Source organism: Sporosarcina sp. P18a (assembly GCF_002743135.1).
Lineage (GTDB): Bacteria > Bacillota > Bacilli > Bacillales_A > Planococcaceae > Sporosarcina.
Genome location: NZ_PDYQ01000001.1, coordinates 1,210,371 through 1,268,041 on the forward strand (window position 1 = coordinate 1,210,371; position 57,671 = coordinate 1,268,041).

General features: G+C 40.5%; 60 protein-coding genes (2 of these 60 cut by a window edge). All 60 read right to left on the reverse strand.

Going from position 1 to position 57,671, the window contains the following annotated elements; translation table 11 throughout:
* Positions 1-1,466, reverse strand: the 5' portion of a protein-coding gene (infB, locus tag CSV75_RS06160) for a translation initiation factor IF-2 (protein ID WP_099675117.1). The gene continues 820 nt to the left of window position 1, outside the view; the window shows 1,466 of its 2,286 coding nt (coding positions 1-1,466); it begins with the start codon at positions 1,464-1,466; the stop codon falls past the left edge of the window.
* On the reverse strand, positions 1,444-1,794 hold the full coding sequence (locus CSV75_RS06165; protein WP_099675118.1) for a YlxQ family RNA-binding protein: 351 nt from the start codon (positions 1,792-1,794) through the stop codon (positions 1,444-1,446). The genes infB and CSV75_RS06165 overlap by 23 nt, the downstream gene beginning before the upstream one ends.
* Positions 1,791-2,069: an RNase P modulator RnpM gene (gene rnpM / locus CSV75_RS06170; protein WP_099631034.1), complete on the reverse strand. Its 279-nt coding sequence runs from the start codon at positions 2,067-2,069 to the stop codon at positions 1,791-1,793. Before rnpM ends, CSV75_RS06165 begins: the two co-directional genes overlap by 4 nt.
* Before the next feature lie 21 nt (positions 2,070-2,090).
* Positions 2,091-3,284 (reverse strand): transcription termination factor NusA, encoded by a 1,194-nt coding sequence (nusA, locus tag CSV75_RS06175; protein ID WP_099630949.1) that lies wholly within the window; start codon positions 3,282-3,284, stop codon positions 2,091-2,093.
* A gap of 83 nt (positions 3,285-3,367) precedes the next feature.
* Positions 3,368-3,838 (reverse strand): ribosome maturation factor RimP, encoded by a 471-nt coding sequence (rimP, locus tag CSV75_RS06180; RefSeq protein WP_099675119.1) that lies wholly within the window; start codon positions 3,836-3,838, stop codon positions 3,368-3,370.
* 141 nt (positions 3,839-3,979) lie between these two features.
* A complete protein-coding gene (locus tag CSV75_RS06185) occupies positions 3,980-8,287 on the reverse strand; it encodes a PolC-type DNA polymerase III (RefSeq protein ID WP_099675120.1) in 4,308 nt (1,435 codons plus the stop codon).
* A gap of 64 nt (positions 8,288-8,351) precedes the next feature.
* A complete protein-coding gene (locus tag CSV75_RS06190) occupies positions 8,352-10,046 on the reverse strand; it encodes a proline--tRNA ligase (RefSeq protein ID WP_099675343.1) in 1,695 nt (564 codons plus the stop codon).
* An 18-nt stretch (positions 10,047-10,064) separates the two neighbouring features.
* Positions 10,065-11,324 carry an RIP metalloprotease RseP gene (gene rseP / locus CSV75_RS06195; protein ID WP_099630946.1) on the reverse strand — a complete coding sequence of 420 codons (1,260 nt, stop codon included), beginning with the start codon at positions 11,322-11,324 and terminating at the stop codon, positions 10,065-10,067.
* Positions 11,325-11,360: 36 nt separating this feature from the next.
* Entirely contained in the window at positions 11,361-12,515 is a 1,155-nt protein-coding gene (gene dxr / locus CSV75_RS06200; RefSeq protein ID WP_099675121.1) for a 1-deoxy-D-xylulose-5-phosphate reductoisomerase, read from the reverse strand.
* A gap of 19 nt (positions 12,516-12,534) precedes the next feature.
* Entirely contained in the window at positions 12,535-13,329 is a 795-nt protein-coding gene (locus tag CSV75_RS06205) for a phosphatidate cytidylyltransferase (protein WP_099675122.1), read from the reverse strand.
* A complete protein-coding gene (locus tag CSV75_RS06210) occupies positions 13,326-14,117 on the reverse strand; it encodes an undecaprenyl pyrophosphate synthase (RefSeq protein ID WP_099675123.1) in 792 nt (263 codons plus the stop codon). Before CSV75_RS06210 ends, CSV75_RS06205 begins: the two co-directional genes overlap by 4 nt.
* A 132-nt stretch (positions 14,118-14,249) precedes the next feature.
* Positions 14,250-14,807 (reverse strand): ribosome recycling factor, encoded by a 558-nt coding sequence (gene frr, locus CSV75_RS06215; protein WP_099628101.1) that lies wholly within the window; start codon positions 14,805-14,807, stop codon positions 14,250-14,252.
* Entirely contained in the window at positions 14,804-15,532 is a 729-nt protein-coding gene (pyrH, locus tag CSV75_RS06220; protein ID WP_099630942.1) for a UMP kinase, read from the reverse strand. Before pyrH ends, frr begins: the two co-directional genes overlap by 4 nt.
* Before the next feature lie 79 nt (positions 15,533-15,611).
* Positions 15,612-16,499: a translation elongation factor Ts gene (gene tsf, locus CSV75_RS06225; protein WP_099630941.1), complete on the reverse strand. Its 888-nt coding sequence runs from the start codon at positions 16,497-16,499 to the stop codon at positions 15,612-15,614.
* A gap of 98 nt (positions 16,500-16,597) precedes the next feature.
* Complete coding sequence (rpsB, locus tag CSV75_RS06230; RefSeq protein WP_099630940.1) at positions 16,598-17,335, reverse strand: 30S ribosomal protein S2; 738 nt, start codon at positions 17,333-17,335, stop codon at positions 16,598-16,600.
* A 153-nt stretch (positions 17,336-17,488) separates the two neighbouring features.
* Positions 17,489-17,986 (reverse strand): hypothetical protein, encoded by a 498-nt coding sequence (locus CSV75_RS06235; RefSeq protein WP_099675124.1) that lies wholly within the window; start codon positions 17,984-17,986, stop codon positions 17,489-17,491.
* Between the two features lie 4 nt (positions 17,987-17,990).
* Entirely contained in the window at positions 17,991-18,284 is a 294-nt protein-coding gene (locus CSV75_RS06240) for an RNA polymerase subunit sigma (protein ID WP_099675125.1), read from the reverse strand.
* Positions 18,281-19,057 (reverse strand): FliA/WhiG family RNA polymerase sigma factor, encoded by a 777-nt coding sequence (locus CSV75_RS06245; protein WP_099630937.1) that lies wholly within the window; start codon positions 19,055-19,057, stop codon positions 18,281-18,283. The genes CSV75_RS06240 and CSV75_RS06245 overlap by 4 nt, the downstream gene beginning before the upstream one ends.
* A gap of 115 nt (positions 19,058-19,172) precedes the next feature.
* Positions 19,173-19,667, reverse strand: coding sequence for a chemotaxis protein CheD (locus CSV75_RS06250; RefSeq protein WP_099630936.1), 495 nt, complete (start codon positions 19,665-19,667; stop codon positions 19,173-19,175).
* Positions 19,668-20,300 carry a chemotaxis protein CheC gene (locus CSV75_RS06255; RefSeq protein WP_099630935.1) on the reverse strand — a complete coding sequence of 211 codons (633 nt, stop codon included), beginning with the start codon at positions 20,298-20,300 and terminating at the stop codon, positions 19,668-19,670. It abuts the gene before it with no gap.
* Positions 20,290-20,757: a chemotaxis protein CheW gene (locus CSV75_RS06260; RefSeq protein WP_099635957.1), complete on the reverse strand. Its 468-nt coding sequence runs from the start codon at positions 20,755-20,757 to the stop codon at positions 20,290-20,292. The genes CSV75_RS06255 and CSV75_RS06260 overlap by 11 nt, the downstream gene beginning before the upstream one ends.
* 13 nt (positions 20,758-20,770) lie before the next feature.
* Entirely contained in the window at positions 20,771-22,840 is a 2,070-nt protein-coding gene (locus CSV75_RS06265) for a chemotaxis protein CheA (RefSeq protein WP_099675126.1), read from the reverse strand.
* 15 nt (positions 22,841-22,855) lie between these two features.
* Positions 22,856-23,935 carry a protein-glutamate methylesterase/protein-glutamine glutaminase gene (locus tag CSV75_RS06270; RefSeq protein WP_233191618.1) on the reverse strand — a complete coding sequence of 360 codons (1,080 nt, stop codon included), beginning with the start codon at positions 23,933-23,935 and terminating at the stop codon, positions 22,856-22,858.
* Between the two features lie 52 nt (positions 23,936-23,987).
* Positions 23,988-24,854: a MinD/ParA family protein gene (locus CSV75_RS06275; protein ID WP_099675128.1), complete on the reverse strand. Its 867-nt coding sequence runs from the start codon at positions 24,852-24,854 to the stop codon at positions 23,988-23,990.
* Positions 24,847-25,959: a flagellar biosynthesis GTPase FlhF gene (gene flhF / locus CSV75_RS06280; RefSeq protein ID WP_099630930.1), complete on the reverse strand. Its 1,113-nt coding sequence runs from the start codon at positions 25,957-25,959 to the stop codon at positions 24,847-24,849. Before flhF ends, CSV75_RS06275 begins: the two co-directional genes overlap by 8 nt.
* Positions 25,959-27,989: a flagellar biosynthesis protein FlhA gene (flhA, locus tag CSV75_RS06285; RefSeq protein WP_099630929.1), complete on the reverse strand. Its 2,031-nt coding sequence runs from the start codon at positions 27,987-27,989 to the stop codon at positions 25,959-25,961. The genes flhF and flhA overlap by 1 nt, the downstream gene beginning before the upstream one ends.
* Before the next feature lie 24 nt (positions 27,990-28,013).
* Positions 28,014-29,105 (reverse strand): flagellar biosynthesis protein FlhB, encoded by a 1,092-nt coding sequence (gene flhB / locus CSV75_RS06290; protein WP_099672231.1) that lies wholly within the window; start codon positions 29,103-29,105, stop codon positions 28,014-28,016.
* Entirely contained in the window at positions 29,098-29,874 is a 777-nt protein-coding gene (fliR, locus tag CSV75_RS06295; protein ID WP_099675129.1) for a flagellar biosynthetic protein FliR, read from the reverse strand. Before fliR ends, flhB begins: the two co-directional genes overlap by 8 nt.
* Before the next feature lie 4 nt (positions 29,875-29,878).
* Positions 29,879-30,148 carry a flagellar biosynthesis protein FliQ gene (fliQ, locus tag CSV75_RS06300; protein WP_099630926.1) on the reverse strand — a complete coding sequence of 90 codons (270 nt, stop codon included), beginning with the start codon at positions 30,146-30,148 and terminating at the stop codon, positions 29,879-29,881.
* An 11-nt stretch (positions 30,149-30,159) separates the two neighbouring features.
* Positions 30,160-30,825 carry a flagellar type III secretion system pore protein FliP gene (gene fliP / locus CSV75_RS06305; protein WP_083035438.1) on the reverse strand — a complete coding sequence of 222 codons (666 nt, stop codon included), beginning with the start codon at positions 30,823-30,825 and terminating at the stop codon, positions 30,160-30,162.
* The gene (locus CSV75_RS06310) at positions 30,818-31,483 is read right to left on the reverse strand and encodes a flagellar biosynthetic protein FliO (protein WP_099675130.1); all 666 of its coding nucleotides are present in this window, start codon (positions 31,481-31,483) and stop codon (positions 30,818-30,820) included. The genes fliP and CSV75_RS06310 overlap by 8 nt, the downstream gene beginning before the upstream one ends.
* A 9-nt stretch (positions 31,484-31,492) precedes the next feature.
* The gene (locus CSV75_RS06315; protein ID WP_099630924.1) at positions 31,493-31,855 is read right to left on the reverse strand and encodes a response regulator; all 363 of its coding nucleotides are present in this window, start codon (positions 31,853-31,855) and stop codon (positions 31,493-31,495) included.
* Positions 31,856-31,877: 22 nt separating this feature from the next.
* On the reverse strand, positions 31,878-33,056 hold the full coding sequence (gene fliY / locus CSV75_RS06320; protein WP_099675344.1) for a flagellar motor switch phosphatase FliY: 1,179 nt from the start codon (positions 33,054-33,056) through the stop codon (positions 31,878-31,880).
* Positions 33,049-34,050 carry a flagellar motor switch protein FliM gene (gene fliM, locus CSV75_RS06325; RefSeq protein ID WP_099630923.1) on the reverse strand — a complete coding sequence of 334 codons (1,002 nt, stop codon included), beginning with the start codon at positions 34,048-34,050 and terminating at the stop codon, positions 33,049-33,051. The genes fliY and fliM overlap by 8 nt, the downstream gene beginning before the upstream one ends.
* Before the next feature lie 48 nt (positions 34,051-34,098).
* Complete coding sequence (gene fliL, locus CSV75_RS06330; protein ID WP_099630922.1) at positions 34,099-34,530, reverse strand: flagellar basal body-associated protein FliL; 432 nt, start codon at positions 34,528-34,530, stop codon at positions 34,099-34,101.
* Complete coding sequence (locus CSV75_RS06335) at positions 34,520-34,744, reverse strand: flagellar FlbD family protein (RefSeq protein WP_099675131.1); 225 nt, start codon at positions 34,742-34,744, stop codon at positions 34,520-34,522. The genes fliL and CSV75_RS06335 overlap by 11 nt, the downstream gene beginning before the upstream one ends.
* A 54-nt stretch (positions 34,745-34,798) precedes the next feature.
* Positions 34,799-35,581: a flagellar basal body rod protein FlgG gene (flgG, locus tag CSV75_RS06340; protein ID WP_099675132.1), complete on the reverse strand. Its 783-nt coding sequence runs from the start codon at positions 35,579-35,581 to the stop codon at positions 34,799-34,801.
* A gap of 84 nt (positions 35,582-35,665) precedes the next feature.
* The gene (locus CSV75_RS06345; RefSeq protein ID WP_099675133.1) at positions 35,666-36,037 is read right to left on the reverse strand and encodes a TIGR02530 family flagellar biosynthesis protein; all 372 of its coding nucleotides are present in this window, start codon (positions 36,035-36,037) and stop codon (positions 35,666-35,668) included.
* A gap of 17 nt (positions 36,038-36,054) precedes the next feature.
* Positions 36,055-36,744 (reverse strand): flagellar hook assembly protein FlgD, encoded by a 690-nt coding sequence (gene flgD, locus CSV75_RS06350; protein WP_233191594.1) that lies wholly within the window; start codon positions 36,742-36,744, stop codon positions 36,055-36,057.
* 3 nt (positions 36,745-36,747) lie between these two features.
* Positions 36,748-38,154 carry a flagellar hook-length control protein FliK gene (locus CSV75_RS06355; protein ID WP_099675134.1) on the reverse strand — a complete coding sequence of 469 codons (1,407 nt, stop codon included), beginning with the start codon at positions 38,152-38,154 and terminating at the stop codon, positions 36,748-36,750.
* A 29-nt stretch (positions 38,155-38,183) separates the two neighbouring features.
* A complete protein-coding gene (locus CSV75_RS06360; protein ID WP_099675135.1) occupies positions 38,184-38,795 on the reverse strand; it encodes a MotE family protein in 612 nt (203 codons plus the stop codon).
* 1 nt (position 38,796) lies between these two features.
* Entirely contained in the window at positions 38,797-39,249 is a 453-nt protein-coding gene (gene fliJ / locus CSV75_RS06365; RefSeq protein ID WP_099675136.1) for a flagellar export protein FliJ, read from the reverse strand.
* Positions 39,246-40,586: a flagellar protein export ATPase FliI gene (fliI, locus tag CSV75_RS06370; RefSeq protein ID WP_099675137.1), complete on the reverse strand. Its 1,341-nt coding sequence runs from the start codon at positions 40,584-40,586 to the stop codon at positions 39,246-39,248. Before fliI ends, fliJ begins: the two co-directional genes overlap by 4 nt.
* Positions 40,583-41,356 (reverse strand): flagellar assembly protein FliH, encoded by a 774-nt coding sequence (gene fliH / locus CSV75_RS06375; RefSeq protein ID WP_158231612.1) that lies wholly within the window; start codon positions 41,354-41,356, stop codon positions 40,583-40,585. Before fliH ends, fliI begins: the two co-directional genes overlap by 4 nt.
* Positions 41,349-42,362: a flagellar motor switch protein FliG gene (gene fliG, locus CSV75_RS06380; protein WP_085133234.1), complete on the reverse strand. Its 1,014-nt coding sequence runs from the start codon at positions 42,360-42,362 to the stop codon at positions 41,349-41,351. Before fliG ends, fliH begins: the two co-directional genes overlap by 8 nt.
* Positions 42,363-42,375: 13 nt before the next feature.
* Complete coding sequence (gene fliF, locus CSV75_RS06385) at positions 42,376-43,977, reverse strand: flagellar basal-body MS-ring/collar protein FliF (RefSeq protein WP_099675139.1); 1,602 nt, start codon at positions 43,975-43,977, stop codon at positions 42,376-42,378.
* Positions 43,978-44,038: 61 nt separating this feature from the next.
* The gene (gene fliE, locus CSV75_RS06390; protein WP_099630913.1) at positions 44,039-44,347 is read right to left on the reverse strand and encodes a flagellar hook-basal body complex protein FliE; all 309 of its coding nucleotides are present in this window, start codon (positions 44,345-44,347) and stop codon (positions 44,039-44,041) included.
* Positions 44,348-44,377: 30 nt separating this feature from the next.
* Positions 44,378-44,839, reverse strand: a complete 462-nt coding sequence (gene flgC / locus CSV75_RS06395; RefSeq protein ID WP_099631030.1) for a flagellar basal body rod protein FlgC — start codon at positions 44,837-44,839, stop codon at positions 44,378-44,380.
* A gap of 2 nt (positions 44,840-44,841) precedes the next feature.
* Entirely contained in the window at positions 44,842-45,231 is a 390-nt protein-coding gene (gene flgB / locus CSV75_RS06400; RefSeq protein ID WP_099675140.1) for a flagellar basal body rod protein FlgB, read from the reverse strand.
* A gap of 540 nt (positions 45,232-45,771) precedes the next feature.
* Positions 45,772-46,548, reverse strand: coding sequence for a GTP-sensing pleiotropic transcriptional regulator CodY (codY, locus tag CSV75_RS06405; RefSeq protein WP_099675141.1), 777 nt, complete (start codon positions 46,546-46,548; stop codon positions 45,772-45,774).
* An 86-nt stretch (positions 46,549-46,634) separates the two neighbouring features.
* Positions 46,635-48,023, reverse strand: a complete 1,389-nt coding sequence (gene hslU / locus CSV75_RS06410) for an ATP-dependent protease ATPase subunit HslU (protein WP_099675346.1) — start codon at positions 48,021-48,023, stop codon at positions 46,635-46,637.
* A gap of 3 nt (positions 48,024-48,026) precedes the next feature.
* Positions 48,027-48,566: an ATP-dependent protease subunit HslV gene (gene hslV, locus CSV75_RS06415; protein WP_099630910.1), complete on the reverse strand. Its 540-nt coding sequence runs from the start codon at positions 48,564-48,566 to the stop codon at positions 48,027-48,029.
* A gap of 8 nt (positions 48,567-48,574) precedes the next feature.
* Complete coding sequence (gene xerC / locus CSV75_RS06420) at positions 48,575-49,474, reverse strand: tyrosine recombinase XerC (RefSeq protein WP_099675142.1); 900 nt, start codon at positions 49,472-49,474, stop codon at positions 48,575-48,577.
* Between the two features lie 382 nt (positions 49,475-49,856).
* A complete protein-coding gene (gene trmFO, locus CSV75_RS06425) occupies positions 49,857-51,167 on the reverse strand; it encodes an FADH(2)-oxidizing methylenetetrahydrofolate--tRNA-(uracil(54)-C(5))-methyltransferase TrmFO (RefSeq protein ID WP_099675143.1) in 1,311 nt (436 codons plus the stop codon).
* A 43-nt stretch (positions 51,168-51,210) separates the two neighbouring features.
* A complete protein-coding gene (gene topA, locus CSV75_RS06430; protein ID WP_233191595.1) occupies positions 51,211-53,178 on the reverse strand; it encodes a type I DNA topoisomerase in 1,968 nt (655 codons plus the stop codon).
* 125 nt (positions 53,179-53,303) lie between these two features.
* Positions 53,304-54,182: a DNA-processing protein DprA gene (dprA, locus tag CSV75_RS06435; RefSeq protein WP_099675144.1), complete on the reverse strand. Its 879-nt coding sequence runs from the start codon at positions 54,180-54,182 to the stop codon at positions 53,304-53,306.
* 73 nt (positions 54,183-54,255) lie between these two features.
* Positions 54,256-55,158: a succinate--CoA ligase subunit alpha gene (sucD, locus tag CSV75_RS06440; RefSeq protein WP_099675145.1), complete on the reverse strand. Its 903-nt coding sequence runs from the start codon at positions 55,156-55,158 to the stop codon at positions 54,256-54,258.
* An 18-nt stretch (positions 55,159-55,176) separates the two neighbouring features.
* Positions 55,177-56,337 carry an ADP-forming succinate--CoA ligase subunit beta gene (sucC, locus tag CSV75_RS06445; protein ID WP_099630904.1) on the reverse strand — a complete coding sequence of 387 codons (1,161 nt, stop codon included), beginning with the start codon at positions 56,335-56,337 and terminating at the stop codon, positions 55,177-55,179.
* Positions 56,338-56,471: 134 nt separating this feature from the next.
* Positions 56,472-56,759 (reverse strand): EscU/YscU/HrcU family type III secretion system export apparatus switch protein, encoded by a 288-nt coding sequence (locus CSV75_RS06450; protein ID WP_099630903.1) that lies wholly within the window; start codon positions 56,757-56,759, stop codon positions 56,472-56,474.
* A protein-coding gene (locus CSV75_RS06455) for a hypothetical protein (protein WP_099675146.1) crosses the window boundary here: on the reverse strand, positions 56,756-57,671 show its end. 1,301 nt of this gene lie beyond the right edge of the window; only the last 916 of its 2,217 coding nucleotides appear in the window; the start codon falls outside the window, past its right edge — the gene reads right to left on this strand; its stop codon occupies positions 56,756-56,758. The genes CSV75_RS06450 and CSV75_RS06455 overlap by 4 nt, the downstream gene beginning before the upstream one ends.

The window sequence follows — 57,671 nt, forward strand, 5'->3', positions numbered from 1 at the left end:
CGACGACCAAGGTCACTGACCATTGCACGAACACGACCGTACGTATTTCCGACAACAATTGGATCTCCTACATGCAATGTACCATTTTGCACAAGCAAAGTAGCTACAGAACCTTTTCCTTTGTCGAGTTGCGCTTCAATTACAGTACCTCTAGCTCTAATGGAAGTATCAGCAGTAAATTCGCCTACTTCTGCAACTAATAGAACCATTTCGAGTAACTGATCAATTCCCTCACCTTTTAGTGCAGAAATTGGTACGAAAATCGTATCGCCGCCCCAGTCTTCTGCGACTAAACCGTGTTCAGTTAATTCCTGCATAACGCGGTCAGGATTTGCAGAAGGTTTATCCATTTTGTTAACTGCAACAATGATTGGAACTTCTGCTGCTTTTGCATGGTTGATCGCTTCAATTGTTTGTGGCATAACACCGTCATCAGCTGCTACAACTAAGATTGTCAAGTCCGTAACTTTCGCACCGCGCGCTCTCATCGTTGTGAAAGCTTCGTGGCCTGGTGTATCAAGGAATGTGATTTTCTTGTCGTTAGCTGTAATTTGGTATGCACCAATATGCTGAGTAATGCCACCCGCTTCACCTTGCGTTACTTTAGTGTTACGAATAGAGTCAAGCAACGTCGTTTTACCATGGTCAACGTGACCCATAATCGTGACAACTGGTGGTCTTTCTGTTAGTTCACCTTGTACTTCTTCTTCCTCTTCAGGATCTTCGAAGTAGATCTCCAAGTCTGTTACGTCAATGCGGATCTCTTCTTCTACTTCAACGTCGTATTCCGCACAAATTAACTCAATTGCATCTTTATCTAATTCTTGGTTAATGGTTGCCATTACACCAAGCATGAACAACTTTTTGATGATTTCAGAAGGTTCTTTACCTAATTTTTTAGCTAGCTCACCCACTGATAATGACTCATAAAAAGTAATTTTATCCGGTAATGGTATTTCAATCTTTTGTGCAGGTACCGCCGGACGGTATCTACGGCGACCTTGATTAATCCCGCGTGCTGGTGGTCTACCACCGCGACCCCCGCCTGGACGTCCGCCTCCGCCAGCTGGACGTGCTGAACCTGCACCCTGCTGACGTGGTGGTTGCGAGCTACCCGCTTTCGGTGCGGATGTAGATTGTCCTTGAGGACGAGTGGAAGCTGGACGGTTAGATCCGCCTTGGCTACTTGCAGGTCGGTTAGAACCTTGCGCACCAGTCGGTTTATTTGTGTTGCTTGGACGATCTGTTCTCTGGTTTGCTGGTTTGCTCGCTGGCTTAACTGTAGCAGTTTTCGCCTCTGGCTTTTTAAGATCACCAAACTTCTCATCTAATTTTGCAATAGATACTGGATCCAGTTCTTCCATATGGCTCTTTATTACAATATTACTTTTACTTAATTCAGCAGCAATATCTCGACTTGTTTTGCCTATTGATCTGGCATATTCATGTACTTTCATTTTCGTCATTAGCCCACCTCCGATTAAATTCATTGAGAAGCTCGGATAACTTTTTTGCGAATCCTTTATCTGTTAGTGCCAAAACGACTCGAGCTTCTTTTCCAATTGCATGCCCGAGTTCTTCACGGCTTCCAAATACATGCTTCTCAACGTTGTACGTATTACATTTATTCGTTAATTTTTTCATTGTGTTCTTTGATGCATCATCAGATAGGATAACCAGATGCGCTTCGCCTGCACGCACTGACTGTACGACTAAATCTTCACCCGTTACAATTTTACGTGCACGTGCCGCCATACCAAGCAATTGATAAATAGGTGTCGAATCTTTTGTCATTTAATTGCCTCTCGACGAATTGCATGCAAAAGGTCTTCGTATACTTCTTCCGGTACTTTGACATTCAATTGATGTTCAATCGAGTGTTGCTTACGTGCTTTTTCTACGGCATCCTCCGTTTTGGAAACGTATGTACCGCGGCCTGACTTCTTTCCCGTCAAATCCACGGATACTTCGCCTTCTTTCGTACGGACAATTCGAATCATTTCTTTTTTGGGTAACATGTCACCAGTCGCTGCACATTTACGCAAAGGGATTTTTCGATTGTTCGCCATCAGCATGCAATCCTTTCCAAATCAATCTTCTTTGTCTTCATCTGCGTATAAATCAAAATCTTCAGCTGATTCAGCTGGCGTTTCATCTTCATACTCATAAGCTTCTAGGAACTCATCTGCACTACCATCTACCTCTTCTACTGGCACTGCAAGAGATTCCTCACGGGGATAGATCCCTAATTCTCTGGCATCCGTTTCACTTTTGATATCAATTTTCCAACCCGTTAATTTAGCAGCCAATCTTGCATTCTGGCCTCTTTTCCCGATTGCCAAGGAGAGTTGGTAATCTGGTACAACAACAGTAGTAGAACGCTCTTCTTCATTTACTTGTACATCAATAACTTTTGAAGGGCTTAAAGCATTTGCGACGAAGATTACCGGATCTTCGGACCACTCTACGATATCTACTTTTTCACCATTCAATTCGTTCGAAATAGTTTGGACACGTGCTCCTCTTGAACCTACACAGGAACCTACTGGATCCACTTCTTCGTTTGTTGTGTAAACAGAGATTTTTGAGCGATCGCCCGCTTCACGTGCAATCGATTTGATTTCTACTGTACCATCATATATTTCAGGCACTTCTAGTTCAAATAAACGCCGTAATAGACCTGGATGTGTTCTGGAAACAAAGACTTGAGGTCCACGTGCTGTTCTTTCCACTTTTGTAATGTATACTTTGATGCGATCGTGGGGTGCATATGATTCTGTTTGAATTTGTTCGCTTGACGGTAACACCGCTTCCACTTTCCCTAATCCAACGAATAGGTTTTTTGGATCCATGCGCTCTACAATTCCGTTGACGATATCTTCTTCACGATCGATATACTCTTCATAGATCAAACCGCGTTCAGCTTCACGAACACGCTGGGTTACAACTTGCTTAGCAGTCTGGGCAGCAATTCGTCCAAAATCACGCGGAGTGACTTCTTCCTCAACGACATCATGTAGTTCATATACCGGATTGATGAGTTGTGCATCTTCCAATGAAATTTGCAATCGCTCGTCTTCTACTTCTTCTACTACATCTTTACGTGAATAGACAGCCATTGTGCCTTTGTTTAAATTCAAGTCCACACGCACGTTTTGTGCTTGGTTAAAATTTCGTTTGTACGCTGTCACAAGCGCTGCTTCAATTGCATCGACTATTACGTCTCTTGAAATACCTTTTTGCTGTTCAAGAGCTGTCAGTGCGTCGAGTAGCTCACTACTCATGTTCATCACTCCTACATTCCAATTGTTGTTGCTCTTGGTTCCTCGGTCACTAGCACAAGACTAGACAGAGGTTGTTTTTCGCTTTAAAAATCAATTGCCAGTCGTGCGAATGCAATTTTCGTTTTGTCAATTTCCACTAGTACTTTTCTCGTCTTGATCCGTATTTCCACTTTTGCATGTTCCGGTCCGTACCCGAGTAAATACCCCTCGAATTCTTTCATTCCATCAATCGGTTCATACGTTTTGATGAACACGTATTGGCCCACGGCTTTTTCAAAATCTTCATCTTTTTTCAAAGGTCTTTCCGCCCCGGGAGAAGACACTTCAAGGAAGTAATTTTGCGAAATCGGATCCACAACGTCTAGTTCCTCGCTAAGTTTATTACTAACTGCCGCACATTGATCTATGTCAATATTACCTTCAGGTGTATCGATGTAGACGCGTAAAAACCAATCGCGACCTTCTTTCAAGAACTCAACATCAACCAGTTCAAGACCCAATTCTTCAACGATCGGCCTTGCTAACTGTTCGACTTCCTCTATAATTTTACTCATATGGTATCCCTCCCGAAATTCAAAATAACAACAGAAAAGAGCGGGAAGCCCCACTCTTTTCCGCAAGACGTATAGCAAAAGTTGTTTTAATCGTATCACAAGGCCTTTTACAATGCAACTGAAGCAACCGCTGCAAGCCCATTAGAATAGGGATAGTTGGTTCGCTTCAGGCATCCCTTCCAAGCAACCGAGGTTATCCAAATACTCCACAACCGTTTTAGAAACTCGACCTCTCTTCTGGAAGTCTTCTTTCGATAAAAATTCACCGTCTTTTCTCGCCTCAACAATCGTCTTTGCAACGTTAGTTCCTAGTGAAGGAATCGAGTTAAATGGCGGAATCAGTTTATTGTCTTCAATAAGAAACTGTGTCGCATCCGATTTATAGAGATCAGGTTTCGCAAATGTAAATCCTCGCTCAACCATTTCCAACGCTATTTCCAAAACAACTACTAAGCTCTTCTCTTTCGGAAGTGCGTCCAATCCTTTGGCGTTGATCTCTTTAACTTTCGCTCGAATACTTGCAGAACCTTTACACATCGTCACCAAATCGAAGTCGGTCGCTCGAACGGTGAAATACGTCGCATAATACATAATTGGATGATGCACTTTGAAGTATGCGATTCGTAGTGCCATTAATACATATGCTGCGGCGTGAGCTTTCGGGAACATGTACTTGATTTTTTTACACGATCCGATATACCAACCTGGAACTTTATTCTCTTTCATTGCTTCTTCAAATTCGGGAGTCAATCCTTTTCCTTTACGTACAGATTCCATAATCTTAAATGCAAGTGAAGGTTCAAGTCCCTGATAGATCAAATAAACCATAATATCGTCACGACAGCCAATCACTTCTGATAGCTGACAAGTTTTATTCTGGATTAATTCCTGTGCATTACCAAGCCAAACATCCGTACCGTGTGACAGACCGGATATCTGTATTAATTCAGAGAAAGTAGACGGCTTCGTTTCTTCTAACATTTGTCGCACAAATCGTGTTCCAAATTCCGGCACGCCAAGAGTTCCTGTTTTGCAATCAATTTGTTCTTCTGTTACGCCAAGAGAAGACGTACCACTAAACAGTTCCATAACGCCTTTATCATCGGGCGGAATGGACATCGCATCGATGCCTGATAAATCTTCCAACATTTTAATCATCGTCGGATCATCATGCCCTAGAATATCTAATTTCAATAAATTATTATCGATGGAGTGGAAATCAAAGTGTGTTGTCTTCCAGCTTGATTCTAGATCATTCGCTGGGAATTGAATCGGTGTAAAATCAAAGATGTCCATTGTATCAGGCACTACAATAATCCCACCAGGGTGTTGTCCTGTATTTCGTTTCACGCCTGAGCATCCTTGTACAAGCCGGTCAATTTCCGCACCACGCATTTGGATATCGTTATCATTCATATACCCTCGAACATATCCATATGCAGTTTTTTCAGCTACTGTACCTATTGTTCCTGCACGAAACACATAATCTTCTCCGAACAGCTCTTTTGTATAGTTATGCGCATGCGCCTGATACTCACCACTGAAGTTCAAATCGATATCTGGAACCTTATCACCCGCGAACCCAAGGAAGGTTTCGAACGGGATATCCTGACCATCTTTTTTGAACATCGTCTGGCAATTTGGGCATGCTTTATCTGGCAAATCATATCCTGAACCAACTGAACCATCATCAAAAAATTCATATGTTTTACATGACGGACAAACATAATGTGGCGCCAACGGATTCACTTCAGTGATTTCCATCATGGTTGCAACAAATGAGGAGCCGACAGATCCCCGCGAACCAACTAAATAGCCATCGTCTAATGACTTTTTCACCAGCTTATGCGAAATTAGATAAATAACCGAGAAACCATTATCAATAATAGACGTTAATTCCTTTATGATTCGCGCTTCAACGATCTCTGGCAATGTTTCACCGTATATTTGATGCGCCATAGAATACGTCAGATCACGTACTTCGTCTTCCGCCCCTTCAATTGTAGGTGTATACAGATCATCTTTGATTGGTTTCACATCACCAATACGTTCTACAATTTTCAATGGATTGTCTACTACAATTTCTTTCGCTACGTCTTCACCTAAAAACTCAAATTCTTTCAACATTTCATCTGTCGTACGGAAGTGAACTTCAGGTAGCGAGTGTCGATTTAACGGATTTGCTCCACCTTGTGAACGAACAAGAACTTTCCGGTAGGTCGCATCCGTCTCATTTAAGTAATGCACATTCCCTGTTGCACAAACTGGCAATCCCGTTTTTTTACCAAGCTTGATCATCTTACGCATAATATCCTCGAGGTTCCACTCATCTCGTATTAAATCGAGTTCGAGTAAATGCGAGTAGACGGGCTTTGGATGAAGTTCCAAGTAGTCATAAAAGCTTGCGATTTCTTCTACTTCTTCCATCGGCTTTTGCATTAACCCTTCAAATACTTCACCTTTATCACAGCCTGAACCCACGATTATTCCCTTTCTATATTTCACAAGTAACGAACGCGGTATACGGGGCACGCGATAGAAAAAGTCCATATGCGAAATAGATACGAGCTTAAATAAGTTTTTCAGCCCTTCATCATCTGTTGCAAGTAAAGTACAATGTGAAGGTCGTGAGCGTTTATAAGCATCCCCTTCACCAATATTCTTATTTAGATCATCCAGCCACTTGATCCCTTTTTCTTGTGTCTCCGATAGCAGGCGTAAAAACAGATACGCAGTAGCTTCTGTATCGTAAATGGCGCGGTGATGTTGTGTTAATTCAATATCGAATTTTTTAGCCAATGTGTTCAAACGGTGATTTCGCAGTTCGGGATAAAGGAAACGAGATAGCTCCAATGTATCAATGACCGGATAAGCGATTGTTTCTATTTTTGCGCGCTTACATGAAGCATAAAAGAAGCCCATATCAAACGAAGCATTATGTGCAATCAACACTGCATCCCCAATAAACTCTATAAACTCTGCCATTACGTCTTCAACTTCTGGTGCATTTTCTACCATGTCATCTGTAATACCCGTCAGATTCGTCGTCACGGACGACAACGGATGATGCGGATTGGCAAAGCGTTCAAACCGATCAATGATTTCTCCATCTTTCACTCGTACAGCTGCAAGCTCGATAATCGTGTCGTACACAGCTGACAAGCCTGTAGTCTCGACGTCAAATACAACGTACGTATCTGTTTCAAGCAGACGGTGTTGCTCTTCATAGACAATTGGAACACCGTCATCCACCAGATTGATTTCCAAGCCAAACAACACTTTAATACCATGTTTTTTACCAGCGTTATAAGCATCAGGGAAAGACTGAACGTTCGCATGATCTGTTATCGCAATCGCTGGATGTCCCCATTTAGCTGCTTGTGCCACTAATGCTGGCGCTGAAACGACTGCATCCATTTGACTCATGGATGTGTGCGCATGTAATTCCACACGTTTCTGTCCATCAGGCGCTTTGTCTATTCGTTCAATAGTGGGAATAACGGCAATATCTTGCGCCATCATGATTAAGTCACGTACGAATGTATCGTTCTGTATACCACCGCGAGCTCTTACCCACATACCCTTTTTAAAGGAATTCATAATTTCTGCATCTTCATTATCACGCGAAAACATTTTGACTAAGATTGAATCGGTGTAGTCTGTTACTTTCAGTGTCAATAATGAACGGCCACTTCGTAACTCTCGTACTTCCGCATCAAATACAAAACCTTCAATAATCAAACGTCTTTCTTCATCTTGTATTTCATGGATCGGAATAACTGGCTCGCCTGCTTTGATCGGTGTACCAAGAGATAATACTCTGTCAGAATCACCTTGCTCGCTTTTCATCGTTTCACGTTGTTGCAACTGATGATACGCTTGCTTGGATAACAGGTCTTCTTCCTGCTGCTTTTGCGAAAGAAATTGCTGACGTTCTTCTTCTGCGTTATGGCATTCAACAATCGATACATCGAACATATACTTTGGAAAACCGAATTGCTGATAGAGTGACGATAATATATCCACATATTTATTTTTTAATGTTTGACACTCCAAATCGTTTGAGCAAGTAAGCAATAATTTCTCGCCGTGTATCTTAGGCTTTTGTTCCACTAAACATTGACGTATAGGAGGAGATATATCCGCTAGCTCATCTACGATTAGTGGCCAATAATCTATGATTAATTGTTCATTCACTTCATTTTTTCTAACTTCCATTTCAATATGGACATTCGCAATAGCTGCGAACGATTCATGAACACGTTGTTGCATAATTTGGAATACTTCGATAGGTAACACTTCATCGAGTGTTATATTGAATTTCCACACTCTTGTTTTCTTCTGTATAGTTACACGATTTAACTCACCGTTTTGAAAATAGGTCATGAACTGATCATCTGTCAGTCCTGTCTGTTGCAGCAAAGTTAAAAACTTTTGAGCGGCATCCATCTAAATTCCCTCCATTCTATCGCGAAAAGAAGGGAAGTTCCGTTAACGGACTCCCCTTCTTGGATTAATCTGCACTAAAGAAGGATTGTAGCTTTTCCAACACTTCTTCTTTTTGCCAATCTATTGACTCGCCACTATGGCGGTACATAACCTCCACAATGCCTTCATTTGCTCTTTTACCAATTATAATGCGTACTGGTAAACCAATCAAGTCAGCATCAGCGAATTTCACACCCGCACGTTCAGCACGATCATCATATAACACATCGTATCGATACGATTCTAGAACAGCATATAACTCATCCGCCAGCTGCGTTTGTACTTCATCCTTAACATTCGTTGTAATCAAATGAATATCAAATGGTGCTAAATGCTTCGGCCACTTCAATCCTTTTTCATCATTGAACTGCTCGGCAATTGTAGCCAGTAACCGAGAGATTCCGAGACTATAACTTCCCATAATGAAAGGCTTTTTTCTGCCATGTTCATTGAGGAATGTTCCTTTCATCTGTTCACTGAAGACGGTACCTAATTTTCGTAAATGTCCCACGCCTATTCCTTCGGTGAATTTAATCGTACCTATTCCATCAGGAGAACTGTCCCCTTCTTGAACGAAACGAATATCTACATAATCATCAATAGCAAAATCACGTTCAGGATTGACATTCAATAAGTGATAGTCGTCCATATTCGCTCCGGCTACTACGTTCACCATTGCTTTGACTGCATGATCGGCATATACCCTTACACCAATCGGTAGTTTCACAGGCCCAATCGAACCGGCATGACAGCCCAATAATTCTTCAATCTGTTGTTCTGTTGCCAGCTCCATATGTTTCACATGTAGAAACCGCTTCAATTTATATTCATTGACGCTATGATCGCCTCGACAAATGACCATAACAAAATCATTGTCCACTTTATACACCAATGATTTGATTATACGCTCCGGACTAACTGATAAAAATGAAGCGAGATCTTCAATCGTTCGTTGATTCGGAGTCGAGATTTTTAGCATCTCTAACTGCTTTTCATCGGACGGCTCGTAATCTACGTGGACTTCGGCAAACTCCATATTCGCAGCGTAGGAAGAACTGTCGCTATATGCTATTTGATCTTCTCCGTTTTCGGTTAACGCTATGAACTCATGGGAACCTGTTCCACCATCCGATATTACCATGCGGAAATGCATACCAAGACGGGTTAGCATATTGGTGTATGCCTGCATGACTTCTAAATACTTTTCATCCAAACTCTCTTGCGTTGAATGGAATGAATAGGCATCTTTTCTAATGAATTCTCTGCTATGAAGTAAACCCGCACGTGGCTTTATTTCATCACGGAATTTTGTTTTGATTTGAAAAATTGTTAATGGTAACTTTTTATACGATTGAACTTCATCACGCAGTAGGTCAATGATTGCTTCTTCATCGCTTGAGCTCAAAGCCAATTGATTGGTCTGTCTGTCAGCGACATGGAACATTTCCCTGCCGTATGAATCCCATCGTTCAGTTTCCTTTAGAATACTTGAGCTTTGCAACGCAGGCAAAGAAATTTCCACGCCTTCAATAGCTTCCATTTCCTGCCGAATAATCGATTCGATTTTTCTAAATACTTTTTGTGCAAGAGTTAAATATGTGTAAACACCATTGGCATTCTGTCTAATATAACCTGCCCGCAATAATAACTGATGCGAACGCATCTCTATTTCAGATGGATTTTCACGCATTGTGGGTATAAACGTTTTCGATTGTTTCATCATATACTTCCACCTTTTTTAGAAGAAAAATCGTTGGATGTCATTCCATGTCACAACAAGCATCAAAACCATTAATAACATGATACCTACAAAATGCACCATACCTTCTTTTTGTTTATCAATCGGTTTACCCCTTAAGCCTTCAAACAAGAAGAACAATAGTCTTCCGCCGTCCAACGCAGGTAATGGCAGTAAGTTCATGATCCCTAGATTGATACTTAGCACAGCGCCCCAATTCATTAAATTGAAAATACCATGTTGAGCCACTTCTTCTGTCGCTTTATAGATTCCTACTGGACCCGACAGTGCGTCTATTGTGAACTGACCCGTAATGAGCATACCTAATAATTCAAAGATCTTCACAGTCCATGAATAAGTCTGCTCGGCTCCGAACACTATGGATTTAATAAATCCTTTTTCTAATGGACTTGAATACATAACACCAATTTGACCAAATTCCTGTCCAGCATCTTCCACCGTATCAGGTACTACATCCAAAACCACTTGCTTACCCGCCCGATCTACTTCAATTGACATCGGGACTCCGGCGCTTTTTTGGATTGCTTCGGAAAACTTCATCCAGGAATCAATCGACTTACCGTCGACTCCTGTGATTAAGTCACCTTTTTTCATACCAGCCATCTCCGCCGGCGTATCCGACTTCACTTCCGAAATAATCGGTTCATTGGTTGGTACACCATTCATTAAACCAAGAGCTAGGAATATGAAAAATGCTAAGATGAAATTGAAAAGCGGCCCTGCAAATATTGCCAATGCTCTGCTTCCCAATGATTTGGATTCGAATTGACGATCGTAGGGAGCGATTAATGTTTCCTGCCCTTTTTCGATAATCAAAGCTGTTCTGGAAATTTTCAGATGAACCAATTGTCCATCTTCGTCATATCCTTCAATATATAATTTTTTATCGAGATCGGATGACTCCACTTCCACGTTTAAAATATTCGGATTGGAAACATTTCGATTTAAGTAAATCTTTTCTATTTCGTCTTGAGCATTCAATAATAACCCTACACGGTAACCTGGCTGTAATTCAACTGTATCGAAATCTTCACCAGCCATCCGTACATATCCTCCTATAGGTAATAGGCGGATTGTGTATTGCGTTTCACCTTTGCGGATCGCTAAAATTTTAGGTCCCATTCCAATAGCGAACTCTCGAACCATGATGCCAGCTTTCTTGGCAAACAAGAAATGACCAAACTCATGAAATGCTACAAGTGTCCCGAATATTACTATAAACGCAATAACCGTTTCCATTCAGTAACCACCTTCACCGGCTATAATAGCCTGAAATTAATCTTGATACTTCACTATACCATAGACTTTTTTTCGCGTATTGCGATCTGTCTCCAAAATTTCTTCCAAATCGGGATTTTGAATAGTTTGATGCTGCTGCATTATGTCTTCAATGATTTCTTCGATTTGCAAGAAAGGAATATGACCTTCCATGAACAGTTGAACCGCCACTTCATTTGCCGCATTCATCGCTGTAGGCATAGTGCCTCCTTCCCTACCTGCATCATATGCAAGTGACAAGGCTTTAAATCGTTTATAATCCATTTTTTCGAAATGTAACTTGCCAATTTCATCGAGACGAAGACGTTTAGCATCAGCCATTTGAATACGATCCGGATAGGTAAGTGCGTATTGAATCGGAACACGCATATCTGGTGAACCTAGTTGCGCCATGACACTTGTATCTTCAAACTCCACCATCGAGTGGATAATACTTTCTTTATGTAGTAGACATTCTATTTGATCATATGGCATCGCAAATAAATGATGGGCTTCTATCACTTCCAACCCTTTGTTCATCATCGTTGCTGAGTCAATAGTTAGTTTATTACCCATCGACCAGTTTGGATGCGCGAGTGCTTGTTCTACTGTAACGTGCTGAAGTTGATCCCGCGTGTAGTCCCTAAAGCTTCCACCAGATGCTGTTAATATCAAATTTGTGACTCTCTTCGGATTCTCACCATTTAACGACTGGAATAATGCAGAGTGTTCACTATCTACTGGAACAAGTGGGACATTATGACGTTGTGCTGCTTCTACGACAAGATTACCGGCTGCCACCAGTGTTTCTTTATTCGCAATGGCAATCGTCATGCCGGCTTTGATCGCCGCAAGTGTCGGTCTTAGTCCTACACTACCGATTACTGAGTTTAGCAAGACATCTGCTTCCAGTCCAACTGCCGCTTCAATTAATCCTTCATCACCATGAACGAATTGAATTTCAGGAAATTCTTTTTTTAAGCGCTCTGCATCCGCCTCTTCTAAAACAGAAACTAATTTGGGTTGAAATCTTGTAATGATTTCACTTGTTTTTTGTATATTTCTTCCTGCCGACATCGCTGTTAATTCAAAGCGATCAGGATGAGCTGCAATAATGCTTAATGTTTGAGTCCCGATTGAACCCGTGGCACCAAGCAAATTGATTTTCTTCATATTATGAACTTCCTTTCCATTATCCTATGAATTGAACAAAGTGAAGCAACGGGAGTACAAACAGTAAACTGTCAAATCGGTCCAAAACGCCTCCATGTCCAGGCAGCAGCTTCCCCGAATCTTTCACGTTATAGAAACGTTTCAGTGCTGATTCAACTAAGTCACCCATTTGTCCTACAATTGATGCCACTATTGTAATGAGAATAAACGACACGAATGACGTGGCGATAGGGTAGAACATATTATAAATCAACGTAATCACGACCGCAGAAATTATTCCTCCAATAAATCCTTCAATCGTTTTATTAGGTGAAATATCCGGCCATAATTTTCGTTTTCCTATTTTACGACCAACAAAGTACGCACCAGAATCTGTTGACCAGATAATGAGTAATGCGTAGCCTATGTACTCTAAACCGAATAGTCGAGTTTCGATCAAATAATAAAAACCAATACCAACATACAGCGCACTAATTGCACTGAATGCAATATCTTCGAATGTCCATTTATTTTTCATTATTACAGTATAAACCAATAACAATAATATCAATACATAGATCATTTCAAGCTTTTCTAAACTCAGGAAACTTTCAGCCTGTTCTGTCCACCTTGATGGTAGTAAAATGACGAGCAGAAGTAACCAAGAGAGTAATCCGCCGATAGAAAAAAGAGACATATTACGCATACGCAGTAGTTCGTATAAACCAATCGTAGATATCGCAAAAATCATCATTATAAACGGTAATCCACCAATGATAATCAATGGCACAAAAAACACGAGAGCTACAATAGCAGTGATGATTCTTTGCTTCATCTTTTCTGATCTCCTTCCAAGCTTCCAAAGCGTCGATTTCTTTTTTGGAAATCTTCTATTGCTTGTAAAAAGCAGTCTTCATCATAATCTGGCCATAATACATCCGTAAAAATGAATTCCGCATAGGCAAGTTGCCATAGCATAAAATTAGACAAACGTACTTCACCACTTGTGCGAATTAGTAGGTCAGGTTCCGGCAAATGGGCTGTCATTAGCTTGGATTCAATTAAACCTTCATCAATTTCCTCCACTTTTAATGTTCCGGAAGCCACTTCTTCTGCCATCTCTTTCATTGCATGAACCAGTTCTACTCTACTCCCATAATTCATCGCAAAATTCAAAATTAACCCTTTATTTTCTTTAGTTTGTTCCATTGCTTTCTTAATCGCTTTTTCTGTATGGCTCGGAAGCGCATCCATATCTCCGATCATTTCCACTTTGATGCCTTTTTCCATTAACTCAGGCAAATACGTATTAAGAAACTCGCCCGGAAGATTCATTAAAAAGTCAATTTCCATCCTGGGCCGCTTCCAATTTTCGGTTGAAAATGCATAGAGGGTGAGTGCTTTTACACCCATCGCATTTGCAAAATTGGTAATTTGCCGAACCGTTTTCATTCCTTCATGGTGGCCTGCAATTCGTGGCATTTTACGTTGCTTCGCCCATCTACCATTTCCATCCATGATAATCGCCACATGGTTAGGAATTTGTCTATTTTTAACGGCTTCAATCCGTTCGTCCAGCAACTGAATGTCTGCCGTTTTTTTTCGCATTAGTTTTCTAAGCATAGCGTTCCCCCACTTGGCTCAATTCGGATACTCCTACTGACTATCCTACCAAATTGCATGGTAAATAGCATGCAAAAGAAAGAAAAGAGCGTCCTAAAAGTAGGACGCTCCTCCTTATAGAAAGTTCTGTACTCAGATTTCCAAGATTTCATTTTCTTTATCTTTTGCAGTTTGGTCAATCTTTTCGATAAATTCATCTGTCATCTTTTGTACTTGTTCATTGTAACGGCGCAATTCATCTTCAGTAATTTCTGCATCTTTTTCAAGCTTCTTCAAATCTTCATTGCTGTCACGACGAACATTACGAATCGCCACTTTTGCATCTTCTGCTTCACGTTTTACATCTTTCACTAAATCTTTACGACGCTCTTCTGTAAGTGCAGGTACAGCTAAGCGAATAACTGATCCATCGTTAGACGGTGTGATTCCGATGTCTGATTTCATGATGGCTTTTTCGATTTCACTAATTGTAGTCTTATCATAAGGCTGAACTACTAACAAACGTGGTTCTGGCACAGAAATTCCAGCCATTTGGTTTAATGGTGTAGGTGCCCCATAATAAATAACAGAAATTCTGTCTAATAAGCTCGCGTTAGCTCTTCCAGCACGGATAGATGCCAACTGTCTTGAATAGGCACTATGCGCTTTATCCATACGTTCTCTCGTCTGATCCATTACTTCTTTTGTCATTGCTTATTCCTCCTGACGACCGTCCCGATTTCATCACCTAGTACGGCTTTTTTAATATTACCATTATCCATAATTGAGAATACTACGAGCGGGATATCATTGTCCATACATAGAGTCGAAGCAGTGGAATCCATCACTTCAAGTCCTTGACTAATCACTTCAAGATAGGACAGTTCTAAGTATTTAGTAGCTGTGGAGTCCTTCATCGGATCAGCAGAATACACACCGTCAACGTTGTTCTTCGCCATTAAAATGACATCCGCTTCGATTTCAGCAGCACGCAGGGCAGCCGTTGTGTCTGTGGAGAAATAAGGATTACCCGTTCCTGCCGCAAATATTACGACACGTTTTTTCTCTAGATGACGGATTGCTTTCCGACGTATGTAAGGTTCAGCTACTTGTCTCATGTCAATGGAAGACATTACTCGTGTTTCTGGTCCTAGCTTTTCAAGGGCATCCTGAAGAGCAAGTGAGTTCATAACCGTTGCAAGCATTCCCATGTAGTCAGCTGTTGTACGGTCCATTCCCATTTCACTTCCGACTTTCCCACGCCAAATGTTTCCGCCACCTACCACTACTGCTACTTCTACACCAAGTTCTACTACTTCTTTCACTTGGCTTGCAACTGATTTAACAACTTCCGGAGACAATCCGAAGCCTTGGTCTCCAGCTAATGCTTCCCCACTTAATTTTAACACGATGCGCTTATATTTTGGAATACTCATGTTGGCCCTCCTGCAATTTCCTATTCTCAAAAAAGAGGAACACATGATGGATGTGCCCCTCTGTACGATTGGATTATACTTAGTTACCTTTTACTTGGCTCATTACTTCGTCTGCAAAGTTGTCTTCACGCTTTTCAATACCTTCGCCTACTTCATAACGAATAAACTCTACTAATGTTCCGCCAGTTGTTTTCACGAAATCGCGAACTTTTTGATCAGAATTCTTAACGAAAGCTTGATCCAAGACACAGATTTCCTCGAAATATTTTCCAAGACGTCCTTCTACCATTTTCGCTACGATATTTTCTGGCTTACCTTCGTTTAAAGCTTGCTCAGTCAATACATTACGCTCTTTTTCTACTTCGTCAGCAGATACTTCGTCGCGTGAAATGTATTTTGGATTCATTGCTGCGATATGCATTGCGACATCTTTCGCTGCCTCAGAATCTGTTGAACCTTCAAGAACAGTCAACACGGCAATACGTCCGCCCATGTGTAGGTAAGGACCGAAAGCGTCTTGATCTGTTTTCTCACGGATTACAAAACGGCGAAGAGTAATTTTCTCTCCAATTTTAGCTACTGCGTTTGAAATGTGTTCAGACACTGTCAAACCGTTGTCTAATTTCGCTGCGTTAGCTTCTTCTACTGAAGCAGGTTTCGTTGCAAGTAAGAACTCAGAAATTTCCTTAACAAGAGTTTGGAAGCCTTCGTTTTTTGCTACGAAGTCTGTCTCAGCATTCACTTCAAGTATAACTGCATCATTACCTTGAACTAAAATGTTTGCAACACCTTCAGCTGCAATACGATCTGCTTTTTTCGCTGCACTTGAAAGGCCTTTTTCACGCATATACTCCATTGCTGCAGTCATGTCACCGTCTACTTTAGTTAATGCCTTTTTGCAGTCCATCATACCTGCGCCTGTTTTTTCACGAAGTTCTTTAACCATTTGGGCTGTAATTGTTGCCATTTGAAAATTCCTCCTATTAGATATCATTTGAAATTTCTTTTTGCTTTAAAAAGAGACGATAAGGGGTACGCCACTTATCGTCTCATCATGTACTCATTTCAGTCTGCAGTAACAGTTGCTGTTTCGTTTACTGTTTCAGCTACTTCGTCGTCTTCACCTTGACGGGATTCAATCAAAGCATCTGCCATTTTGCTTGTAAGTAAACGTACTGCGCGGATTGCATCGTCGTTCGCAGGGATGACATAGTCGATTTCGTCGGGATCACAGTTAGTATCAACGATTCCAACGAGTGGAATATTCAATTTGATTGCTTCAGCTACCGCGATACGCTCTTTACGTGGATCTACGATAAAGATTACATCAGGCAAGCCTTTCATGTCACGGATACCGCCTAGGAATTTCACAAGACGCTCGTGTTCTTTATTTAATTGAGAAACTTCTTTTTTAGGAAGTACGTCGAACGTGCCATCCTCTTCCATTTTCTCAATAGCTTTCATACGCGCTACACGTTTTTGAATAGTACCGAAGTTCGTCAATGTTCCACCCAACCAACGTTGGTTGATGTAATACATTCCAGCACGTTCTGCTTCTTCTTTGATTGCTTCTTGTGCTTGTTTCTTCGTACCTACGAAAAGAACTTTACCACCATCCGCACCGACTTGGCGCATGAAGTTGTAAGCTTCCTCTAATTTTTTGACCGTTTTTTGAAGGTCGATGATGTAGATGCCGTTACGCTCCACGAAAATAAATTTCTTCATTTTTGGATTCCAACGACGTGTTTGGTGTCCGAAATGTACACCAGCTTCTAGCAATTGTTTCATTGAGATTACTGACATGTTTAATTCCTCCTATTGGTTTTTTGTCCTCCGCGTACTTCCTACGAATAAGTGACCATAATGGCACCCACTCATTCATCCGCACGCGTGTGTAGTAATACCATCTATTAAATTAACACAACTCTACGTTGTTTGCAACTACTGTGTGTAACTTCAGTCAAACTTAATTATCAATTCGATTTCCGTCTTACCTTTTTTCAACTTTCTTGCAATATCCTCTATTGATTTACCTTCGGCATACAGCTGTTTGGCTTTTTCTTTGTCGTCCAGGTCGTCAAATGATTTTGAATGTAGTTCTGAATTCTTTTCAGTTTCCACCGTCTTTTGGTAGGAACGTAAAGCGAAATGTAAAGGAACCGGATGTGGCTTCTGTCTCGAATCAGACACTTCTGTTATTGACTGTTCGCTTGGAGCTGAGTTTGTGGTGGGCTTCATTTGAGCATCCGTTCGTTGATTCAATTGATGAATCAAACGATCGTTTTCTTCTTTGATTTCCCCTAAATAAGCTAATATGGATTGATCCATTTCTTTCATAAGACGTTGTTGCTTTTTCTCCAGATTATTAAATTTTGTAATTTTTACGTACAGCAATGTCATGACCATAAATCCGATGATTTGTAAGATGAATAAAAGAGCTAGTAGAATTCCCATAAAATTATCCACTGTAATCAACGAACGAACCTTTAAACGGATGCTTGGCTTGCTGTTGTTCTTTCTCTTTTTTTTCTCGTTGTTGTGACTCTTCGCTAGGCTGCTGTTTATCTCCATCCATTTTTGCATATGGAGATGATTTTAAAACCGTTTCCTTGCTTTTTAAGGCTTGTTTTTCTGTTTGCAAATTGGCACTGTCTTGAGCAAGTTGAGACTGTTGCTGCTTTTGCTCCGCTATTTTACCTGCCTCAAATGTCTTCGGGATAGCAATTTGAAGTTCGATAGCTTTCAAACTCATAAAATCCCTCCGTCGGTAATTTCAGCCGCCAACAGCGACCGTAACTTAAATAATGCTTTTGAATGTATTTGTGAGATTCTCGATGTAGATAAGCTTAAAATTTCTCCAATTTCTGTTAGCGTCATATCTTCCTGGTAAAACAAACTAAGTACCAATTGTTCATTTTCATTTAGTTCTTTGATTTTCGTTATCAAATCTTCAATCAATTCGCCTTTGACCGCTTGTTGTTCAGGTGTTTTCGTTTGATCATCCTGCAATACAAAGGTTTGATCGTGATCATCTTCATCATTCATTTTTTCATCAATGGACAAAACATTGGCAAAATACTGTTCATGCATAGTTTGATAGACTTGATCTGTTGTAACGCCTAAGTGATCTGCTACTTCCTCGGGTGTCACCGTTCGCAAGTAGGACTGTTCGAGCTTACTAATTTCTTCATCCATTTTCTTAGTTTTTTCTCTTAGGGAACGTGATAACCAATCTTCTTTTCTTAAACCATCTATAATCGTACCCCGAATCCGAAATGAAGCGTATGTGTCGAATTTCAAATCACGCGAAGGATCAAATTTCGTTAACGCGTCGAAAAGCCCTTGATAACCAAGAGATTTGATTTCATCACGTGATACGTTTTTCGGCAGTCCAGCACTGATTCGTTGGACGTGATAATTCACAAGAGGTGTATACATTCGTACTAGCATATCACCTGCATCAGGATCACGGTTTTCGATCCATAACTTCCACTGATGTCGTTCAGTTACATCTTGATTTGTCATCGAATTCACGCCTTTCCTGTCAGGTTCCTTCTACCGATTTTATGTCTTATGTATAAGTATAGCAAATCACAATAGATAAAGGCGACTAATGTATTAGCCGCCTTCGTTTGTACTGTTAAATTTCCTGCGTTCCAGCATTGACGGTACGAACAAACAGGATACTCGTAGCAGGATCAAATTCAATTGTACGTCCACTGGATCCGCCTGTATCTTCTGCGACAATCGGGATTGAATATCTTTTCAATTCTTTTTTTACCGCTTCTACATTGCGAGGACCTATACGGATCGTATCATTTGAACCGAACTGAAACATTTGTGCTCCACCCGCAATTTTCGCTTTGATGCTGAAAGGTCTAACTCCTTCAGATTTTAAAAGTTCCAACATTGCATGAATGCCCGTATCTGCGAATTTCGCTACATTTAGTTTTGTTGACTTACCCAACTCGCTATCAGGCAACATGACATGCACCATACCTGCTATTTTTTTCGAAGAATCATACAGTACTACACCAACACACGAACCCAGTCCTGATGTGCGAATCGTATGAGGGGATTTTGCGATATTCATATCAGCAATCCCTACACGCACTACTGTTTGAACGCTTGCCATCTATAAGACACCCAACGAACTAAATATCGTGCGATATGACGGTGGATCAGGTAATAAAAAGAAGTGCCCCGCTAAACTTGACACACCCTGTTCCCCTTCTTGTAATATTTCCGTCTCAATGACGATAACTTCATCACTGTACTGGGATACTTCGATCAGGCCGAAGCTAACAATGGCACCCACCATGTCAATACTTAATGAAGGTACAGTTGGATAGATATTTAATGATGTAAAATCAGAGAGCGCCGACAAATAGGAACCTGACAATATATTCCCCAACTCTTGTAGCGCAGAAGCACCCATTCCCAAATCATCTACATCAGTAAATGTAAATGCCGCGTCCCCTGTCAATTTGCGAATAAATTGTGTAGCAGATTCAATAGTCAGTACAAAAAACATCGTGCCCGTCAAATCACCTTCAATACGTAAAAAGATACCCGCCACCACTTTTTCCGTACCACCTGCTAAATCAAACATTTCATCAAATGTAACCAGTTCCACGTTAGGTACACGCATGTCAATTTTCTGACCTAACAGTTGAGATAATGAAGTTGCAGCATGTGCTGCTCCAATATTCCCGATTTCCTTTAAGACATCCAGATGCATCTCGGTGATGTCATTTTTAGAATTCATCCGTATTCCCCTTCTTTATCGGTTGCAGTACTTTTTCCAGATTTAGCATAACCAATAATCGCTTATCAACTTTCGCCACTCCTGAAATGAATTCGGATTCCACAGATCCCACTACTTCCGGCTGAGGACCTATTGCGCTTGTCGGAACATCCATTACATCATTCGCATCGTCCACAATTAATCCTACTTCTGCACCCGCATGCGAAACGATAATAATGCAACTTGTCTCATCAAACTCTTTATACTCCATATCAAAACGTTCACGTAAGTCTACAACTGGCGTCACTACGCCACGTAAATTTAACACGCCTTTAACATAAGAAGGCATACGGGGAACACGTGTAATCGACAGCGATTTCTCGATGGATTCTACTACGTCTAAGCCAATCGCATATTCTTTATTCATCAATTGAAAGACAATTACTTTCATTTCGCTTACTTCTGTTACTTTTGTCATGTCATCACCTCGATTATTTAATCAATGCATTACAGTCAACAATTAATGCGACTTGACCATTTCCTAGAATCGTAGCACCTGATATCGCAAAGACACTCTGCAAGTATTCACCGAGAGACTTCAAAACGATTTCTTGTTGGCCAATAAATGAATCTACGACTAACCCTGCCAAACTGTCACCTTTACGAACGATCACAATAGATTGGAACTCATCTTCTTCATTACTTCTATTCTTCATTTCAAATATGTCTTTTAAGTCTACCAACGGTACAATGGTTCCACGGAAATCGATGACTGGCTGATTATGGGCATTTAAAATATCAGACTTCTGAATAATGGCAGTTTCAATTATAGACGACAACGGAATTGCATAAATTTCTTCATCCAACTCTACTAACATTACAGAGATAATAGAAAGAGTTAGAGGTAATTGCACCTGGAATAACGATCCTTTTCCTTCAGTGGAATCAATCGAAATATGTCCGCCAAGAGATTCAATAGTGTTTTTTACAACGTCCAAACCAACGCCGCGACCTGATACATCCGTAATGGAAGCGGCAGTAGAAAACCCTGAAGCTAATATCAATTCCGCTACTTGCTTATTTGTCAATGTATCCGCAGCTTCAGGACTGATTATGCCCCGTTCAATCGCTTTACTAACTACGCGTTCACGGTTTACACCCGCTCCATCATCTTCAAGCTCAATAAATACATGGTTACCCGAATGATAGGCGCGTAATGTTACAGTTCCAGTCTCTGGCTTGCCATTCGCGATTCGCTCTTCCGGCATTTCAATACCGTGATCTAGAGCATTTCGAATCAAATGAACAAGGGGGTCTCCTATTTCGTCGATAACGGTACGGTCAAGCTCTGTTTCAGCGCCGACAATTTCTAAATCAATTTTCTTATTCAGGTCACGCGCCAATTGCCGAACCATTTTGGGGAATCTATTGAAGACTGTTTCTACAGGTACCATTCGCATGTTCAAAATGATGTTTTGCAAGTCTCCTGATACCCGAGTCATTCTTTCTACTGATTCATTCAATTCCGGGTTATGCAATTCACTGGCAATCGATTGAAGGCGTCCACGGTCAATGACCAGTTCTTCAAATAAATTCATTAATATATCAAGTCGATCAATATTGACCCGTATCGTTTTATTGGAATTGGAAGTAGTGGTCTTTTTGGTCTTTATAGTTTCTTTAGGCGTTTCGTTGGTTGTTGCGGCTTTAGTAACAGGTACGACTGTTGTTTCTACCACACTAGGTTCTGGGTCACATGTATTCAATGAGGCTTGCTTGTACTTCTGCACGTATTCATCCGTGATGTGTGTAATATGTACGTCTTCTATTTCAGAAACTTTCAGTACTTTCGCCTTTAAATCTGCAGCATCTTCTTGAGTCAATAAGACAATCGTAAAGTTCTGATCAAAATCCTCATTTTCTAATTGTTCTACTGTAGGAACCGTTTTGATGACTTCGCCTGACTTTTCCAAAATTTCAAAAGTCATGAATACACGAGCTACTTTCAACAAGCAATCATCACGTAATGTGACAGTGATCTCTAATGCATTAAAGCCTTGTTCAGCAGATTGAGAAATAACCGTTAATTCAAACTCATCATAAGGAATTCCTGTCGAAGTGACGACCTCCATTGAAACTTCCTCAGCTGTTGCTGCAGGCTCGTTCGTTACATCTACTGGTTGTCCAGCTTCAATGCGATTGAGAGTGTCTACTAACTTACTCACGTCTTTTTTTCCATCGCCACCTGATTCAATGTCTTGTACCATTAGTTCAAGATCATCCACTGCTTCAAATACCACATCTAAAATCTCCGTTGAAACATGGATCTTTGAGTTTCGAATCGCATCAAGGACGTTCTCCATCTTATGTGTTAAATCTGCAATATCTTCATATCCCATTGTCGCCGACATTCCTTTAAGCGTATGTGCAGCTCTAAAGACTTCATTGACAATGGCCAAATCATCCGGATTATTTTCTAACGCTAGCAACTGTTCACTACAAGCTTGCAAGTGTTCTTTACTTTCTTCTATGAACATATCCAAATACTGACTTACATCCATTGTAAAGCCCCCTAGTTACTTCAAATTTCCTATTATCGCATCAGCGATTTGTTGTATATCTTTGATTTCGTCACTGAGACCTGCATCAATTATAGCTTTGGGCATGCCATATACAACGGACGTGTTTTTAGATTCCGCTATAGTAAACGTTTTACATGAAGCACGTAATAACTCCATACCTGCTTTACCGTCATAACCCATACCTGTCATGATAGCCGTTATATACCCAAGTTCTTTATGTGTTGCTGCTGATTCTAATAACACATTTACCGCTGGGCGATGTCCTGAACGCGGCGCTTCGTCTCCGTCTAATACAATCTTATAGCCCGTTCTAGATTTCTCAAACTTCAAATGCAAGCCACCTGGTGCAATATAGGCTGTTCCATTTTCGATCGGTTCACCATGTTCTGCTTCTTTAACGGTTATTTCACTCAAATTATTCAGTCGTTCGGCCAATGACTTGGTGAAGCCAGGTGGCATATGCTGGACAATTAGAATTGGATGTGGGAAGTTCGCTGGAAACTTTGTAATGACTTCCTGCAAGGCCCTTGGTCCTCCGGTCGATGTACCTATTATAACAAATTGTTTAGCAATAAGTGTATTTTTTTTAGGTATGTTTACTGTTTTTATAGGAAGTGTCGAAGTGCTTCTACTTTCATTTGCAGTATTTTGTTTGCTTGACGTTGGTGTATGACGGTTATTTGTGGATGTTATTTGACGCGTTAGTGTGTGAATTACCACATTTGAAGCAGCAAATACTTTCTCCACAATTTCTTGTTCGATTTCATGAAGATTTAACGAAATAGCTCCGCCAGGTTTTGCTATCACGTCGACAGCACCGTATTCTATCGCTAGAACTGCATTTTCTGTATTATGTTTTGTCGTACTTGATAATATCACCACAGGGATTGGCATGTGATCCATAATAAACTTTAAAGCTTCCAGTCCATTCATCACAGGCATTTCAATATCCATTGTAAGGACATCTGGTTGAAGATTGCGAACCTTTTCCACTGCATCTTTGCCATTTCTAGCGATGCCGATGACTTCCATCATGGGGTGTTTATTCAACATATCAGAGATTAACTTCCGCATAAAAGCTGAGTCGTCTACAACAAGAACGCGTTTTTTCTTTGCAGTAATCACATTACACCCGCCCCTTTAGAAAAACACCTTTGATCTTATCTATGAATCCAGAGGTTTCAATAGAAGTGTTCGGTTTGTTGCTGTGTAAAAATGTATCAGTTATTGCCAGCATTCGCTTGCTAATTTTTGAATTTGGATATAATTTGACGAAAGGGATCTGAGCGATTACTGCATTACGTACATGAATGTCATCTGGCAAAAACCCTAAAGCACTAGTATCTATGGATAAAAACTTTCGCATGGCTAACTGAAGCCGTGCGACGGAATCACGTCCATCTTGCTCTTTTAGAACACGGTTACTCACTATGTGAATAGATTTATTCGCATCTTGCAGACATATAAACTTAATCATTGAATACGCATCCGTAATAGAAGTTGGCTCCGGTGTCGCTATTAATATAATCTCATCCATCGCCAAGATTAAATCAATTGAACTCTTCGTTGCTCCTGCACCCATATCAAATAAAATAACATCATATTCCATCTGTAAAATAGAAAATGCCTCAATCAATCGATCAAACATTTCACCTGACCACTCCACCACATTCTCCAGTCCGGAACCACCTGCTATAAACGCAAGATTGTCTTCAATAGGAGTCACAACGCTCTGCAATGGTTGTTTATCAGACAAGTAATCTTTTAGATGAAACATTGGCGTAGCCCCAAATAATATATGAATATTCCCCATCCCAATATCCATATCCACAATTAATACTTTCTTCCCTTTCGCTACGAGTCCGTAAGAGAAATTAGCAGTGAAATTCGATTTACCTACTCCGCCTTTTCCACTAACAATGGCAATTGAGCGAGCTACTTGTCTTTGACTCTTCATCATTTTTAGTCGAAGTGCTTCCGCCTGATCATGCATGTGAATCACCTGCTAATAGAAGGTCCACTATCTTTTCCAAACTGGCTTCTGTCAAATCTTCAGGTACCTCTTGTCCGTCTGTGTAGTAGGATACACCTATACCATATTTCAGAATTAAATTAATTATAGATCCGACCGAATCGGTTTCATCTGTCTTAGTAAATATAAATTTCTCGATTGGGAAATTAGTAAATTGTCTAATGATGGTATCCATATCCTGTTCCTTTGATGTGGTAGATAACACAAGAAATGTTTCCATATCCAAAGAGAAATCAATGAGTTTCGATAAATCATCGACAAATTTTGCTTCTTTATAATTTCGGCCCGCTGTGTCGATAAATATGAGATCGAGATCTTTTAACTTTTCAATTGCGGTACGGAAATCTTCTTCACTATAAACGATTTCAACTGGAGCCTGAAGTAAATTGGCATATGTGCGCAATTGTTCGATTGCTGCAATTCGATACGTATCGGTCGTAATGAAACCAACTTTCTTTTTTTCTTCCAGTAAGGCACGTGCGGCAATTTTCGCAATGGTCGTGGTTTTTCCTACCCCAGTCGGCCCTAGTACATTAATAAACTGCTTCTGATAAGTGATTCCACCGAAAGGTATGTCGTGAAGTTGATCGCTGAACCATGTTCTAATCAATTCCATTTGCTGTTCTTCAGTAAAATCGATCTTGTCTTGCTTCATTCGATTGAAAACTAGATTACCAATCTCTGTAATATATTTACTTTCCACACCTTGCATCTGTAATTTCTTCAATATGGGTAATAGTTCATCGGGATATTTTTCAAATGCACGATCCACTGGCTGAATATCTTTTAGCATTTGTTTGATCTCCCGCATTTCTTGTTCAATTTGTTCAACAGACTCTGTCTCCGCAATGGGTTGCACAGAATGAACTCGTGATTCATAGATACGTTCTGCGTTCGTTTTATCATAGCTTGCAACTACTTCTACTGATCGTTTACGAAACAGACCCAAAAAACCTTTTGTTTTCGTGACGTTTGAACTGAGAATGATCGCGTCGTCTCCAAAATCTTCACGGACTTTCGCCATAGCATCAACCATTGTAGATGCTGTATACTTTTTCATTTTCATTAAATATCCACCACCCCTACACTTTGCACTTCCACTGATGCTTCCAATTCATTATAAGACAGTATAGGTATCTGTGGGAAATACCGCTCCGTGATTTGACGTAAGTACATACGAATGGCAGGTGAACATAAAATGACAGGAGATTGGTCCAGCATAGCTACCCGTTCGATTTCTTGCGCAATTCGTTCCAAGATTATTTGAGATTGTGATGGGTCTATTGAAAGAAAGTTTCCTTGTTCAGTTTGTTGAATACTATCCGCAATGAGTTTCTCTACTTTTCCAGCGACTGTTAATACTTTTAACGCCCCATTACCTACAACAAATTGACCTGTGATCTGACGTGCCAATGATTGTCTGACGTATTCTGTCAGAACATCTACATCGGACGTGTACTTCGAATAGTCTGCGAGTGTCTCAAAAATGATAGGTAAATTACGGACGGAAACTTGTTCGTTCAATAATTTAGCAAGCACTTTTTGAATCTCGCCAATTGATAATGGAGTCGGTGTAAGTTCATCAACCAAAATCGGATATGTTTCATGTACGTGATCGACCAGTTGTTTGGTTTCCTGACGTCCAAGTAAGTCGGATGCATTGGCACGAATGACTTCAGTCAAATGAGTAGATACAACACTTGGTGGATCCACGACTGTGTAACCCATGATTTCTGCTTCTTCTTTCGCTTCTTCAGTAATCCATTTCGCTGGCAATCCAAACGAAGGTTCAATAGTATCTATTCCTTCTATTAAATCTTCACCGCCTGGGCTCATGGCTAGATAATGATCTAACAATAGTTCACCCCTAGCCATTTCATTCCCTTTGATTTTGATTCTGTATTCGTTCGGTTGTAATTGTATATTATCCCGAATACGAACGACTGGAATGACGAGACCAAGTTCTATCGCTAACTGACGACGAATCATAACGACTCGATCCAGCAAATCCCCACCCTGTGTTGCATCAACAAGTGGAATGAGGCCATAACCGAATTCAAACTCTATCGGGTCGACATTCAAGAGGTCAACGACATTTTCAGGTCGCTTCAACCCTTCAGTCTCTACATTTTCTTCCATCTCTAATAATTCGTTTGGATCTTCATCTTCTTTACGTGACATCATAAATGCACCCATTGCTAGTGCACCCGCAATGGGAATGGTTAAGATGTCATTAATCGGTGTAGCAAGACCTAGTAAAAAAATTGTAATAGATGCTACATAAAGTAATTTTGGTTGTCCTAATAATTGATTCGTGATATCCGTGCCTAAGTTTCCTTCTGATGCAGCACGGGTAACTACAATACCCGTTGCCGTGGAAATCAACAGTGCTGGTATTTGTGAAACAATACCATCCCCGACAGTGAGTGTAGAGAATTGAACTGCTGCTTCCGCAAACGGCAATCCCATCTGCACGACTCCAATAATCATACCGACCAATAAGTTGATCATCACGATGATGATTCCGGCAATGGCATCCCCTTTAACAAATTTTGTCGCACCGTCCATCGCACCATAGAAATCCGCTTCGTTACTCACTTTTTCACGACGTGTGCGAGCCTCTATATCGGAAATCATTCCTGCGTTTAAGTCGGCATCAATACTCATTTGCTTACCTGGCATTGCATCAAGAGTAAAACGTGCAGCAACTTCGGAAACACGCTCCGAACCTTTTGTTATAACAATAAACTGAATGATGATTAAAATAACAAAAACTACTAGTCCTACAACAATATTTCCACCCGTAACGAATGTACCAAAAGTGTCAACTACTCCACCCGCATCACCTTCCGATAGAATCGCACGTGTTGTAGAAACGTTAAGACCTAGACGGAATAATGTAAGTAATAATAACAATGATGGAAAGATAGAGAACTGCAGTGCTTCCTGCATATTCATCGCAGTTAGTAAAACCATCAACCCAAGTGTAATATTGATAATAATCAAGAAACTTAATAACCAAGGTGGTAATGGGATGACAAGCATCGCAATGATCATAATAACCGCCGCGAGTACTCCTATATCTCTAAACTGCATGCCATCCCTACTTTCTTCAATAACTTATATTTTCTTTTGAATACGATATACATACGCTAGAATTTCTGCGATTGCTTTAAAGAATTGCTCCGGTATTCGATCTCCAATCTCTACCTCATCATACATAGCACGTGCTAGAGGTCGATTTTCTACCATTACAATATCGTGCTCCGACGCAATCATTTTAATTTTTTGTGCGACAAAATCTGCACCTTTCCCAACGACGATTGGTGAATCCATCTGATCTTCATCGTACTTTAGCGCAATGGCATAGTGAGTAGGATTGGTGATTACTACGTCCGCTTCAGGGATCTCTTGCATCATCCGACGCATGGCCATTTCACGCTGACGTTGTCTAATACGGGATTTGATAAGCGGGTCACCGTCCATATTTTTACTTTCATCTTTAATATCTTGTTTAGACATTTTAAGATTTTTTTCATAGTCAAATTTCTGATAAAGAAAGTCCAAGATAGAAATAAACAATAATACCAATGATGCGATAATCCCCATCATTCCGACTAACTTTGCTACAGTCACCAATGTTACTTGCGGTGTCTTAAATGCCAAGTCCAGCACTTGGTCCAGATTACTCCATACAATAAGGGTTGTAACGGTCCCAATAAAAGAAATTTTTAATATGGATTTCAATAACTCTACAATTGCACGAATAGAAAAGATTCGTTTTAATCCTTTAATTGGATCTATTTTCTTTAAATCAAACTTCAATGTCTCTGCAGTAAATAAGAGACCAAATTGTAGCAAATTCGCTGCAACACTTGCAACAACTGCTATTAACATAATCGGCAGTAAAATGATCGCCATTTGTTTAATAACGCTTATGTATACTAACATGACTTGTTCTTCATCCAGCGATTTGATCGGGATAAAGTGTGTAAAAGATTCACGGAAAAACACAAAGAAATTATCCCGCATAAAACCTGCGGCAAAGAACATAAATGTAAAAATAGAGAAAAGTACAATAGCAGCTGTTACGTCTTGACTTTTTAGTACTTGGCCTTTCTTCCTAGAATCTTCCCGCTTTTTCGGAGTAGCTTTTTCCGTCTTCTCACCGGCAAAGAATTGTAAATCTAGCCTTAGTAACAAGTTAGCCACCCCCAAGCAGTATCATCAGATTTCTCATCGTCACAATCATAATTTCAAACATTTTCTTCATTACGATTATGAAGACACTAGACATCGTAACGATTACCAAGAAACTGACACCAATTTTAATTGGAAACCCCACTACAAAAATATTTAATTGTGGTACGGCACGTGCAGTAATCCCGAGTGCCAAATCGACTAGAAATAACGTAGCTACAACTGGAATCGCCATTTGAAACGCAATCGCAAAAGATTTCGCAAAGGTCAAAACGATAAATTCTGCCATGTTAGGACTACCAAAAGGCGGCCACATAGACGTGATCGGGACAAACTCGTAGCTGTAAAATATCCCATCCAACAGCAAATGATGACCATTGACTACTAATAACAATAACATCGCTAACGAATTAAGAAATTGCCCTAGCAATGGTGACTGCGCACCCGTTTGGGGATCAATAACGTTCGCAATAGCAAATCCCATCTGAAAATCAATAAATCCACCGGCCACTTGAATGGCTGACATAATAATAAAAGCGGCAATGCCGATTGATAAGCCGACTACCGCTTCTTTAAGTACAAGTAATATGTATTGACCATCGATTACCAGTTCGGGCATCGTGATAGAGTAAGACATCATCCAGGCCAGTATTGCCCCAAATAATAATCGTTGCGTAGCTGGAATGGTCTTGTAAGAGAATAATGGCAGTGTTACGAAGAAAGAAGTAACACGGGTTAGTATAAGTAAAAATGCGGGCAACGACGGAATAAGTTCATTCATTTAATCACCCAACGTACCTAGAGAGATTGGAAAAGATTTCACTAGCATAGCCGGTGACATAGGATAACATCCAAGGTCCAAAAAATATGATAGCAACCATAACCGCTATGATTTTCGGCACGAATGCCAATGTCTGTTCTTGAATTTGTGTAGTTGCCTGAAAGATACTCACGGCAAGCCCCGTTACTAACGCTACGATTAAGAGAGGTCCCGAAGCGAGGAGAATAACCCAAACTGACCGTTCTGCAATGGATATAACAAATTCACTCGTCATTCAAATCCCCCCTAAAAGCTTTGTAGCAATGACTGGATAATGAGATACCAACCGTCAACTAGTACAAATAATAATATCTTGAATGGTAATGAAATCATAACGGGTGGAAGCATCATCATACCCATAGACATAAGCACACTGGCTACGATCATATCGATAACGAGAAAGGGAATGAAAATCATAAAGCCCATTTGAAATGCTGTCTTAATTTCACTGAGGGCGAAAGCTGGCACCATCATAGTTAGCGGAATATCTTCAATTGTATCCGGTCGCTCCATCTGGTTATAGCGCATGAATAATTCTAAATCTTTCTGTCTTGTATGTTGACTCATAAATTCTTTGAATGGCACACTGGCCCGCTCGTATGCTTCGTCCAAACTGATTTCTTCATCAAACAAAGGTGTTAATGCTTCTTCATTCACTTGAGATAATACAGGCGACATGATGAAGAACGTCAGAAATAATGCTAACCCAACCAAAACTTGGTTAGGAGGCATTTGCTGTGTAGCTAGCGCCGTCCGAACAAATGACAGGACGATAATGATCCTAGCAAACGAAGTCATCAAGATTAAAATTGCTGGTGCAAGTGACAATACCGTAAGTAATAGCAACATCTTAATGGAAGTTGAGACATTGGTGGGATCACTGTCAGAGAATGTGCCCAGAAAATCAACCATCGCGGTCGCTCTCCTTCCGATTTAAATGTTTTAATTGCTCTTTTCTATCAGATTTGATTTCATTCATTTTGGTAGAAAACAATTGACTAAAAGTGGCTTCTTCAGAAGGTGTTTGCTCAGCCTTTGAATAAAATCGAGTATACAGTTTTGAAAATAGTCCCTTCTGAACTTCATCACTTTGATCATAACGTGCAAGTAATTCGGCAATTTCATCAGGATCTTCTATTTCCTTTAGCAACTGTACATTTTCTCCAACACCGACCACAAAATAGTGATTACCCATTTTCACTAGTTGAATGGACTTATTTTGACCTAATGGAACGCCGCCCATATTCGTCATGAGCCGATTCGAGTCGAAATTTCTATTACGTTTGTTCATGAAGCGCAGTAACCACACGAGTAAACCAATTACAAATACAAAAGCAAAAAGAGTCTGGATGTAATCTTTTGCTGTGAGACCTTTAGGCTCGTTCAATTCATTATTTGTCACTAGTTTTTTATCATTCTCTGTAGCAGGAGCTTTCTCCTCGCAGTCTTTATCTTTTCCAATACAGTCTGATACGCTGACATTAGGATTTGTTTCTGCATGTGCAAATGGTGTGATAGTAAAGCACAGAAAGAATAGTAGTAAACAATAGATAACTCGTTTTACATTCATCTGTTGCTCTTAGCTCAACGCTTTGTCGATCGCTTCAATCACACGGTCCGCCTGAAATGGTTTAACGATAAAATCTTTTGCTCCAGCTTGGATTGCATCGATTACCATCGCTTGTTGTCCCATTGCAGAACACATGATGATGGTTGCAGATGGATTAGTACTTTTAATTGCTTTTAATGCCGCAATGCCATCCATTTCAGGCATCGTGATATCCATTGTAACCAAATCCGGCTTCAATTCATTATACTTTTCAATAGCTTGAGCACCGTCTGCTGCCTCTCCTACTACTTCATAATTATTCTTTGTTAAAATATCCTTGATCATCATGCGCATAAATGCCGCGTCGTCTACTACTAAAATTCGTTTTCCCATTCATATTCCCTCCAAGTATCTTCTATCGTAAATTATTTAATCGATCCATTTGACTTAAAATATCCGTAATACGGACTCCGAAGTTTTCGTCAATGACTACGACTTCTCCTTTTGCAATATAGCGATTATTGACTAATATATCGACCGGCTCCCCTGCCAATTTATCTAGTTCAATAATTGAACCACCAGACATTTCTAGTATTTCTTTAACAGAACGTTTCGTACGTCCTAATTCTACTGTTACTTGAAGCGGTATATCAAGTAGCAAATTCAAATTATTTGATTCTTCTTTTTTTAAAGAAGGTGCTTGGAAACTCGCAAACTCTGCTTGCTGAACATGCACTGGCTCCTGAGTCTGACGTGGTGTTGCGGTTTGTTGACTTGGTGGTGCTTGATATGCAGATTGCGGCTGTTGCATTGGCGTATGCTCTGGTGCATATGTCGGTTCTGGTTCCGAATATTGTGGTGCCTGTGGACTAGGTGGTACTTCCATCATAGTAGCCGCTTCTTCTTCCCCCATTAGTGAAGATACTAATTTTTTACCGAACTCCAATGGGAACAATTGCATAATATCAGAATCAATCAACTCACCAACTTTCAAATTGAAAGACACACGAATCAATAAATTATGCGCCGGAATATTTTCGGTTCCCTGATCTACTTGAATATTCATCAAATCAATAGTGGGCGGTGAAATGTCTACTTTTTTATTGAAGATGGTAGACATCGAAGTCGCTGAAGATCCCATCATTTGATTCATTGCTTCTTGCACTGCACTCAAATGAATTTCACTTAACTCTTGATTTGGAGTAATACCGTCTCCTCCAAGCATTAAATCTGCAATGATTGCCGCATCACTTTGTTTGATCACCAACAGATTGACACCGCTTAATCCTTCAGTATATTCCACTTTGATTGCTACATATGGATGGACAAAATCCCCTTCCAAATTATCACGTTGGATTAGCGACAGCTGTGGTGTTGTAATTTCTACCTTTTGACCCAATAAAGCAGAAAGTGCTGTTGCCGAACTACCGAACGAGATATTACCAATTTCACCTAAAGCATCTTGCTCCATTTCGGTCAAGTAATCGCTAATATCGATATGTTCCGATTCGGGTTCGTCTGCTTGGATAGGTTCTAGAGTTTCACCCCGTAACAACGCTTCAATCTCTTCCTGTGAGAGAATATTATCACTCATCATCGTCATCCTCTCCCGTAGTCAATATTTCCAGTATTTGAACAGCCATACGATTGCGTAATTTCCCTGGCTGTGCTGTGAATTTTGGCTTTTCCCCTATTCTTATTGTTAAAGGTTCTTCAATGCTTGTATCCAATGAAATCACATCGCCAAGCTGCAGATGCAAGAAATCTTCAATAGATATCTGGCCTTTTCCAAGGTCAGCAACTATAGGGAGTGTGGCATTTTTAATTCGTCTTTCCAATTCGACACTTTGCTCAGCGGTAGGTTCTTTCTTATTCGTCTGCATCCAGTACTGCACAGAAAGATTCGGAATAATAGGTTCCAACACAACGTGCGGGATACACATGTTGATCATACCGCTAGATTCACCAATCATAATATTGAATGAAATCACGACCACGGTTTCGTTCGGTGAAATCATTTGAAGAAATTGGGGATTGACTTCCATTTCCGTTAAATACGGATCAATATCAATTAACCCGGACCAAGCTTCACGTAAGCTATCAAATGAACGTTCAAACAAATTCGTCAAGATCTTCGTTTCAATTTCTGTCATATTGTCCGTTTTTCCTGAACTCGATCCAAAACCACCCATCAATCGTTCCAACATCGAGTAGGCAACATTTGGATTGACTTCCATCAAAATATTCCCTTCAAGGGGGGATACATCAAATATATTGATCAATGTCATATTGGGTATCGAGCTGATGAATTCTTCAAACGGAATCTGGTCTACTGACATGACATTAATTTGTACATACGTACGCAGCTGAGCGGAGAAGTACGTCGTCAGTAATCTGGCAAAGTTTTCATGGATCCTAGTCAAACTCCGAATCTGATCTTTAGAGAAACGAAGTGCACGCTTAAAATCATAGACACGTACTTTTCTTGTTTCTTCTTCTTTCTTCATTTCTTCTGCTGACATTTCACCCGTCGATAAAGCTGACAGCAGCGCATCTATTTCATTTTGGGACAGTACATCTCCCGACATAGGCCCACCTCCCATCGCGCACACATCTCTTGTAGATCATTCCGGCCGTCACTGGATGATATATGAGACAATATACACCTTCTGTATTTCACCATCTTGCATCAGCTCGTTTAGCTTCGCTTTTATAGTATCTTCAAATTGCTGTTTCCCTGCTTTTCCTTCAAGGTCTTTCGCTGTCATTTCAGACAGTTCTTGAATAGCGAGGTTCTTCACTTGGAAATCACGCTTCGTTAATTCCTCTGCTGCCTTTTTACTGTCTGTCTGGATTTTTAGGGATATACGGACAAAATTACGCCCAGACAAATTCGTTGTAATTTCTTCCATATCCACTGACGCCTCAATAATTTCATCAATTGACGGTGCTTTTTCCTCTCCGTCACTATCCTTATTGAAATTCAATATCAATACGACCGCCACGACACCGATCAACGTAATACTCACTAAGATAATCAATGAAATCGTCAATAATTTATTCTTCATCTTCTTCATCACCTCGGATATGCGGATTGGATAGCAACTGGACCGCTTGATAAAATTCAATGATTCGGTTATTTACATCGTCAGCTGAATCAAGCACGACATATTTTGACCCAGTCGTCAACGTGATGGTCGTATCTGGAAACGACTCGACTCTTTCTATGTACAATGCGTTTAACGTAAAAGTCGTTCGATTCAATCTTGTCACTTTAATCATATGTAAGGGGCCAGGCCAAGGCCGGCCCGACCCTCCTTTTCAAACTATACTATGTTATCGTTTCAAGTTTACTAGTTCTTGTAAAATCTCGTCTGATGTCGTGATGATCCGTGTGTTGGCTTGGAAACCACGTTGCGCAACAATCATTTCTGTGAATTCTTCGGATAGGTCTACGTTAGACATTTCTAGGGAGCCGGATTTAATAACGCCATGCCCATTTGCTCCTCCTGGCGCTCCCTCGTTAGGATCACCAGAGTTGGGAGATTCTCTATATAAATTACCTCCAGCTTTTTCTAATCCACCAGGGTTATTAAATTTATACAAATTAATAACAGGACCATCTGTTAAAGTTCCTGCTAGAACATATGCTACTTGTCCATTCTGACCAATTGATAAACTTGTAGCGTCTGGTGGTATAATGATAGCATCTCCACTCAAATACCTACCATCTCCATCAACAATCGCACCATCTTGGTCCAAGTAGAAAACTCCAGCTCTTGTATAAAATTCATTATCACCGTCTCCTACCAAGAAGAAACCATCGCCCTCAATAGCTAAATCTAAAGTGTTTCCTGTGAATTGAGTGGACCCTGCACTATGAATAGTATCAATTGTAGAGATTTGAGAACCTAAACCAACCTGTTTAGGATTTACACCGCCTCGAGTGTCACCAGGTGCTGTAGCACCCGCCACAGTCTGAGAATACAAATCCTTAAACACTGTACGCCCTTTCTTAAAGCCATACGTATTCACGTTAGCAATATTATTACCAATTACATCCAACTTAGTTTGAAAATTTTTCAATCCGGAAATTCCTGAGTACATTGAGCGAATCATAAATAGTTTCCCCTCTCGGTTTTAGAGTGCACCGCGTCATTCAGTCGGCGGTGCGATTGGCATCCTGTTAAGGTCCTGCCGTATTTAGCTAAGTAGTATCGTGCCGTCAATATTCGTAAATAGTTGGTCCTTCGCTTCCATGCGGTTCATCGCGGTGATCACGGTTGAGTTTTTTGCGCTGACAATGAGCGCGGCTTGATCAGTCAACACGAGTGAATCCCGGATTCCTTTCCTCTTCGCCTCGTCTACTTTCTCTGAGATGTGCGCCCATTCTGCATCGGTCATTTGAATGCCTCGTTCTTGCAGCCGATCGTTAGCATGTTTACTAATCTTTAGTTTTTCAGGCCGTGTCGCGTGCTGTAAATGTTCGAGAAATGACTGCTTTGACTGCGCTTGTATTTGTCCTTGGCGTATGGGTGGTGGTGATGGAATGCGATGGATATCGATCTTGTTCATAACATCGCCCCATTCAATTATTCACTTATAGTAGTAAATTGATTTCCTTCAATTTTCGTGCCGTCTTGCAACACATAATGCAGACTACCTTCTTTATCCGTAACCGATACGACTTTCCCTGTACGTTCTTCTTCGCCTTCCATATAGCCTATTGTCTTACCAATTAACATACTGGCTTGTACTAGGCTGCTTGGTTGACCGACTGCTCCAGTTCCTGAACTAGATCCATTTCCCATTACTTCCGAAATGTTTCCAGGCGAGAGTTCTTTGCCATCCGCCATCGTAAAGATTACTGAACCATTCATATACTTAATAGACTGTATAACGCCAGTCCCTTCATTAATAATCGGCATGTCGTCTTGACCTTTTTTATCTGATACTTCATGCCAACGAATTTCTTTACCTACAAAGCTATTGTATTGAATTAACTGACTCTGGTTTTGTGAATCCGCGAACTTTTCAAATGCTTTTGCCAAGTTCATGGTTTGTTCCAATGATGAAAATTGCGCCATTTGTGCGACAAACTCGGTATCTTTCATCGGATTGGTTGGATCTTGGTTAGCCATCTGGGCAATTAAGATTTTCATAAAAGCGTCTTTCCCCATCGTATCGGGTCCTGTTTTCCGTTGATCTCGTTGCTTGTTGACTAAATACATTGATTCAGTAATTGCATTTTTCGTTGTTGCTGAATTTGTTCCTTCTGGCAATTTTTACGCCTCCAATTCAATCATGAATTCTTGGAATGTTTGTTCTTGTTCATTCGAATTTTCATTTTGTTCGGTAGCCTGCTCTTTTTGTTGTTGATTCTGCTTATTAAATGCTTGTTCTCTATCGCTCTTCGATGGATCTTGCAGAGTTTGTGATAGGTCAATTCGGTCAACTTGCAGATTTTGTTGATTGAAAGCTTGACGCAACTGATGCATCTGACTGTCGAGCATTTCACGTGCCATCGCAGTAGATGCCAAGATTCTCGCAGTCATTACACCGTTTACCTCCAATAATTCAATACGAATTTGTCCGAGATGTTCCGGATACAGTTTGACTGAAATACGATTCATTCCATTCGTCTGGCCAAAGTTTGCTCGGTTCAAAATGGCTTGGAATTCCCGCATCAATGCTTCACTTCGACTTTCTGGTACCTTCTCTGTAGCATTCATTTGGAATACTGGTCTAGTTTCAGTAGTAGCGACAGCTGACAATGGAGCCACTGTTTCACTTGGCTTTGACTGGTGATTTTGCTGCTCGGTATCTGCGCTCATTTGTTCTGTCGAAATTCGAATGACGTGTTGCATAGTCGGTGGAATTTGTACAGTGTGTTTTACTTCAGGTTGTATGATCTTTTGTTCTAACTGACTTGCGAATTGTGAAAAAATCGGCTGGATCGTTTTCACGAGATCTACTTGCTTTGTAAACAAATCCATCTTAGCTGCTGCCAGTTCAACTGCTTTAAGCAATGCGATCAATTCTACTGCGGATTTTGGCTGTAATTGTCCCATAGCTTCTTTAATGTTTTCAGTTGGTAATTGTTGTAACACATCGAGCACAAACCATATGTCTCCTGTTGCTGCTAACTGATCGAATTGTTCTTTTGTCATGCCGGCATCTTCTAGGACGTTTGTAATCGTTTCTATTAGTTTATCAGGTTCTTCGCTAATTTGATGTGCTAATTGTTGCAGACTAGGAAACTTCTGCAGATTTACTATATTCGTTAATTTCATTTCAACATCTTCATTTAACAAAACTGGAATGTTTTGAAGCTGTTCTTCTTCTACTATTCCAGATAACACTTTTTTGACAGTCGCTTCATTTACTAACTGTGTTTGAAGCAGGCTAGACTCTTTTACTAGCTGCGCAACAACGGGTGACTTAAAAAACTGTTTCAACTCCTCAACCATTCCTTCTAACTTTTCTAAGGAATCGGTGTTGAGAACATTACCTACTAATGTAGTTAGCTCTGAATTAGAACCCACTATTTGTTGCTTAGCCGGAAGAGAACTAGCGGACATGAGACTATGAAACACACTTCCAAATCCTCCACTCTCATTATTAACTGTAGAAATAGATGATTTCAAAGGCATGCCTGGAGAACTCACATTCATTAATAGTCCTAAATTCACTTTTTTCACCTCCCTCAATTGCTATTATACTACTTTGTAAGCATAGAAGTATATTTAGCTGCATCTTCAGGGGACATTTTCTCTAGGATAGCCGCTAAAGTAGCGGGCTTTAGACTAGATAATATTTGGACAGCTTCCGCGTCTCCCATTTTTGTAATAACAGGGGCTGAAGATTTGGCCGACATTTGCTCGTAAGTCGTTACAATTTCTTTGAAATCACGCTTAGATTCACTTTGCGCAAGTTTTAATTTCTCGATTTCTTCATTCAATTTTTCTTTTTCTATTATTAGCGTTTCGTTCGAATCTTTCACTTTTGCAAGTTCATCTTGAACTTCAAATAATTGCGCTTCTTTTTCTTGAATTTCTGCCTGAAGTGAAATGACACGTTCTTCTAATATTAGATCTCCTTCGACCTTTTCCTCAGGTGCTTTTTGTTCAAGGAATGGAATTTTTGATGTCCACTCTTTCGCCTGATCGAAGACGTTAACATCAGCTACTTTGGCTATGATTAAAACGACAGCCGTTGTGAACATAAGAGGTATGATGATCCACGCGAGCAATATTTGGAAAAAGCCAATAGACTTTTTGCTCTGCCCTCCAACTAATTCCTCAGCCTCTTTTTTCTTTTTCAATTTAGCCACTTTACCACCCGTCTTCTCTTGAACGAAACTTCATCGTTGATAGTTCGTCAATTCGATTTATCTCTACGTGTTCCATTTCGGCATCATATTGTTCTTTCCCTATTTCCTTCATTTTTTCAAACTTCTTCACTTCGATATTTTTCTCCAGCAACTGTGATTCATACCAATTCATTTTCGAACGGGACTTCATCACTTCTTGCTGAATATGATCAATCGTTAGGTCAAGTGTATTAATGAATCGGGAGTAACTGTGCAAATCATCGATGGAAAAACCTGTAGTCATTCGTTGTTGCTGTTCTTCTAGGACAGTTTCTTTCTTTTTCATCTGGTCATACAGTTGTGTTGCGATTTTTTCAAATTCTTCAATCGCCTCTTTATAAGCCATTTCTGTTTCATCACGTTCTTGTTCCCGTAAATTCAGCACTTTATCAAAACGATAACGGAAAGAAGTCATCTACGTTCTCCTCCTCCAGAAGCTAACGCAATCATTTCATATACCGTATCCTCTAATTGAATATTCTCATTAAATTTCTGTTTTAGAAAGTCGGTAATGATTGGTTCATATTCAATCGCTTCATCGATTTCGCGTGACGTCCCTTTTTTATATGCACCAATATTAATTAAGTCCTCAGATTTATCATAGGCATAATACAGTTCGCGTAATTTTGCGGCCGCTTTCAAATGATCAGGATCTGCAATGTGATTCATCAGACGACTGACACTTTTCAAAATATTGATCGCGGGGTACTGACCTTTATTGGCAAGCGTACGATCTAAGACTATATGACCGTCAAGAATGCCTCGCACAGCATCCGCTATCGGCTCATTCATATCGTCACCATCAACTAGCACTGTGTAGAATGCAGTGATCGCTCCTTTTTCATTAGTTCCACTACGTTCTAATAATTTAGGTAGAATAGCGAAAACAGAGGGCGTATAGCCTCGCGTTGCAGGCGGTTCACCTACCGCTAGCCCAATCTCACGCTGCGCCATGGCTACGCGTGTGACTGAGTCCATCATCAACATAACGTTCAGACCTTTATCCCGGAAGTACTCTGCGATGGCTGTTGCTGTCATGGCGCCTTTAATTCGCATAAGTGCGGGCTGATCAGAAGTCGCTGCAACTACAATTGTTCTTTTTAATCCTTCTGGCCCTAGGTCTCTATCGATAAACTCACGGACTTCACGGCCACGTTCTCCTATGAGGGCGATGACGTTAATATCCGCTTCTGTATTGCGTGCAATCATCCCTAACAATGTACTTTTACCGACACCCGAACCTGCGAAAATCCCTACACGCTGACCGCTACCCACCGTTAACATACCATCGATTGCTTTCACCCCTACTGCTAACTTGTCGTTAATAGTAGGGCGTGTCAAAACGTTTGGTGGACTGTTTTCTGTACGAACAGTTGCCAAACCTTTAGGTAACGCGCTTGAATCAATAGGTTTCCCTAAAGAGTCGAGGACTTTTCCTAATAGATTCATACCTACTTTCACTTCAAGAGGCTTACCTAATGTTTCGACTAAGCAGCCACTTGAAATATTGCGTATATCGGTGTAAGGCATCAGCATGACAATTTCTTCCCTAAATCCCACAACTTCTGCTTGAATTAGAGAACGTCCCCCTTCAGGAACGTTCAAATGGATGAAACATACATCCCCGATCGACGATTCAGGACCTTCAGATTCTATTAATAATCCTACAACCCGTATTACCCGACCATATTTTTTCAATGTGTTGATGTTTGGAATGATTGGAATTAAATCTTCGGCTTTCTTCAAATTCACACACCATCTTCCATGATTTTCACCAATTGCTCTTTCAGTTCATTCAGTTGCTCATCTACACTCACTACAATTCGACCATGGTTCGTTTCGATAAAACAATCTGTTGCATTGAAATCTTCATTGACGAAAATGAGGAATGGAGTTTCGGGCGGAAAGATTGAAGCAAGTTCAGAGCGATGTGTCGTTACCATTTTAAACTGTTCAGTCGGTACGAATAATTTTACCTCTTTGCTCTCTTGCGCTTCCTTAATCCCTTTACGCACGATGGATAAATACGTCTCGTCGTCTTCCTCTAACGCTTTATTAATTATTCGTTCCGCCGAGTGCATTCCGATATTCAAAATTACTCGTTCTTGATTGATTAAATATTGCGTTGCGTTCTCGTAAGATAATGTAGTAGTTTCGTTCGCAGCCTCTACCATTTCACGCATTTCCGCTATTGCTTTATTGCGCCCATCATCGAATCCGACTTGAAAGCCTTCGTCATATGCCCGTTGTTGCAGTTCTTCTTTTTCACTCTCCCAAGCTGCATGCATCGATTCGATATCCGCTGCTGCTTGATCCAATCGCTGTTTAATTTCGGTATCTACAATATTCTTTCGTTGCTCCATCTCTTGCAACAAGCGATTGCGTTCCATGAACATCTCGCCTGTGCTAACTGGCTCCTCCACTGCCTCAGCGGGTTCCATCGATTGCAAATTGCGTATGGATATTGCTTTTGTGGGACGTTGATTCATTACAGTTCGCTCGGAACGAAACAGATTAGACAATGATGTCATCTCCTCCACCACGCGCTATGATGATTTCTCCGGCATCTTCAAGTCTGCGAATGATCCCTACAATTCGAGACTGCGCTTCCTCCACGTCACGAAGTCGAACAGGACCCATTACATCCATTTCTTCCTTGAAAGATTCTGCCATACGTTGTGACATGTTCTTGAATAATATATCTTTCACTTCTTCACTGGATACTTTCATCGCTAAAATCAAGTCTTCATTTTCACAGTCACGGATGACACGTTGAATTGAGCGGTTATCCAACGTGATAATATCTTCGAAAACAAACATTCTTTTGCGAATTTCTTCGGCTAGCTCTGGATCTTGAATTTCAAGAGCATCCAGAATCGTTTTCTCTGTCGAACGATCTACGCCATTTAACACTTCAACGACTGCATCTACGCCACCTGTTTCGGTAAAGTCTTGAGTTACAGTAGATGATAATTTTCGTTCAAGTACTGCTTCTATCTCACTGATTACTTCCGGTGAGGTTGATTCCATAGTAGCTATTCGTTTGGCAATATCCGCTTGCATTTCTTGCGGAAGCTGCGACAAGATTAATCCCGCTTGCTCCGCTTCCAAATAAGACAAAATTAATGCAATTGTCTGCGGATGTTCATTTTGGATAAAGTTTAGTATTTGCGATGGTTCCGCGCGTCTTGCAAAATCAAACGGTCGCACTTGGAGTGAAGATGTCAGACGGTTAATGATTGCTTGGGCATGTTCTTTTCCGAGTGCTTTTTCAAGTACAGTCTTGGCATAGCCAATCCCACCCTGAGAAATATAATCCTGCGCAAGAGCGATATTATGAAATTCTTCAATAATTTCTTCTTTTACAGAGGATTCCACTTTTTTCACACCGGAAATCTCCAACGTCAGTTGCTCAATCTCTTCTTCATTCAAATGCTTATAGACTGAAGCCGACACCTCTGGCCCCAATGAGATAAGCAAAAGAGCAGCTTTTTGTTTTCCTGACATGTCTTTATCTTTCTTAACCAACTAAACCCCTCCGTTACTCCTTGGTGATCCATGTTCGCAATAATTTCGCAAACTCTTCTGGTTTATCTTTAGCTATTTTTTCTAGTTGTTTTCTACGAGTTGTCGCTTCTGTCTCTTGTTCCATATTGATGTCATCGACTTGTACTGAATCAAATTGAGTCTGAGCTTGTTCCATTGCCAACTCTTCTTCCATTTCTGCTTCGTTGCGTCTCTTGCGTACGAACAGTACAACAAGAACAATGACTGCAAGTAGCAAGACACCGCCAATCAAATATACCCACCAAGGGATGACAGTCTTAGTATCTTCAAACGCAACGTTTTTCCCTTTTAATGGTTGAACCGAAACGGCTATTTTCTCAGCTAGTATTTCATCGGTTAATTCTCCAGCTACTTCTTTGTCCAATGAAGTACGTACTATGGTCTCTAAAATTCGTTCAACATCTTGTCGCACTTCTGGAGCCAATGAAGTTGGATCATCAGCAGTAGGCGGTTCAATCATAACTTGTATACCGATATTACTTATCTTGTATGGGCTCTCTACTATATCTTTTCTAATTCTATTTACTTCATTATTAATTGTTTCTTCTAGACGTTCGTAATCACCGTTTCCGCCTTCACCTTCAACATACGTAGTACGACTATCAGTCGGATCTTCCGCTTCAGGTGTACCGCCTACTGCAGGATTCGTACCCGAGAATGATTCAGTTATCCGTTGTACACTTAATGCAATACCTTCCATGTTTTCTGGATCGACAGGCGTCACAAGGTTCTCTTCACGTTGTTCTTTCTTAAAGTCGATATCTGTCGTAACAGACACAACTACTTTATCTTGTCCCATCAACGTACCGAGCATCATTTGAACCTGTCGTTGTAAGTCACGCTCGATCGTCTTTTTCACGCCCATTTGATCCGTCACATTAGCCCCGTAAGAATTTCCTGAATCTTTTAGATCAAAGTACTCAAAATATTGGTTCTGGATGACGATATTCTCATTAGATAGATTAGGCAAGCTCTTTGATACTAAATTATAAAGTGCTGTAATTTGTTGCTCTGAAAAGTTTTGTCCGGGATTCGTCTTTAACATGATCGCTGCACTAGCTTCTGATGTTGTGTCATTTACGAAAATTCCCTCTGTTGGTAAGGTAAGCATGACTTTTGCGTCCTTAATACCTTCTATACCCTTTATTAGATTAGCTAATTCTGTTTGCATCGCAGCAAGCTTAATCATATTAAATTCATTATCGGTAGTACCAAACCCCGCATTATCCGAGAAGAATGAATAATCGATTAGACCGGAATCTGGAAATCCTTCTGCCGCTAGTGATACACGTAGATTATCCAGTTGTTTTTCAGGTACCGAAATTGCAGTACCGCCCGGTTCCACCAGGTAAGGTACTCCTTGTCCATCTAGGACTTCTTTTATACGTCCAATCTCAGATGGCGACACTTCTGAATAAAGCGTTACATATGTAGTACGGGACATAGTCATTGTTAAAAAAACCGCCAGCGCAATAATGCCAGCCGCTATCGTTATATATATAATTTTTTGATTCTTTGTTCGACTTCCCCAGAAAGCTTTGAGATCCGCCCTGAGCTTTGTCAATCTTTCTTTCATTCTAATCCCCCGGTCAGCCTCACTAGGCGCAATTCCATTTACGCCTAGTGCTTTCTATCAATTAGACAGGCATTCTAATGATTTCTTGGTATGCTTCTACCACTTTATTACGCACTTCCATTGTTGCATTGAATGCGATACTCGCCTTTTGTGCCGAGATCATCACATTATGTAAATCGACATCTTCACCTTTTACAAGTTTTGCTGTCATAGTATCCGAGACCTTTTGCGTTTCATTTACTTGATGAATCGCGTCGTTTAACATTGCCGAGAAATTCTGTTGAGCTTCGAAAGGTGTTTTTTGTGCTTTAACTTCAGGTTGCTGGATTGACATAGCAGGCATAGCACCTGTAATTGATTGTATCGCCATCTAGTTCACCCCTAATAGAATACTAGTATATTATTTTCCGATCTCCAATGCTTTCATTAACATAGATTTATTTGCATTCAACGCTGTTACATTCGCTTCATACGATCTAGTTGCAGACATTAAATCAATCATTTCGCGTAAAGGGTCGATATTTGGCATTTCCACATACCCTTCTTCATTCGCATCTGGATGAGAGGGATCAAATACCAATTTGAATGGAGTCTCCCGATCTTCTTTCACACGTGTTACGGCCACTCCATTTCCTGCATTCCCATGTGAGTGAACTCCCTTTGCCGCTTGCAAAAATGAAGAAAACTGTCCTTCCTTCGGTTGTAACGTGACGGTTTTTCTTCTATACGGCTGCCACTCGCCATCTACTTGCTTGGCCCGAGTTGAATCAACATTCGCCATATTTGAAGAAATGACATCCATACGTAAGCGTTGAGCAGTCAATGCAGAAGCCGATGAATTCAGACTATGAAATATACTCATCATCAACGTCCCCCTTTAATAACACTTTGTAATGAATTGAATTTCCCATTTAATCGCTCTATTAGCGCGGAATTATAAATTTGATTTGCCGCTAAGTCTGCCTGTTGTTTGTCCATATCCACGCCATTGCGATCTTGTCGGTAACGGAAGTTTGATATGTCGAATGTTTTACTTGGCGTGGAATGTGTAAAGTCTAAATGCTTGGAGTCGGTCTTATATGCTTCTAGAACTTTACTATTCTCATTAGAAAACACTTCTTTAAAGTTAACATTTTTAGTTTTATAGTTGGGTGTGTCTACATTCGCTATATTTTGCGAGATTGCTTTCCCTTTTGCAGACGAGTAATTCAATCCTTTTTCAAGCAGGTTGATGGTACCACCATAAATCTCCATCGTTTCCCCACCCTTCCCTTATTTAGTCCATTTTTCGCGGTTTTTTTCAGAATTCTACTTATACCATACTATTCTTTAATACTATTTTCGATAAAATTATTCCTTATTTTTCTACTACTCTATTGTAGCGGAGACTAATGATTTTTGTCCAATGTTTTATAAATCTTTTTATAGTACAAAGTAACCACCCTGAAGAGTTCAGAGTAATCCATACATTATAACTAATTACTAAGTATCATATAAATTTTTCTACAAAATTTGTGGTAAGTGGTTTTCCATTCTAATTTGAGTTTCTTTGGCACAATTTGCCGCATTATGTAAACAGAAATGCTATATCAGCTGATATAATTTTTCCTACTTCCCTATCCTTCTACTCAATATTAAGATCTTAATTAACATTTCTCACGTAGCATAAAAAGCAACATGAATTCCGACCTATAAAGGAGGTAGTTTATTGAGAAAAATAAAAAACTGAAGAAAATCCGTAATGACGGAAGTTCCTTCAGTTTCTAAACACTTATCTTTCAAGTGGTAGTCGTATTATGAATTGTGTTTTTCAAGCTCTTCTAGGAATTTATCGTTCAATACTTTAATATACGTACCTTTCATTCCTAAAGAACGCGATTCAATAACGCCAGCACTTTCAAGTTTACGAAGGGCATTGACGATTACTGAACGTGTAATTCCTACACGATCAGCAATTTTAGACGCTACAAGTAATCCTTCGTTTCCGTCTAACTCTTTGAAGATATGTTCAATCGCTTCATGCTCGCTGTAAGACAATGAGTTAATAGCCATTTGTACAACCGCTTTGCTACGCGCTTCATGTTCAATTTCCTCGGACTTTTCACGTAAGATTTCCATACCTACTACTGTTGCACCATATTCAGCAAGGATTAGATCATCTTCTGTAAAACCATCTTTTAATCGCGCAAGAATCAAAGTACCCAAGCGTTCGCCACCACCAATGATAGGTACGATCGTAGTTAAACCTTCTTGGAATAGTTCTTTGTTTTCGATAGGGAATACTGTATGTTCGCTCTCAATGTCAATATTTGGAGACGTTTCATTAATCTGGAACAAACGAGTTGTATACTCTTCAGGAAATTTACGTTCTTCAAACATTTTTTTCATGCGATCATTATCAATTTGGTGATGGATTTCTAAACCAAGTAATTTACCTCTTCTGCTCACGATAAACGCATTACAATCAATTACGTCGCTCAGCTCTTCTGCCATCTCTTTAAAGTTAACAGGACCACCTGCACCTTGTTGTAACATTGCATTGATTTTTCTTGTTTTGACTAATAAACTCATTTCTATTGTTCCTCCTCAAGGTTTTATTCTGACTTTAATGAATATTCTAAAGCTTTTCAATCATTAAATAAACTATTACGTCTTCATTATAAAATAAAATGTGACAAATCTTTGTTCTTTACAATGCCATCAAGCTTTTCATCTACATATGCTGGCGTGATCTTGATGGAAGCAGGTCCGATTTCTGCCGCTTCGAATGATAAATCTTCTAGCAACTTCTCCAAAATCGTATGCAATCTTCTTGCGCCAATATTTTCTGTTTCATTATTTACTTCAAATGCGATTTCAGCCAGTTTACTGATCGCTTCATCCGTAAATTCAATTTCAACCTCTTCTGTTGCAAGAAGGCGTTCATATTGTTTTAATAAAGAAAAATCCGGTTCACGTAGTATGCGCTCAAAATCATCTTTTTTCAATTTGTCCAATTCTACACGAATTGGGAATCTACCTTGTAACTCAGGAATAATATCGGACGGCTTCGACATATGGAATGCTCCAGCAGCAATGAACAATATATAATCTGTCTTAACAGCGCCATACTTTGTTGTGACTGTAGAACCTTCAACAATCGGTAAAATATCACGTTGTACACCTTCACGGGAGACTTCCCCAGAAGACTTTTGATTGCTACTTGCTATTTTATCCATCTCGTCTAGGAAAATAATTCCCGCCTGTTCAGTTAATTCGATTCCCTTACGTGCCACTTCATCTTGATCAATTAACTTATCCGCTTCTTCCGCTTCCAGTACAATTCTTGCATCTTTTACTTTCATGCGACGCTGAATTTTTTTCTTCGGCATAAGCGAAGATAAAGCGTCTTGCATACCCGACATTTGATCCATACCAGACCCTTGCAACGCATCAAATAAAGAGGGTTGTTGCGCTTGTACTTCTACCGTCACCATTTTTTCTTCGATGCTACCATTCGCAAGTTGTTCAGCGATGTCTGAACGCTTTCGTCTAATTTCGGATTGATCTTCTTTTTGTTCGGGTTCAGGCTGTGTTTTTTGACCGAAAAACATTTCGAAAGGGTTTTGTCCTTCGGTATTCTTTTTCGCTTCAGGGACCAATAGCTTTACTAAACGTTCTTCCGCTAACTTTTGGGACTGCTCTTTTACGGCTTCACGCATATCTTCTTTTACCATTCGTACTCCGACTTCGGTTAAATCGCGAATCATTGACTCTACATCTCGTCCTACATATCCGACTTCCGTAAATTTTGTTGCTTCGACCTTTACGAAAGGTGCATGAATTAACTTGGCAATTCTTCGAGCAATTTCTGTCTTCCCGACACCAGTAGGTCCAATCATCAAAATGTTTTTCGGAATGATCTCTTCTTGTTCCTCAGCAGACAATTGCATACGACGATAACGATTACGCATAGCAACCGCAACTGCCTTTTTAGCTTTTTCCTGCCCAATAATATAACGATTTAAATACGCTGTTAGCGCTTTAGGAGTCATTTCTAGCTTCATCACTTAAAGCACCTCCACGATAATATTATGATTAGTAAACACACAAATATCGGCAGCTGTCTCAAGTGAAATTTTAGCTATTTCTTCCGCCGTTAATTCATGGCTGTGCTTCTTCAGTGCACGTCCAGCCGCTAGTGCATAATTGCCTCCGGAACCGATTGCCAATACTCCATCATCCGGCTCTATTACTTCACCAGTACCTGAAACAAGTAATAGTGTATTTTCATCCATAACGAGTAACAGTGCTTCTAACTTACGTAAGATCCGATCTCCACGCCATTCTTTAGCAAGTTCAACTGACGCGCGTTGAAGATTCCCATCGTATTCATTGAGTTTAGCCTCAAATAAGTCAAATAGCGTAAATGCATCCGCTACGGAACCAGCAAAACCAGCTAAGACTTTGCCGTTGAATAATCTACGAACTTTCTTCGCTGTGTGTTTCATGACGACCGACTCGCCCATCGTCACTTGCCCATCACCTGACATTGCACATTGCCCATCATGATGAATAGCAAATATCGTTGTTGCATGAAATTTCATTATAGTTCCTCCTAAGCACGAGGGTGCGTTTGTAAATAAGTTTGGCGTAAGTGTTCATTTGTGACATGGGTATAGACTTGAGTTGAAGATAAATGGCTATGTCCCAGTAGCTCTTGTACTGACCGAAGATCCGCACCTGCGCCAAGCAAATGTGTCGCAAACGTATGGCGAATCATATGTGGCGTAATATTAGTATGCAAGGACGCTCTCTTCATTAAGTCATCTAATATATAGCGCACGCCACGATCCGTCAAAGGATCTCCACGTAAATTGACAAACAGTTTTGTATGCTTCTTTTGCTTTATCAATTGTGGTCGACTACTGTCTATATAGTTCTGCAATGCTTCCCCTGCAAAACTTCCAAATGGCACAAAACGTTCTTTCCGTCCTTTACCCATTACTTTTACAATTCCTAAATAATGATCCACATCTTGCACTTCGATTTCTACTAGTTCCCCAACACGGATTCCCGTCGCATAAAGCAACTCGAGTAAAGCACGATCACGCAAAGAGCGAAAATCCTCACCCGTCGTAACTGCAAAAAGCTTTTCCAACTCTTGCTGATAGAAAAAAGCAGGAAGGCGTTCTTCTTGCTTCGGATGATACAATAATCGAAATGCTTGATCTTCAATCCCGTAACGAGCATTAATGAATGTAAAGAATGACCGAATGGCTGATATTTTCCTGGAAATGCTTGTTCTTGCATACGAACGATCATATAAACGTGTAACATATAATCTAGCTACAGGATAGTCGACGTCCTCCAACTTCCCAATTCCCTCTTCTTGCAGAAACAATAAAAAATCCCGAAGGTCTTTTTCATACTCCGCGACCGTGTAGGATGAGTAGTTTTTCTCTAGTCGAATATAGGATACATATTCTTCTGCCAATTGTTTTATTTCAGGAATCATTTTATCACCTCAATACGAATTGATCATCGTACAACGTGCACCTGAAAATACGAAAGATTGTTGATTATATATAGTGCGATATAAACTATCAAAGCCGAATGTAGTCCATTAAACACTATACATTAGCAAGGATTATTGGGCAACTTTGAAAAACTGATTCTTTATCATTTTTAAATTAAAGAACCATTTCCGTCACATAACAGTCAAATTACTTTAATGCTAAGTAATTATTTATCATACTGTTCATCATTTCCCTAATTGTAAGACGTTATACCAACTAGAAAGTTGCACAATGCGACCACAACAAAAAAACTGAAGATAAAACTCCGATTAGATGGAGTCCTATCTTCAGTTCGTCCTTAAGTTGTTAAAGTAAAGTTTTTTATAATTTTGTCGTAGATTTAAATTCTTGTAATGCATCCAATGCGCGTGTCGCATGTTTGTCCGCTCGTTCGGCTTTTGTTCTATAGCGCCTATTCAGCTCAGGGAATAATCCGAAGTTGATGTTAATCGGCTGGAAGTTATTTGGATCAGCTTCCGTAATATAACGCGCCATGCTGCCAAGTGCCGTTTCTCTTGGAAATCGGACCGGTCTCTTGCCTTTTGCCAATTGTGCCGCATTAATACCTGCAATCAATCCTGATCCTGCTGATTCAACATAGCCTTCTACCCCTGTTACTTGACCGGCAAATAGGATGGTTGGTTGTGATTTCAGCTGATATGTGCAGTTCAATACTCTAGGGGAGTTGATGAATGTATTACGATGCATTACGCCGTAACGTACGATATCCACATTTTCTAATCCAGGTATCAGTTTCAATACTTCTTTCTGGGCTCCCCATTTTAGATGCGTCTGAAATCCTACTAGGTTATATAATGTTCCCGCAGCGTTGTCCTGGCGTAACTGAACAACTGCTATTGGTTCTTTTCCTGTTTTAGGGTCTTCAAGTCCAACCGGTTTTAAAGGACCGAATAACATCGTTTTCACACCGCGCTTCGCCATCTCTTCAATTGGCATACATCCTTCAAAGTAAAGTTCTTTCTCAAAATCTTTTAAAGGCGCCACTTCAGCTGATGTTAAAGCCTCATAGAAACGCTCGAATTCCTCTGCGTTCATAGGGCAGTTTAAATAGGCTGCTTCACCTTTATCATAGCGTGATTTCAAATAAACTTTATCCATATCAATGGAATCAGCCTCTACGATGGGAGCCGCAGCATCATAGAAATATAAATAATCCTCACCAGTTAGCTGTCTAATTTCTTCAGCTAATGCTGGAGATGTTAATGGACCAGATGCGATTACCGTAATTCCTTCCGGTACTTTTATCACTTCTTCATTGATCACTTCTATATTCGGATGATTCCGGACCTTGTCAGTGACGTTGCCAGCGAATTCGTGTCGATCTACTGCAAGCGCTCCGCCAGCAGGTACCGCGCAATCATCCGCCGCTTGAATAATCAATGAATTTAATTGGCGCATCTCTTCTTTGATGACACCCACTGCGTTTGTCAGATTATTCGCACGTAACGAGTTACTGCATACTAACTCCGCAAATTTATCTGTATGATGGGCAGGGGTTTGCTTCACAGGACGCATTTCGAATAATTTCACTTGGACTCCCCTATTAGCTAATTGCCAAGCTGCCTCACTTCCAGCTAACCCTGCACCGATCACATTTACAATTTGCGTCATTTCAACTACCTCTTTCTCATTATGTTGAATTATTTCTAACTTACTAGTTTTGTGGTTCTTCCTTATAATCACATTCAGGATATTGATCACAACCAAAGAAAATTCTCTTCGTCTTGCTTTTTCGCTCGACGACTTCGCCTTCTTTACACTTTGGACATTTTACACCGATCGGTTTGATGATAGCCTTCGTATTACGACAATCTGGGAAGTTGGAGCATGCCATGAATTTTCCGTAGCGGCCCATCTTATAGACCATTGGAGAACTACATTTTTCACAATCTTCACCCGCTGGCTCATCCTTGATTTCAATCTTTTCCATTTCGGCATCCGCTACTTCTACGTGCTTTTCGAAATCACGATAGAAATCATCGATCACTGTCCGCCATTCGATTGTACCTTCTTCCACATGGTCAAGACGTTGTTCCATCTGCCTCGTAAATTCGATGTCAATGATATCAGGGAAGTATTGATTAACTGCCTGATGGACGATTACTCCAAGTTCTGTCGGAATAAACCGCTTGGCATCTAGCGTGACATAGCCACGCTTTTGAATGGTGTCAAGTGTAGGTGCATACGTAGAAGGTCTCCCTATACCTAACTCCTCAAGCGTCTTCACTAAACGCGCCTCCGAATATCTAGGCGGTGGCTGTGTGAAATGCTGTTTCGGATCCACGTCTGCATATTTAATACGCTCACCTTCTTCAAGTGGCGGTAATATATTTTCTTTTTCTTCTTGTTGGTCATCATTGCCTTCAATATATACTTTCATAAACCCCGGGAATTTCACTTGAGATCCCGATGCTCTAAAACGAATATCCCCATTTAAGAAATCTGCAGTCACTGTATCCAAAACAGCCGGTGCCATTTGACTAGCGATGAGACGTTCCCAAATTAGTTTATAAAGTCGATGTTGGTCTCTTGTTAAAAACGCTTTCATAGCATCTGGGGGACGCATAGCTGAAGTAGGTCTTACTGCTTCGTGCGCATCCTGCGTCTTCGCTTTAACTTTCGTTTTTTTCGTACTAGTTGAAATAAACTCTTCACCGTACATCGTATGGATGAATGACTTCACTTCTTCTCTTGCGGTATCAGAAATTCTCGTCGAGTCGGTACGCATATAAGTAATTAAACCAACTGTACCTTCTTTTCCAATCGCAATTCCTTCATATAATTGTTGCGCAAGCATCATCGTCTTCCTTGCGCGGAAGTTCAGCTTGCGTGCTGCCTCCTGCTGAAGTGATGATGTAGTGAACGGCAACGCTGGATTACGTTTACGTTCTTTCTTCACTACTGTGGATACTTCGAATTCGTCCGGTTTTATCGAATTGACTATTTTTTCCACTTGTTCTTGATTCGTTAGTTTCACTTTTTCAACTGCATCACCGTAAAATTGCCCTTCAAACGTTTTATCATCTTTAGTGAATTGTGAAGTGATGGACCAATACTCTTCAGGCTCAAATGCATTGATTTCATTTTCCCGATCGATAATCAAACGCAAAGCAACTGATTGCACACGCCCCGCGGATAATCCTTTCTTAACTTTCTTCCAAAGAATCGGACTGATGTTATAGCCTACTAGTCTATCCAAAATCCTTCTTGCTTGCTGCGCATCTACTAAATCCATATCAATTGGACGGGGGTGTTTAAATGATTCTTTAATTGCCTCTTTTGTAATTTCATTGAACACCACGCGGCAATCTGATTCTATATCTACACCTAATTGATGTGATAAATGCCAAGCTATCGCTTCTCCTTCGCGATCCGGGTCAGCTGCGAGGAAAACTTTCTTCGCTTTTTTCGCTTCTTTTTTCAAATCTTGAAGTATCGGTCCTTTACCTCGGATTGTAATATACTTCGGTTCATAATTATTTTCGGTATCTACACCCATTTGACTGCGGGGTAAATCGCGTAAATGACCGAGTGATGCACTGACTTTATACTTCTTTCCTAAGTAACGTTCAATCGTTTTCGCTTTAGCAGGCGATTCCACTATTACTAAGTAATCTGCCATATCGTTCCCTCCTCAGAGAGATTTCTTTATATTTATTCAGCAAAAGAATATCTGTTGCAAAATGTATAACAGTTTTTCAAATAAAGCAACCTTTTAAACATTTTACAAAAAGAGGATATGCCCCATCACAGTAAAGAATCAATAATCTGATAACCACTCCACAACGGCTTGGCTCCTTCATCCAACAGCTTATTTGGACCTACTGAAAGAGGGGAATCTATGGCACCAGGTACTGCAAATATTTCTTTTCCATGATCGAGAGCATGCTCAACGGTACTCATCGTTCCGCTTCTTTCGACAGATTCTGTAATGACTAGCACGTTAGATAAACCACTGATAATTCGATTACGCATAGGAAATGTCCATTTGGCTGGTGGAAAGTATGGTGGATACTCCGTCACAAGTAAATGATTTTCCGCCATTTCTTCTGCTATTTTTTGATTCCTTTTCGGATACATGTGAGAAAACCCATGACCTAATACGCCAATTGTTTCCCCGCCATAGTCGATCGCAGCTTGATGCGCCATCGTGTCAGCTCCGGCTGCTAAGCCTGAAACAATTGGGATCTGACGGTCGACGAGTGGTGGCACAATAAATTCCAGCGCCATTTTGGAATAGCTCGTAGCTGTACGGGAGCCGATTATTCCGACACGAGGATGTTTTTTCAATAAAAGTTTATTCCCTTTCGTATAAAGAACCGATGGCGGATCACATAATTGCTTTAATTCTTCGGGATAATTCGAATGATAGTACGTAATGGGTACCACATGGTTTATCTTCAGCATATCTACTATAGGAAGACGGGAAATTTCTCTATATTTCTCTGGGAATTGTTTCATTCTCTCTATAGGCAAATTAAAAATATTCGACCATTGAAGGGCCGAGTAAGAATGTAGATCCTCTAATAAAGGGTTCTCCTGCAATAGCTTCGTAAAACGATTAAAAGGTACAGGATGGATATAATGTACGTACAGTAAATGTAGTTGCTGATTGGTATAGAGCATCGAATTCTCCTCTGTTCGACACTACAAGCAAGAGCACGAAAAAAGGAGTAGCAATTAAGCTACTCCTTTTAGTTTACTTCGTTTTACATTTCTCGTATAGTCCTTTTTCTTTCAGGACTTTGATTAATGTTTCACCTATGACTGAAGGTGTATCAGCAACTTGAACATCCGCTGCTTGTAGCGCTTTGATTTTATCAGCAGCTGTACCTTTACCACCGGAAATTATAGCACCTGCGTGTCCCATACGCTTGCCTTCAGGTGCAGTTTGACCACCGATAAAGCCTACTACAGGCTTCGTCATATTTTCTTTGATCCAAGCGGCTGCTTCTTCCTCTGCAGTACCACCAATTTCACCGATCATGACGACTGCATAAGTTTCTGGATCTTCATTGAACGCTTTCAAGACATCGATAAAGTTTGTACCATTTACCGGGTCTCCACCAATTCCGACAGCTGTAGTTTGACCAATGCCTTCTTGAGTTAACTGGTGAACTGCTTCATAAGTCAGTGTACCTGAACGAGAAACTACGCCCACATGCCCTTTAGTATGAATATAACCTGGCATAATACCGATTTTCGTCTCGTCTGCCGTAATAACGCCTGGACAGTTTGGACCAATCAATCGTGTCTTTTTGCCTTCCATATAACGTTTCACTTTGATCATATCTAAGACTGGAATATGCTCCGTAATACAGATTGTCATGTCTAGTCCTGCGTCGACGCCTTCCATAATGGCATCTGCCGCATACGGTGCAGGTACATAAATAATGGAAACTGTTGCACCTGTTTCTTTTACTGCTTCTTCCACAGTGTCAAATACCGGCACACCTTCCGCCGTCTGACCGCCTTTACCAGGCGTTACGCCAGCGACAATTTTCGTACCATATTCCAACATTTGCTGTGTGTGGAACAGGGCAGTGGAACCTGTAATTCCTTGTACAATTACTTTTGTATCTTTATTCACATAAATACTCATGATTTGTACCTGCCTTTCTTATCCTATCAACTCAACGATTTTTTTCGCGCCCTCTGCCATAGAATCCGCTGCAACGATATTGATGCCGGATTCTTGTAGCAAGGCTTTCCCGCGTTCTACATTCGTTCCTTCAAGACGTACGACAAGAGGTACTTGAAGACCAACTTCTTTAGCTGCCTCAATAACACCTTCAGCAATTACGTCACATTTCATTATTCCACCAAAGATATTAACGAAAATACCTTTAACTTTTGGATCGGATAAAATGATTTTGAAAGCGGCTGCTACTTTTTCTTTCTTTGCACCGCCCCCAACATCTAAGAAGTTAGCGGGTTCTCCGCCGTAGTAGTGGATCGTATCCATTGTAGCCATCGCTAAACCGGCTCCATTTACCATGCAGCCAATGTTTCCGTCAAGAGAAATATAGCTCAGGTCATACTTCGATGCTTCAATTTCTTTCGGATCCTCTTCATCAAAGTCGCGTAATTCCATAATATCTTTATGACGGAATGTAGCATTGTCATCAAAGTTGAATTTCGCATCCAATGCAAGTACACGCTGGTCTTTTGTAACAACCAAAGGATTAATTTCAACAATCGATGCATCTTTTTCGCTGAACACTTTATATAAACCTAAGAAAAAGCTGACTGCTTTATTGATTAAGTTGCTAGGAATTTCCATATTAAACGCCATACGACGTGCTTGGAAAGGAACCAATCCAACTACTGGGTCGATTACTTCATAGAAAATCTTTTCGGGATTATTTTCTGCCACTTCTTCGATTTCCACGCCGCCTTCTGCAGATCCCATCAACGTAACTCGATCTGTTGCGCGGTCAACGACAAGACCAATATAAAATTCTTTTTCGATATCAATTCCTTCTTCAACAAGAAGACGCTTTATTTCTTGTCCTTTAGGACCTGTTTGGTGTGTTACGAGTTGCTTGCCAATTAAATCGGCTGCTACTGCACGCACTTCGTCAAGAGTTTTTACAATTTTGACTCCGCCTGCTTTACCTCGTCCACCTGCATGTATTTGGGCTTTTACCACAATAGGTACTGTACCGATCTCTTTTGCCACTGCCATTGCTTCTTTTGGAGAAAACGCGACACGGCCTTTTGAAACAGCTACTCCGTAATCTCTCAATAACTGCTTCCCTTGATATTCATGGATGTTCATACGTACTGCCTCCATTCGTTTTACAATTGCTTGATGTTCAACTACTGCTTTATTGTAATCAAACTGTCACACATTGTCCAAGAATCGCTATTGCAAATCAAAATTCTTTAATTTCCAACAATTTAAATACGCGCTTACTTCACACTACCTTTTTCACGATCTAAACGATAGATATAGGCAAATACTTCCGATACCGCTTGATATAGTTCTTCAGGTATCGTTTCGTTGACATTTAATTGACCAAGCAATTCCAGCAGACTCGGATCTTGTTGTACGGGAATAGCATGTTCTTGCGCACGCTCGAGAATATTCTCCGCAATTTTTCCTTTTCCTTTAGCTATTACTTTCGGGGCATCCGAAACTTCAGGGTCATAGGATAGTGCAATGGCCTCTTTTCTAGTAAAACGTTGTTCTTCTCTCATATTTTGAAATCTACTCCTCCCTCATCTGATTGGAAGGTACTAGCTGATAATTTGACCTCTTGCTGTTTTTCCGTGAATGGTTTAAAAGTAATACCCGACAGTTTATAGCCGACTCCTTCAAGACCTTCTTTTAATTGATCTTGAAAATCGGTCCCTACTACTTTTAAGGAAGGTATATCATTAAAAATCGTCAAGTTTACCACTTTGTCTTGCACATTCATATCAACCAAGGTCGTCGACAGTGATTCCAATTCCAAATAAAATAATATTCGCGCAAAGGCCGGGTCAATTTTTCCGTTTTCTTTCATTCGACTATTCCATTGCAACGTAGCATCGATTTTCTTGCCGAACATTTCGAGAGGTAGTTGCATGATCAGCTGTTGTTGCGCGCCTAAATCCCCTGACTGTAGTAAAGTCCCATTCATGCGAAACACCATTGCCTCTGCTGCATCACGCAGTGGCGGGGATAGCGAAGGATCCTGTAGCATGCTCAGTAACTGTGGTTTTAATGTGCTAGCCAAATGTGCGATATCAGGTTCTTTCCCCCCGAGCATCGCCTCGTAATTCACGCCTAGTGTACTTAATACATGTTGTATAGCCTCTTTCATGACCACACCGTTCATCGCCTGTGACACTTGAGCTTCAGCTGTCTGGATCAGTTGTTTTACTAGAATATTCCCCGATTTTTCGGCCGTTTGCATTAATGCACGAATTGCCTCATCCGCTTGATCAAATGGTAGTAAGAGTGACTGGACTGACTGTTGTACTTCCTTCATGACCGGTTGCTGCTGAACTGGCACATCCTGCCTACTCGCTTGTTGGATCAATGTGTGACTAAGCTGTTCAACTAGTGCTGTTTTTGCTCCCTCTGTCACTGGTTGTTGCACAAATTGATTCAATATATTTTGCAAT

Coding starts and splice junctions, on each gene's coding strand:
- CSV75_RS06185 (WP_099675120.1), bottom strand. CDS start 8,287: ATGGATGCCGCTCAAAAGTTTTTAACTTTGCTGCAACAGACAGGACTG.
- CSV75_RS06255 (WP_099630935.1), bottom strand. CDS start 20,300: ATGAATTCTAAAAATGACATCACCGAGATGCATCTGGATGTCTTAAAG.
- sucD (WP_099675145.1), bottom strand. CDS start 55,158: ATGAGTATTTATGTGAATAAAGATACAAAAGTAATTGTACAAGGAATT.
- CSV75_RS06315 (WP_099630924.1), bottom strand. CDS start 31,855: ATGGGAAAACGAATTTTAGTAGTAGACGACGCGGCATTTATGCGCATG.
- dprA (WP_099675144.1), bottom strand. CDS start 54,182: ATGCTCTATACCAATCAGCAACTACATTTACTGTACGTACATTATATC.
- dxr (WP_099675121.1), bottom strand. CDS start 12,515: ATGAAGAAAATCAATTTGCTTGGTGCCACGGGTTCAATCGGGACTCAA.
- pyrH (WP_099630942.1), bottom strand. CDS start 15,532: ATGAGTATTCCAAAATATAAGCGCATCGTGTTAAAATTAAGTGGGGAA.
- flgC (WP_099631030.1), bottom strand. CDS start 44,839: ATGAGTATATTTCATAGTCTGAATTCATCGGCTTCTGCATTGACTGCT.
- topA (WP_233191595.1), bottom strand. CDS start 53,178: ATGGCAGATTACTTAGTAATAGTGGAATCGCCTGCTAAAGCGAAAACG.
- flgB (WP_099675140.1), bottom strand. CDS start 45,231: ATGGAGATTTATGGTGGTACCATCAACCTGCTTGAAAAAGGATTGAAT.
- flhA (WP_099630929.1), bottom strand. CDS start 27,989: ATGCAGTTTAGAGATATAGGAGTACTCGCGGCGGTTATTATGATCATT.
- CSV75_RS06260 (WP_099635957.1), bottom strand. CDS start 20,757: ATGACAAAAGTAACAGAAGTAAGCGAAATGAAAGTAATTGTCTTTCAA.
- fliE (WP_099630913.1), bottom strand. CDS start 44,347: ATGGCGATACAATCAATTACAGGTGCTATGCCTGCTATGTCAATCCAG.
- rseP (WP_099630946.1), bottom strand. CDS start 11,324: ATGGAAACGGTTATTGCGTTTATAGTAATATTCGGGACACTTGTAGCA.
- CSV75_RS06245 (WP_099630937.1), bottom strand. CDS start 19,057: ATGACAAATCAAGATGTAACTGAACGACATCAGTGGAAGTTATGGATC.
- fliJ (WP_099675136.1), bottom strand. CDS start 39,249: ATGACTTCTTTCCGTTATCGTTTTGATAAAGTGCTGAATTTACGGGAA.
- CSV75_RS06275 (WP_099675128.1), bottom strand. CDS start 24,854: ATGCATGATCAGGCGGAAGCACTTCGACTAAAAATGATGAAGAGTCAA.
- fliL (WP_099630922.1), bottom strand. CDS start 34,530: ATGAAGAATAAATTATTGACGATTTCATTGATTATCTTAGTGAGTATT.
- CSV75_RS06210 (WP_099675123.1), bottom strand. CDS start 14,117: ATGCTTAGAAAACTAATGCGAAAAAAAACGGCAGACATTCAGTTGCTG.
- hslU (WP_099675346.1), bottom strand. CDS start 48,023: ATGAAGCTAGAAATGACTCCTAAAGCGCTAACAGCGTATTTAAATCGT.
- trmFO (WP_099675143.1), bottom strand. CDS start 51,167: ATGACGCAAATTGTAAATGTGATCGGTGCAGGGTTAGCTGGAAGTGAG.
- fliY (WP_099675344.1), bottom strand. CDS start 33,056: ATGAGTGATAATATTCTCTCACAGGAAGAGATTGAAGCGTTGTTACGG.
- fliF (WP_099675139.1), bottom strand. CDS start 43,977: ATGAAAGAAAGATTGACAAAGCTCAGGGCGGATCTCAAAGCTTTCTGG.
- fliP (WP_083035438.1), bottom strand. CDS start 30,825: ATGGTTGATTTTCTGGGCACATTCTCTGACAGTGATCCCACCAATGTC.
- CSV75_RS06250 (WP_099630936.1), bottom strand. CDS start 19,667: ATGGCAAGCGTTCAAACAGTAGTGCGTGTAGGGATTGCTGATATGAAT.
- fliM (WP_099630923.1), bottom strand. CDS start 34,050: ATGTCGGGAGATGTACTGTCCCAAAATGAAATAGATGCGCTGCTGTCA.
- CSV75_RS06265 (WP_099675126.1), bottom strand. CDS start 22,840: ATGGATGTAAGTCAGTATTTGGATATGTTCATAGAAGAAAGTAAAGAA.
- CSV75_RS06310 (WP_099675130.1), bottom strand. CDS start 31,483: ATGAATGTAAAACGAGTTATCTATTGTTTACTACTATTCTTTCTGTGC.
- CSV75_RS06205 (WP_099675122.1), bottom strand. CDS start 13,329: ATGAAGCAAAGAATCATCACTGCTATTGTAGCTCTCGTGTTTTTTGTG.
- CSV75_RS06335 (WP_099675131.1), bottom strand. CDS start 34,744: ATGATTAAAGTGACAAGATTGAATCGAACGACTTTTACGTTAAACGCA.
- rimP (WP_099675119.1), bottom strand. CDS start 3,838: ATGAGTAAAATTATAGAGGAAGTCGAACAGTTAGCAAGGCCGATCGTT.
- frr (WP_099628101.1), bottom strand. CDS start 14,807: ATGACAAAAGAAGTAATGGATCAGACGAGAGAACGTATGGATAAAGCG.
- CSV75_RS06165 (WP_099675118.1), bottom strand. CDS start 1,794: ATGACAAAAGATTCGACACCTATTTATCAATTGCTTGGTATGGCGGCA.
- fliQ (WP_099630926.1), bottom strand. CDS start 30,148: ATGACGAGTGAATTTGTTATATCCATTGCAGAACGGTCAGTTTGGGTT.
- CSV75_RS06270 (WP_233191618.1), bottom strand. CDS start 23,935: ATGCGGAAGTTAATCTCTGATATGTTGAATAAACACCCCATGATGGAA.
- nusA (WP_099630949.1), bottom strand. CDS start 3,284: ATGAGTAGTGAGCTACTCGACGCACTGACAGCTCTTGAACAGCAAAAA.
- flgG (WP_099675132.1), bottom strand. CDS start 35,581: ATGATTCGCTCAATGTACTCAGGAATTTCCGGATTGAAAAATTTTCAA.
- sucC (WP_099630904.1), bottom strand. CDS start 56,337: ATGAACATCCATGAATATCAAGGGAAGCAGTTATTGAGAGATTACGGA.
- CSV75_RS06240 (WP_099675125.1), bottom strand. CDS start 18,284: ATGAGTTTGAAAGCTATCGAACTTCAAATTGCTATCCCGAAGACATTT.
- CSV75_RS06450 (WP_099630903.1), bottom strand. CDS start 56,759: ATGAGAGAAGAACAACGTTTTACTAGAAAAGAGGCCATTGCACTATCC.
- fliR (WP_099675129.1), bottom strand. CDS start 29,874: ATGAATGAACTTATTCCGTCGTTGCCCGCATTTTTACTTATACTAACC.
- xerC (WP_099675142.1), bottom strand. CDS start 49,474: ATGATTCCTGAAATAAAACAATTGGCAGAAGAATATGTATCCTATATT.
- codY (WP_099675141.1), bottom strand. CDS start 46,548: ATGAGTTTATTAGTCAAAACAAGAAAAATCAATGCAATGTTACAACAA.
- rnpM (WP_099631034.1), bottom strand. CDS start 2,069: ATGGCGAACAATCGAAAAATCCCTTTGCGTAAATGTGCAGCGACTGGT.
- rpsB (WP_099630940.1), bottom strand. CDS start 17,335: ATGTCAGTAATCTCAATGAAACAATTGCTAGAAGCTGGTGTACATTTC.
- flhF (WP_099630930.1), bottom strand. CDS start 25,959: ATGAAAATGAAAAAGTATACAGCATCTACAATGGTTGATGCTATGGCG.
- CSV75_RS06190 (WP_099675343.1), bottom strand. CDS start 10,046: ATGAAACAATCGAAAACGTTTATACCCACAATGCGTGAAAATCCATCT.
- tsf (WP_099630941.1), bottom strand. CDS start 16,499: ATGGCAACAATTACAGCCCAAATGGTTAAAGAACTTCGTGAAAAAACA.
- CSV75_RS06235 (WP_099675124.1), bottom strand. CDS start 17,986: ATGGGAATTCTACTAGCTCTTTTATTCATCTTACAAATCATCGGATTT.
- CSV75_RS06345 (WP_099675133.1), bottom strand. CDS start 36,037: ATGAACAAGATCGATATCCATCGCATTCCATCACCACCACCCATACGC.